The organism is Pedobacter sp., from assembly GCF_041662865.1.
In the GTDB taxonomy this organism is placed as follows: Bacteria; Bacteroidota; Bacteroidia; order Sphingobacteriales; family Sphingobacteriaceae; genus Pedobacter.
Genome location: NZ_JBAZRL010000005.1, coordinates 11,316 through 52,325 on the forward strand (window position 1 = coordinate 11,316; position 41,010 = coordinate 52,325).

Annotated in this window: 43 protein-coding genes; 19 read left to right on the plus strand and 24 right to left on the minus strand. The window is 34.3% G+C overall.

What is annotated here, in order from left to right; translation table 11 throughout:
* Positions 1-81 precede the first annotated feature (81 nt).
* Positions 82-1,443, minus strand: coding sequence for a peptidylprolyl isomerase (locus WC622_RS02855; protein WP_372817093.1), 1,362 nt, complete (start codon positions 1,441-1,443; stop codon positions 82-84).
* Positions 1,444-1,503: 60 nt separating this feature from the next.
* On the minus strand, positions 1,504-1,989 hold the full coding sequence (locus WC622_RS02860; RefSeq protein ID WP_372817095.1) for a hypothetical protein: 486 nt from the start codon (positions 1,987-1,989) through the stop codon (positions 1,504-1,506).
* A gap of 213 nt (positions 1,990-2,202) precedes the next feature.
* Here WC622_RS02860 and WC622_RS02865 point away from each other — a divergent pair, with 213 nt between their 5' ends.
* Together WC622_RS02865 and rdgB are read left to right on the plus strand one after the other, a co-directional pair.
* Positions 2,203-2,814, plus strand: coding sequence for a hypothetical protein (locus WC622_RS02865; RefSeq protein WP_372817097.1), 612 nt, complete (start codon positions 2,203-2,205; stop codon positions 2,812-2,814).
* Positions 2,807-3,385 (plus strand): RdgB/HAM1 family non-canonical purine NTP pyrophosphatase, encoded by a 579-nt coding sequence (rdgB, locus tag WC622_RS02870; protein WP_372817099.1) that lies wholly within the window; start codon positions 2,807-2,809, stop codon positions 3,383-3,385. The genes WC622_RS02865 and rdgB overlap by 8 nt, the downstream gene beginning before the upstream one ends.
* Positions 3,386-3,395: 10 nt before the next feature.
* Here rdgB and WC622_RS02875 read toward each other — a convergent pair whose 3' ends face one another.
* On the minus strand, positions 3,396-5,615 hold the full coding sequence (locus tag WC622_RS02875; RefSeq protein ID WP_372817101.1) for an OstA-like protein: 2,220 nt from the start codon (positions 5,613-5,615) through the stop codon (positions 3,396-3,398).
* Between the two features lie 71 nt (positions 5,616-5,686).
* Here WC622_RS02875 and tilS point away from each other — a divergent pair, with 71 nt between their 5' ends.
* The 3 genes from tilS to bshA all read left to right on the plus strand — a co-directional run bounded on the left by tilS (position 5,687) and on the right by bshA (position 8,766).
* Positions 5,687-7,021: a tRNA lysidine(34) synthetase TilS gene (gene tilS / locus WC622_RS02880; RefSeq protein WP_372817103.1), complete on the plus strand. Its 1,335-nt coding sequence runs from the start codon at positions 5,687-5,689 to the stop codon at positions 7,019-7,021.
* Complete coding sequence (locus WC622_RS02885) at positions 7,021-7,503, plus strand: hypothetical protein (protein WP_372817105.1); 483 nt, start codon at positions 7,021-7,023, stop codon at positions 7,501-7,503. Before tilS ends, WC622_RS02885 begins: the two co-directional genes overlap by 1 nt.
* Before the next feature lie 123 nt (positions 7,504-7,626).
* Complete coding sequence (gene bshA, locus WC622_RS02890) at positions 7,627-8,766, plus strand: N-acetyl-alpha-D-glucosaminyl L-malate synthase BshA (RefSeq protein ID WP_372817107.1); 1,140 nt, start codon at positions 7,627-7,629, stop codon at positions 8,764-8,766.
* A 2-nt stretch (positions 8,767-8,768) separates the two neighbouring features.
* Here the strand turns inward: bshA and WC622_RS02895 are convergent, their stop codons facing one another.
* Positions 8,769-9,872: a lactonase family protein gene (locus WC622_RS02895; RefSeq protein WP_372817109.1), complete on the minus strand. Its 1,104-nt coding sequence runs from the start codon at positions 9,870-9,872 to the stop codon at positions 8,769-8,771.
* Positions 9,873-10,003: 131 nt separating this feature from the next.
* Positions 10,004-11,467: a pseudouridine synthase gene (locus WC622_RS02900; protein ID WP_372817111.1), complete on the minus strand. Its 1,464-nt coding sequence runs from the start codon at positions 11,465-11,467 to the stop codon at positions 10,004-10,006.
* Between the two features lie 219 nt (positions 11,468-11,686).
* Between WC622_RS02900 and WC622_RS02905 the strand changes: the two genes are divergently transcribed.
* On the plus strand, positions 11,687-12,460 hold the full coding sequence (locus tag WC622_RS02905; protein WP_372817113.1) for a lytic transglycosylase domain-containing protein: 774 nt from the start codon (positions 11,687-11,689) through the stop codon (positions 12,458-12,460).
* Between the two features lie 162 nt (positions 12,461-12,622).
* Positions 12,623-13,675: a 2Fe-2S iron-sulfur cluster-binding protein gene (locus WC622_RS02910; protein WP_372817114.1), complete on the plus strand. Its 1,053-nt coding sequence runs from the start codon at positions 12,623-12,625 to the stop codon at positions 13,673-13,675.
* A gap of 65 nt (positions 13,676-13,740) precedes the next feature.
* Here the strand turns inward: WC622_RS02910 and WC622_RS02915 are convergent, their stop codons facing one another.
* Complete coding sequence (locus WC622_RS02915) at positions 13,741-14,619, minus strand: pirin family protein (protein WP_372817116.1); 879 nt, start codon at positions 14,617-14,619, stop codon at positions 13,741-13,743.
* 80 nt (positions 14,620-14,699) lie between these two features.
* Here WC622_RS02915 and WC622_RS02920 point away from each other — a divergent pair, with 80 nt between their 5' ends.
* The 4 genes from WC622_RS02920 to arsB are packed head-to-tail and all read left to right on the plus strand — an operon-like array spanning position 14,700 to position 17,022.
* Entirely contained in the window at positions 14,700-15,032 is a 333-nt protein-coding gene (locus WC622_RS02920) for an ArsR/SmtB family transcription factor (protein ID WP_372817118.1), read from the plus strand.
* A gap of 16 nt (positions 15,033-15,048) precedes the next feature.
* A complete protein-coding gene (locus WC622_RS02925; protein ID WP_372817119.1) occupies positions 15,049-15,516 on the plus strand; it encodes a DUF6428 family protein in 468 nt (155 codons plus the stop codon).
* 13 nt (positions 15,517-15,529) lie between these two features.
* Positions 15,530-15,949, plus strand: a complete 420-nt coding sequence (locus WC622_RS02930; RefSeq protein ID WP_372817121.1) for an arsenate reductase ArsC — start codon at positions 15,530-15,532, stop codon at positions 15,947-15,949.
* Positions 15,950-15,951: 2 nt separating this feature from the next.
* Positions 15,952-17,022, plus strand: coding sequence for an ACR3 family arsenite efflux transporter (gene arsB, locus WC622_RS02935; protein ID WP_372817123.1), 1,071 nt, complete (start codon positions 15,952-15,954; stop codon positions 17,020-17,022).
* A gap of 65 nt (positions 17,023-17,087) precedes the next feature.
* On the opposite strand, the gene fabV is transcribed toward arsB, so the two are convergent.
* The gene (fabV, locus tag WC622_RS02940; RefSeq protein WP_372817125.1) at positions 17,088-18,296 is read right to left on the minus strand and encodes an enoyl-ACP reductase FabV; all 1,209 of its coding nucleotides are present in this window, start codon (positions 18,294-18,296) and stop codon (positions 17,088-17,090) included.
* A 611-nt stretch (positions 18,297-18,907) separates the two neighbouring features.
* Between fabV and uvrA the strand changes: the two genes are divergently transcribed.
* Positions 18,908-21,754 (plus strand): excinuclease ABC subunit UvrA, encoded by a 2,847-nt coding sequence (gene uvrA, locus WC622_RS02945; protein WP_372817126.1) that lies wholly within the window; start codon positions 18,908-18,910, stop codon positions 21,752-21,754.
* Positions 21,755-22,017: 263 nt separating this feature from the next.
* On the opposite strand, the gene WC622_RS02950 is transcribed toward uvrA, so the two are convergent.
* From WC622_RS02950 to WC622_RS02980, 7 genes are read right to left on the minus strand one after another with little or no spacing between them, the layout of a single operon-like run.
* Positions 22,018-22,554 (minus strand): 4'-phosphopantetheinyl transferase superfamily protein, encoded by a 537-nt coding sequence (locus WC622_RS02950; protein WP_372817127.1) that lies wholly within the window; start codon positions 22,552-22,554, stop codon positions 22,018-22,020.
* A complete protein-coding gene (locus tag WC622_RS02955) occupies positions 22,544-22,795 on the minus strand; it encodes an acyl carrier protein (RefSeq protein WP_372817129.1) in 252 nt (83 codons plus the stop codon). Before WC622_RS02955 ends, WC622_RS02950 begins: the two co-directional genes overlap by 11 nt.
* Position 22,796: 1 nt before the next feature.
* Positions 22,797-24,074 (minus strand): beta-ketoacyl synthase, encoded by a 1,278-nt coding sequence (locus tag WC622_RS02960; RefSeq protein WP_372817130.1) that lies wholly within the window; start codon positions 24,072-24,074, stop codon positions 22,797-22,799.
* Positions 24,067-24,513, minus strand: a complete 447-nt coding sequence (locus WC622_RS02965; RefSeq protein ID WP_372817132.1) for a 3-hydroxyacyl-ACP dehydratase FabZ family protein — start codon at positions 24,511-24,513, stop codon at positions 24,067-24,069. Before WC622_RS02965 ends, WC622_RS02960 begins: the two co-directional genes overlap by 8 nt.
* A gap of 1 nt (position 24,514) precedes the next feature.
* The gene (locus WC622_RS02970; protein WP_372817134.1) at positions 24,515-25,603 is read right to left on the minus strand and encodes a type III polyketide synthase; all 1,089 of its coding nucleotides are present in this window, start codon (positions 25,601-25,603) and stop codon (positions 24,515-24,517) included.
* A complete protein-coding gene (locus tag WC622_RS02975; protein WP_372817136.1) occupies positions 25,564-26,274 on the minus strand; it encodes a methyltransferase domain-containing protein in 711 nt (236 codons plus the stop codon). Before WC622_RS02975 ends, WC622_RS02970 begins: the two co-directional genes overlap by 40 nt.
* Positions 26,274-27,416 carry an NAD(P)/FAD-dependent oxidoreductase gene (locus WC622_RS02980; protein ID WP_372817138.1) on the minus strand — a complete coding sequence of 381 codons (1,143 nt, stop codon included), beginning with the start codon at positions 27,414-27,416 and terminating at the stop codon, positions 26,274-26,276. Before WC622_RS02980 ends, WC622_RS02975 begins: the two co-directional genes overlap by 1 nt.
* Before the next feature lie 116 nt (positions 27,417-27,532).
* Between WC622_RS02980 and WC622_RS02985 the strand changes: the two genes are divergently transcribed.
* Positions 27,533-29,026, plus strand: coding sequence for an NAD(P)H-hydrate dehydratase (locus tag WC622_RS02985; RefSeq protein ID WP_372817140.1), 1,494 nt, complete (start codon positions 27,533-27,535; stop codon positions 29,024-29,026).
* Here WC622_RS02985 and WC622_RS02990 read toward each other — a convergent pair.
* The 4 genes from WC622_RS02990 to WC622_RS03005 all read right to left on the minus strand — a co-directional run bounded on the left by WC622_RS02990 (position 29,019) and on the right by WC622_RS03005 (position 31,873).
* Positions 29,019-29,852 (minus strand): anti-sigma factor domain-containing protein, encoded by an 834-nt coding sequence (locus tag WC622_RS02990; protein ID WP_372817142.1) that lies wholly within the window; start codon positions 29,850-29,852, stop codon positions 29,019-29,021. The genes WC622_RS02985 and WC622_RS02990 overlap by 8 nt on opposite strands.
* A gap of 1 nt (position 29,853) precedes the next feature.
* A complete protein-coding gene (locus tag WC622_RS02995) occupies positions 29,854-30,405 on the minus strand; it encodes an RNA polymerase sigma factor (protein ID WP_372817144.1) in 552 nt (183 codons plus the stop codon).
* 64 nt (positions 30,406-30,469) lie between these two features.
* Positions 30,470-31,351, minus strand: coding sequence for a lipoyl synthase (lipA, locus tag WC622_RS03000; RefSeq protein WP_372817146.1), 882 nt, complete (start codon positions 31,349-31,351; stop codon positions 30,470-30,472).
* Between the two features lie 81 nt (positions 31,352-31,432).
* On the minus strand, positions 31,433-31,873 hold the full coding sequence (locus WC622_RS03005) for a GNAT family N-acetyltransferase (RefSeq protein WP_372817148.1): 441 nt from the start codon (positions 31,871-31,873) through the stop codon (positions 31,433-31,435).
* 123 nt (positions 31,874-31,996) lie between these two features.
* Between WC622_RS03005 and WC622_RS03010 the strand changes: the two genes are divergently transcribed.
* Entirely contained in the window at positions 31,997-32,410 is a 414-nt protein-coding gene (locus WC622_RS03010; protein ID WP_372817150.1) for an OsmC family protein, read from the plus strand.
* 60 nt (positions 32,411-32,470) lie between these two features.
* Complete coding sequence (locus WC622_RS03015; protein WP_372817152.1) at positions 32,471-33,991, plus strand: malate:quinone oxidoreductase; 1,521 nt, start codon at positions 32,471-32,473, stop codon at positions 33,989-33,991.
* Between the two features lie 60 nt (positions 33,992-34,051).
* Here WC622_RS03015 and ytxJ read toward each other — a convergent pair whose 3' ends face one another.
* The 3 genes from ytxJ to WC622_RS03030 all read right to left on the minus strand — a co-directional run bounded on the left by ytxJ (position 34,052) and on the right by WC622_RS03030 (position 35,856).
* Complete coding sequence (gene ytxJ, locus WC622_RS03020) at positions 34,052-34,384, minus strand: bacillithiol system redox-active protein YtxJ (protein ID WP_372817154.1); 333 nt, start codon at positions 34,382-34,384, stop codon at positions 34,052-34,054.
* Positions 34,385-34,576: 192 nt separating this feature from the next.
* On the minus strand, positions 34,577-35,068 hold the full coding sequence (gene ribH / locus WC622_RS03025; protein WP_372817156.1) for a 6,7-dimethyl-8-ribityllumazine synthase: 492 nt from the start codon (positions 35,066-35,068) through the stop codon (positions 34,577-34,579).
* Positions 35,069-35,187: 119 nt separating this feature from the next.
* Positions 35,188-35,856 (minus strand): tol-pal system YbgF family protein, encoded by a 669-nt coding sequence (locus WC622_RS03030; protein ID WP_372817158.1) that lies wholly within the window; start codon positions 35,854-35,856, stop codon positions 35,188-35,190.
* Positions 35,857-35,979: 123 nt separating this feature from the next.
* Between WC622_RS03030 and recF the strand changes: the two genes are divergently transcribed.
* Together recF and WC622_RS03040 are read left to right on the plus strand one after the other, a co-directional pair.
* Positions 35,980-37,083, plus strand: coding sequence for a DNA replication/repair protein RecF (recF, locus tag WC622_RS03035; RefSeq protein WP_372817160.1), 1,104 nt, complete (start codon positions 35,980-35,982; stop codon positions 37,081-37,083).
* A complete protein-coding gene (locus tag WC622_RS03040; RefSeq protein ID WP_372817162.1) occupies positions 37,076-37,366 on the plus strand; it encodes a DUF721 domain-containing protein in 291 nt (96 codons plus the stop codon). The genes recF and WC622_RS03040 overlap by 8 nt, the downstream gene beginning before the upstream one ends.
* A 33-nt stretch (positions 37,367-37,399) precedes the next feature.
* Here the strand turns inward: WC622_RS03040 and WC622_RS03045 are convergent, their stop codons facing one another.
* The 3 genes from WC622_RS03045 to WC622_RS03055 form a co-directional block, all read right to left on the minus strand.
* Entirely contained in the window at positions 37,400-37,573 is a 174-nt protein-coding gene (locus WC622_RS03045; RefSeq protein ID WP_372817164.1) for a hypothetical protein, read from the minus strand.
* 57 nt (positions 37,574-37,630) lie between these two features.
* Positions 37,631-38,440, minus strand: a complete 810-nt coding sequence (locus WC622_RS03050; protein ID WP_372817166.1) for an FKBP-type peptidyl-prolyl cis-trans isomerase — start codon at positions 38,438-38,440, stop codon at positions 37,631-37,633.
* Between the two features lie 125 nt (positions 38,441-38,565).
* The gene (locus WC622_RS03055) at positions 38,566-38,985 is read right to left on the minus strand and encodes a nucleoside-diphosphate kinase (protein WP_372817168.1); all 420 of its coding nucleotides are present in this window, start codon (positions 38,983-38,985) and stop codon (positions 38,566-38,568) included.
* Positions 38,986-39,099: 114 nt separating this feature from the next.
* Between WC622_RS03055 and WC622_RS03060 the strand changes: the two genes are divergently transcribed.
* Both WC622_RS03060 and WC622_RS03065 read left to right on the plus strand, forming a co-directional pair.
* A complete protein-coding gene (locus WC622_RS03060) occupies positions 39,100-40,110 on the plus strand; it encodes a bifunctional oligoribonuclease/PAP phosphatase NrnA (protein WP_372817170.1) in 1,011 nt (336 codons plus the stop codon).
* A 53-nt stretch (positions 40,111-40,163) separates the two neighbouring features.
* Positions 40,164-41,010, plus strand: an 847-nt coding sequence (locus WC622_RS03065) for an FKBP-type peptidyl-prolyl cis-trans isomerase (RefSeq protein WP_372817172.1), incomplete at its 3' end; no start/stop codon positions are given.

Genomic DNA, 41,010 nt, shown 5'->3' on the forward strand with positions numbered 1-41,010 from the left:
TTTACCAATTTCGGCTTTAATGTTTTTAAAAGACTGGTGCAGGGCGTCTACGGCTTCGACCTCATTAGTAAACTGCATTCTTTATTTTTTATCCTTATTAACCCAAAGTTTCATCTCATCGCAAGTAGCAAACTCATCATCAACCCTAATATAAGTAGTTTCTTTACGTTTTTGAAACCACTCACTCATTACACGAGCTTGTTTTTCACTTTGAGCTCTCTCCTTAAATTTAGGATAATCTTGATCTAAATTGCCTTTGTGAGGAGGTATTTTAGATTTTAATAGGAATATTTTATAGCCTTCTTTTCCGTCTTGTGGATTGTTAAATGCAACAGGTTTAGATATATTGCCAACTTTCATCGTGTCAATTACCACAAACACAGCAGGATCTAATTTCTCTACCGGAATAAAAGTTGTTCTAGCAGTTTGGTTATCTGCGTACAACATCATACCACCATTGTATTGAGTTTCTTTATTGTCTGAATAGGTAGAGGCAGCTGTAAAGAAAGGTAATTTTTTATCGTTAATGTCTTTGTAAATACTATCAGCTTTTAATTTAACTCGCTCTAAACTTGCAGGAGTAGTTTGCGGGCGAATTAAAATATGTCTTGCATGTACTTGTTCACCACGACGTTCAATTACTTGTAAAATATGATAACCATTTTCAGTTTCGAAAACTGGAGACATTTCACCAGCTTTTAATTTAAATGCCCAAGCCGTAAATTCTTTAACCATTTGGCTTCTATCAAAAAAGCCTAAATCTCCACCTTCAGAAGCGGAACCTGGATCTTCAGAATACGTTTTGGCTAAGAAACTGAAGTCTTCACCACTTTTAATACGTAACCTAATTGCATCAAGTTTATCGTAATATTTTTGTTTTTCAGCTTTAGTTAATTTTGGATATAAGGCAATTTCACCAACTTCTACTTCAGTACCAATATCTGGTAAGCTGTCTTTTTTATACGTTTCAAAATATTTTTTAACTTCTAATGGGGTAACATTTGTGTTTTCAGTAATTTTTGCTTGCATTTTTTGAGCAATTAAACCTTCTTTTACATCAGGTCTCATTTCATCTTTGTATTGCAATACAGATTTTTGAAGAAATTGCTCTAAACGCTCTTGTCCACCCATACGTTGTATTTGGTAGCGCATACGTTTATCAAGTTCATCATCAACTTGGCTATCATCAACCATTATTGAATCTATTTCTGCTTGTTGTTTTAATAGTTTTTGAACCAACATTTGTTGCAAAAAGTAACATTTTGCTTTTTCATCGGCTGGATTACCTTGATTCAAATAAATGGCATATTGTTGATTTAAATCAGATAATAGGATAATATTACTTCCTACTACAGCAACAACTTTATCGAGGTTTGTTTTTTGAGCTTGTACATTTAAAAACAGACACATTAAACCGCCTGCTATTAATAAAAATTTCTTCATTCTATTTTTGTTCAATTGTATTTCTATTGCAAAGTTAATATTATTCGCTTTATAAGCTGATTAAGGCTTGGCAAGCTTTTTAAGTTCGTCTTCGTTAACCTTTACTGCGTATTTTGCTCTTAGGTTTTTAATCCATTCGTTTTCTAAGCTTTGCTGATAATCTGCAGTAACTTGTCCACGTACTTCATCGTAATTTTTACCCTGATAAGCATTCACATTTTTGTTGTAAAATTCTTCAACAGCAGCTTCGCTATCTTGTATTTTACTCCAAATCTTTTTTTCGGATACGTTAAACATTAAAACGCCTTCTCTATATTCGTTCATAATAAAATTATACTCGATATTTTTTGGAGAAGTCTTTTTTTGAGCTTTTAAAGCATTTTCGTATCCGTTAATTTCTTTTTTATAAGCAGTATCGGCATCTAAATTCATTGCTTTTGCCTCAGCTACCTTTAACTTAAAATTAATATAGAGATCTAAGTAAGATGTTAAATCCTGATAAGAAGCAGTTGCAATACCCGCATGGTTTTTTTTATAAACCCACATAAACTCCTTACTGCTTATAGATTTCCCATTAACAGAAGCGACATTTTGTGCAAATGTAACGCAGGTAAAAAAACATAAAATAAAAATGCAACAGACTTTTCTCACAAAAGACAACAGCTATATAATTTTAATGGATAAAAGTAACAATTTAAGGCGCTATAATAAGATATTTAACTAATTTTAACAGAAAATAATTTTCGTTAAAAACATAAGATGGACAACCAACTAACAAGTAACGCTGAAGCCTTGCGTTTATTTTTTACCGATGATATTTATTTGGTAAAAGATAATGCGCAAAATGCTTTTGCAGAGCAAGTTAAGGTAAGTCCTGATATTGCTCAGCAAGAAACTTTTATTGAACAAATAAAAGAGATAAATGCAGCTGGAGATTTGCCATTAATTGTTGAAGAACCAAAATCTGTTCTCAAAAAAGAATATCATTTTGAATTTTTGGGTAAAAACCAAAAAGGTATTTTGATTTTGGTAAATGATGCTGTAAATAAAGTGAGTTCTGAACAAGGAACAGAGCTATTACGTAAATTAGTAAAGGCAATTGAATTAACAAATAACGATTTTGCATTAGTCAATTATGCCAATTATAGTGACGCAACTTTTGAAGATTTAAGCGGATTTTTTAATTGCCAATTGGTATTATCTTTTGGTGTTGAAACTCAGCAATTAGGTTTAGCTACGCAAGCTTTACATCAATTATTCAAATTAGGCGAGATGAGATTAATTTTTACGTCGAATTTGCATGATTTAGATAGTGATCAGGCTAGTAAAAAAATATTGTGGACAAACCTACAACAGTTAAAAAATGGCTAATCAATTAGTTTTTGCGACTAATAACGCCCATAAGACACTTGAGGTGAGCGAATTATTGTCGCCTAAATATGAAGTTTTAAATTTAGCAGGTATAGGTTGCCATGTAGATATTCCAGAAACGGGCAGTTCGTTTGCAGAAAATGCAACTTTGAAAAGCACTTACGTAGTAGAGAATTATCGTATCGATTGTTTTGCAGATGATAGCGGATTAGAAGTTGAAGCTTTAAATAACGAGCCCGGAATTTATTCTGCAAGATATAGTGGCATCAGAGGAGATGCAGAAAACATGAAATTCTTACTCCAAAAAATGGAAGGTTTAACCAATCGTAATGCTCGATTTAAAACCGTTATTTCTTTAATCCAAAACGGGAAAAATCATCTTTTTGAAGGCGTGATCTATGGTAAATTGCGAACTACACCAGTAGGAGAAAAGGGCTTTGGTTATGATCCGATATTTGAGCCGAATGGTTATTCCATTACGTTTGCCGAAATGGAAATGGAACAAAAAAATAAAATCAGTCACCGAGCATTAGCTATGCAAAAACTAATCACTTTTTTGCAACAAAGCTAAACCACTTAATTTACAGATTGAATTTTCTTTTAGTTGTATCAACTTTTACGGGAGGAACAACGGCAGGTTTGATAGGCGTTGTTTTACCTTTATTTGGGTTTTCTGTTGTCGGTTTTTTGGACGGTAAAATTGGTTTTATCCCAGATGGATCATTTCCTTTAACTTTTACTGCTGGCTTTGTAGTTGTGTTTTTGGAAGTGGGTTTAGGTACTGGCTTACCTTTAATAATATCAGCTTTGCTTACAGGTCTTAATTCTGGTTTCCAAATGAAACCTGTTAAAGTTGTTTCCTTCGGCAATTTATTCATAGGATTTGTTGCCCCCTCAGCTTCTTTAATGTACAAAATGTCTGTTAACTCCTTGTCTTTAAATAGGAATTTAATTCGACTACTCACAGATTGGTTCATTTTATCATAATTTCCTTTATCATCCTTAGAATAATAGATGCTTTCGGCGTTACCATCTACATACATGTTTCTTAATTCCCCCTCCTTAAAAAAACCAGTAATTTTTTTCCCTTTTACCTGATTAAATTTAGTAGAATCGGTTTCTACATTCACCAAAAATCCATTTTGTAAAACCTGAAAACTGTGAATTTTATCATTCTTGAAAAAAACATGAATAGTATCACCTGTTTGCTGTGTTCCTTCAGACCATAAAATGGGATTTTTATACCAGCGTAAAGTAGAATCGGCAGCGGTATAAAACAACGAATCTGCTTTTGCTTGCATATTTGATTTATAAACCCTTACGTTGTGAAATGCCTTAATAACCCGAGTTCTAACCGTATCTGAAGGGTTAAAAACTGCGACACTATCTTTTTTAAGTTGATTAGTGCTTGCGATTTTTGGCTTAATTCCATTTACAGCAGTCGGGATCGCTTTTTTATCATCTGATTTTGCTGCAATTTTTTTATCATTTTGAACGGAATCTTTTTTGCTTGGTATTATTGTTTTATTTTGTGTAGGAAGTGGTAGCATTTTTTTTAAACTATCCGTTTTAAAACTGTCAGTATTAACTTTCGTACTATCCAATAATTTAGGTGGCGGAGGATTATTTTTTAAATCTTTAGCCTTTTGCTCTGCCAGCTTTCTTTCTTTTTTGCTCAGTTTTTTCGTGTCTAGATTTACAACGGCAGGTTTTTTTACAACTTGTGCAGCGGCGGCAGCTTTTCTAGCTTTAGCTTTTTCCTTCTCCTTTTCTTCCTTAGCTTTTTCATCTTCTGCACCTACCTCATTATCTTTCTGAATAATTGGCTTGTTTAGCAATTTTAGCTTGTGTTGTAAAACTTTTTGTGTTTCTAAAGTATCGGCACCAAGCCATAATGTATCTGGTATTTTCTTATTGTTTACCGTAATAGAATCTTTAGTTGCCATCCCGAAATATGCATTTCTAGTCACCACTACACGCTCATCCGCCTTGTAATACTCGCCTAACTGACCACGTAAAAGAGTTCTATCAGAAGTATCAATAAATACAATATTCTTTACGGCTCTACCATATCCGGTTTTACCATAATAATATAAACTATCACCCCTTAAAGATTTTGTGTTTTGTGTATATAGATTTTTTTTACCGAAATATGCATTTTCACTTTTGGTATTGTAAGCGCCATTTTCGGTATATAAATTATCATCTTTTCCTTTAATATTCGTTGGGCCGTAAAAATAAGTCCAATTGGTAAAGGTGTTGTAACGTAACGTATCAGATTTAATAGTGCTTTGTGGGGTAACAACTACAACATTATACCTAAAATAAGCATCTTTCGTATTAGCAAAATAATACCCTCTTTTACTAGTGAGGACTACATCTTTATTTACAATTTTACCTCCAGTACTATATTCTCCAATTTTGGTAGCCATATTGTAATCCAAAATATTGGTAGTCAACGTAGATGTTGGATCAATCATTTTTACATTATTGGACAAATGCGCTTTTTTTGCATTTCCATCATAATTTAAAAAATCAGAGTAAATATTTACGGTATCGCCTTGGTTAATATGGACGTTTTTAAAGGCTTCAAAATAATTTCGATCTTTATAAAATACAGCACTATCAGATCTTAAAGTGGCATTGTCTTGTCTAAAAACTGGATTTATAACATAGTTTACATTTGTCTTAGTGTCCACTGTCAACCGATCAGAAGAGACTAACTCAATTTTAGTCCGCTGTTGCGCAAACAAAATGCTTGGGAAGAGTAATAAAAGAAAGAAAAAGCGTAATTTCTGCACTTTACAAAGTTAAGTTTTATTTTTTTTTAATGTTGTAAGCTTATCACGGTTAAATTAAATATTTTTGAAACATGTTACCGCTGCAGCAGTTTACAAATTACATCAAAAAAAATGCCCTTTTCTCTAACCAAGATAAAATCTTGTTGGCTGTAAGTGGAGGTAAGGATTCGGCATTGATGGCTCAGCTATTTAAACTCGCAGGTTTTCAATTTAGTATAGCACACTGTAATTTTAATTTGCGAGGCGATGAATCTCAACGCGATGAAGCCTTCGTAAAACTCTTAGCCACAAATTTAGAAGTGCCTTTTCATGTGATTCATTTTGATGCAAAAGTTTATGCAAATGAACATCAACTATCCATTCAAATGGCAGCTAGAGATTTACGTTATCAATGGTTTGAAACTATACGACAAGAGAATGATTACAGTTTTATTGCTTTAGCACATCACCAAAATGATTCCATTGAAACCTTATTACTAAATTTAACACGTGGTACTGGCATAAGTGGTATGCATGGCATTTTACCCAAAAGAGATAAATTATTAAGGCCTTTATTGTTTTTATCGCGGCAGGAAATTGATAAGTTGGTAAAGGAAAATGACATCGACTTTGTGGAAGATAGCTCTAATGAAAGCACAAAATATGCACGCAACAAAATACGCTTAACTGTTATTCCGCAACTGCGGGAAATTAACCCAAATTTAGAACACACTTTTTCTCAAAATATAAATCGTTTTGCAGAAACCGAAGAAGTGTTGCAAGGTGTAATTACGCAAACTCGGAAAGAAATTGTCAGGGAAGTTGATGGAGTGGCTTATTTTCCAATTGAGAAAATTAATGCGCTAAGACCTCAAAAACTACTCTTTTTCGAATTGTTAAAGCCTTATCATTTTACTGATAAGGTAGTTGATGAAATTTTAGAATCGTTAAATAAACAAAGTGGAACTTCATTTTACAGCCACACGCATCGTGCAACTATTAATCGTAATGATGTGATGATATCGACTTTGCCCAAAGAACAAGCACATAAAAATCAGTTTATACACCCAAAAGACCAACGAATTTTAGTTGAAAACCAACAAATTTTAATTTCATACACTACTTCGAACGGAGTGGAAGACAATAGAAATAAAGCATTTATAGATGCCAATAAATTGATATTCCCTCTCGTTATTCGTTTTAAGCAAGATGGTGATCGTTTTATGCCATTGGGAATGAAACAGTTTAAAAAATTGAGCGATTTTTTAATCGATAGTAAAGTTCCATTGCCACAAAAGGGAAAAATTCCGTTGATAATTAATGGAAATGGAGAAATAATTTGGGTTGCAGGTTTACGGCAAGACAATAGATATAAAGTAAATGCAACAACAAAAAAAGTTGCTATATTCGAATTGTTAAATACATAATGGATCATAAAAATATCTATATCGAAAAACAGTACATCGGCCGCGATTATATCCGAATCTGTATTAGGCTCGTAATGGCAGCTTTTTGTTTTGCAGCCTATGTTTATGAACGTGATCGGGATAACACCGTAGATCTTTTTTTAGTGGTTGGTTTCGGTATTATTGGTGTTTCTATTATTCTTTTATTCCTAATTCAGTATAAAATACGTATCGAAAATAAAAGTGTAGTGATAGATGGTTTGTGGACTGCAAAAAAAGTAAAAATAGATTTAAACAGCATTGTGAAAGTTCGTAAAGCGACTTACAGCAATTACATGTTCAACAATCCTGTTTATAATTTACATAAAAAAGGAAGCATTCGTTTTTACTCTTCTGGTAAAGATGCCATCGTTTTAACAGATAGAGATGGTTTGGAATATTTTATTGGCACTCAACGCCCCAACGAAATGTATTTGGTGATTCAAGAAGAAATGAGAAGTTAGTTTTCTTTCGCTAAATCATTTTGTTCAACATCAATTTTATTACCAATAGATAACACAAATTAAATAAGATATAGGTTAATTTGCTTTTGTAAAACTTACGGTTTACATTTTATAAAAATATTGATGAAAATAGGAATTGTTTGTTACCCTACATTTGGTGGAAGCGGTGTTGTTGCCACTGAATTAGGTAAAGCTCTCGCAAATGAAGGCCATCAGGTTCATTTTATCACGTATAGCCAGCCTGCTAGATTAGATTTTTTCTCGGCCAATTTATTTTATCACGAAGTTTCGGTAAGAGATTATCCATTATTTGATTATGCTCCTTACGAATCTGCTTTAGCCAGTAAATTGGTAGATGTAGTCCGTTTTGAGCAGTTGGATATCTTACATGTACATTATGCCATTCCCCATGCTTCAGCAGCGTTTATGGCTAAACAGATTTTAGCAACTTATGGAATTAATATTCCTTTTGTAACAACATTGCATGGTACAGATATCACCTTGGTAGGTAAAGACGCAACGTATAAGCCAGTGGTAACTTTTTCAATTAATCAAAGCGATGGCGTAACTACAGTTTCTCAAGATTTAAAAGAAGATACTTACAAGCATTTCGAGATTCAAAAGGACATTAAAGTAATTCCGAATTTTATAGATTTTAACCGATTTAGTTTACAACCAAAAGGGCATTTCAAAAAGGCGATAGCGCCAAATAACGAGCGTATTTTAATTCATACTTCTAATTTTAGAAAAGTAAAACGTACTGAAGATGTGATTAAAATGTTTCAAAAAGTGCAGGAAAGAATTCCTTCAAAATTGTTAATGGTAGGAGATGGGCCTGAGCGTACAGCGAATGAACAATTGTGTCGTGAACTTAATATTTGCGAAAACGTACGGTTTTTAGGTAAACAAGATGCAGTTGAAGAAATTTTATCAGTTTCTGATTTGTTTATCATGCCATCAGAATCTGAAAGTTTTGGTTTGGCAGCTTTAGAAGCTATGGCTTGCAAAGTTCCGGTAATTACATCTAACGCTGGAGGTTTACCAGAATTAAATATCGACGATTATTGTGGTTATATGTGCGAAGTAGGTGATATCGAGGACATGGCTAATAAAGCAATCACTATTTTAAGCAATGAAGATACGTTGAACTATTTTAAAGAAAACGCGTTAAAAAGAGCTCAAGATTTTGATTTAAAGAAGATATTGCCAATGTACATTGATTACTATAAGGAAGTTATAGAAAAATCTTTAGTGGTAAATTAACCCTATTTACTGAATATCAAACAAACTGGTACACCCACACTAATTCTTTTACCGCTATCCTTTAAAGTGCCTGTAATTTTGTTTCTGTCAAAAATTACAACATTATTGGTGTATTGGTGCGCCACTAACACATGGTTTCCGCTTGGGTCTATCGCAAAATTTCTAGGGCCTTTGCCCAATGTACTTACTCGTTCTACAAATTTTAATATCCCAGAGGGAAGAATAGAAAATACAGAAATTGTATTTGCATCACCACGATTGGTTTCATATAAAAATTTCCCATCGGGAGACACATGAATATCTGCACCATCTATTTTGCCAGTAAAATCTTTTGGAGCAGTAGCGATTTCTTGAATTTTTTTCATATTGCCATTTGCATAGCTAAATGAAGTTATGCTTCCGTTAAATTCATGAGCTAAATAAGCAAATTTCCCATTCGGACTAAATGTTAAATGTCTTGGGCCAGTTCCTGCATTTGTTTTAATAACTGTTTTTATGGTTAATATCTTATCTGGACTTGCAGAGTTGTAGTTATAAATGTAAATAAGATCTTCACCTAAATCATTACAGATTAAATATTTATGGTCTGGTGTAAATTGAACTTGATGCACGTGTGCGCTTGCTTGCCTTTTTTCATCAATACTTTTGCCAGTATGCTGAATGATTTGTTTAGCATCAGTTAAAGATCCATCCGCATTGCGACCAAAAATTGAAATTGAACCTCCACTATAGTTCGCCAAAATCACATTTCTATCATCAACAGAAATAAAACATGGATCAGCACCTTCCGAAGATTTTTTGTTTAGGAAAGATAAATCTCCACTTTGTGAATTAAAGCTAAAAGCACTTACTGCACTATTTTTTCCGTCTTCGTTTACACTATAAACAAATTTTTTATTGCTGCTAACAGCTAAGTAACTCGGATTAACAACGTTTTTAGTGATACTTTTTAAATTGGTTTCTGCAGTTAAACTATTATAATTATAAACATAAATTCCTTCGCTGTTGCCTTTATTGGTATATGTTCCAATTAAAAGATTATAGCTTTGTGCTTGAGCTTGAAAAGTAAAAAAAACGGCTAATAAAATGAAGAAATATTTTTTCATGAGAATGGTTTCTATTTTAATGCAAATTACACAAAGAAAAAATACCTAGAGGAAAATTTTGGATTTAGCTAAAAACACAAAAGTCGCTAGTACTAACTAACGACTTTTGAGAATTTCCGTTTTGCGGTATATTATTTTATCAAATGTTTAATCTGAATTAATTCATGTTCTTCTAAGAAGCGCCATCTACCTCGTGGCAAATCTTTCTTAGTCAAATTGCCATAAACTACACGATCAAGTTTAACCACATCGTAGCCCAAATGTTCAAATATTCTTCGTACAATACGGTTCTTACCACTGTGAATTTGAATGCCAACCTCACGTTTTGATGCTCCAGCTACATAGGAAACATTGTCTGGCTTAATTAAACCATCTTCTAATTCTAAACCAAATTGAATTTTATTGAAATCGCCTTGGCTTAAACTTTTGTTTAACTCAACATGATAAATTTTAGTAATGCCATTTTTAGGATGCGATAATTTATCAGCTAATTCTCCGTCATTGGTCATTAAAATCAATCCTGTTGTATTTCTATCCAAACGGCCAACCGGATAAATACGTTCGCGACTTGCCTTTTCCACCAATTGCATTACTGTTCTGCGTTCTTGAGGATCGTCTGTAGTAGTGATGTAATCTTTAGGTTTGTTTAATAAAACGTAAACTTTCTTTTCGCGTTTTAGCAATTCGCCATTGTACCGTACTTCATCTTTGTAAGGATCAATTTTATGACCCAATTCAGAAACTGGAGATCCGTTTACTGAAATTACACCTGCTTCGATTAGTTCATCCGCCTTGCGACGTGAGCAAATACCCGAGTTAGCTATATAACGATTTAAACGAATTAAGCCGTCATCTTTTGGTTCGGGAGTTTTCCGTGCTCTAGTTGCAGGAGCAACTCTTTCGCCACGATCCTCTTTACCTTTGTAACCGCCTTCGTCGCGTTTTCTGTAAGGGCGGCTATCTGTACTTCTAGATGCTCCACTTTTTTTATCAGCAAACTTAGATTTATCACCGTCAGTTATAAAATTATCTTTTTTAACGTAGCTACGTTTGCCATCGGTAGATTCATCTCTTGAACTGCCTTCTTTATATGCTTTTGGTTTGTAACCAGAATTTCCACTTTCTTTCTTTTCCCAAGGTTTAAAGCCGCCCTTTTCTTTGCTATCAGTTCTTGGTATGAAATCTTTCGAAGTCCCTTCTCTATCAGTTCTAGGTTTAAAATCTTTACCAGATGATGGTCTTGGTGAATACGGTTTAGAATCGCCGTCTCTTGGTGTTCTTGGTTTGTAGTCTTTTGATGCTCCGTCTCTATCTGATCTAGGTTTAAAATCTTTACCAGATGATGGTCTTGATGCGTAAGGCTTTGAATCGCCATCGCGAGATGCTCTTGGTTTGTATTCTTTTCTATCGCCAGTAGCAAAACTAGGTTTGCGTTTTTCTTTATCTTCTTTTTTGTCAAAGCCAGAACTCTCTTTTCCGTCTTTGTCGCTAAATCTACTTTTGGGTTTATCAGTGCCTGCAGTTCTTCTGCTTGTACTTCTATCGCCCGCCTTGGACTTGTCATCGCGACTGTTCCTGTTATTGTTTTTTATCATGATACGCTGTTAGCCACATAAAATATGCGGGTGCAAATTTAATAAAAATGTCTCAATCTATTTCGTAAAATTTGACCTAAAATAACAAAAAAGAAATCTGCGTTTAACTGCGTTTAAACCTAGATTTTAGCAGAAAAATACGTAACTATTTGATAATTAGATAAATGTATTGTATCTTTGCAAAACCAATTATATTTGTTCACCAAAAAAAGGAGGAAGATGATAAAGAAACACCTCATTCCATGTACGGTAATTTTAACATTACTGGTTATGGCAAAAGTGTTTGCTTATAAGCTGCCAGAAGTAAAAACAAGTCTAAAGAAAGACAACAATACCACCATAAAAAAAGAAGCTGAAGAGCCGGCATTTACATTAGCTCAACTAGAATTTGCAGACGAAAATTTGCCTTTGGGCGATGCAAGGATTAACGGTAAAATGAAGAAAATTTTAGCTTCTTATGCTTACCAAAATCTGCAAACCAATCGTTTACACCGCAAAGCGGCAGAATGGTTCCCAGTTATTGAACCGATTTTAGCAGCTTATGGTATCCCAAACGATTTTAAATACATGCCTTTAGTAGAATCAGGTTTACAGAGCGGTACATCTCCAAAAGGTGCATCAGGTTACTGGCAATTTATGCCAGGCACGGCTCGTACTTACGGATTAAAGGTAAATGGTAATGTAGATGAGCGTCAGAACTTGAGAAAATCTACAATTGCAGCTTGTAAATATATTAAAGAGTTATATGGCATTTTTGATAGCTGGACTTTAGTTGCAGCGGCCTATAATGTTGGTGATGTTCACATGAAAAGACAAATCAACAAGCAAAATCAAGACAATTATTTTAAAATGAAATTGAATCGTGAAACAGGTGGATATGTTTATAAACTCATTTCAATGAAAGAAATTCTTGAAAATCCAGTTCGTAATGGTTACACTAGTCAAAAAGCATTAATTGCATATACTGAATCTCAGCCTACTACAATAGAATAAGATTTAGTAACTAGAAAATTTATAAAAGCCATACGCATATAGCGGATGGCTTTTTTGATTCTCTTATGTTTTATTCAGAGCTGGGCGAAGAATTTATTTTAATAATTTTTGGAAAGAGATTCTTCCTTCCTCAGAATGATAAATGTTTGCTATTTTAGTAGCATGTCACTTCAAAAACTCCGTGTTATTTCTGTAATTAAACAAGTTGCCGAAGTTTTGACCATAAATTTCGGAACTTTAAATAGTGAAAAGCTAAATTATAAAGCAGGCCAGTTTTTGACATTAGTTTTTCAAGTTAATGGGAAAGAATTACGACGTTCTTATTCTTTTTGTAGTTCACCAAATGTTGATGAGCCGATTTCTATAGCCGTTAAATTAGTAGAGAATGGAGAAATTTCACGGTTTATTCATCATCAAATAGCTATTGGAGATACGGTAGAAATAGCAAAGCCAAATGGGCAGTTCATTTATCAGCCCGATAGTGAAGTTAAAAGAACTGTCTTTCTATTTGCAGCTGGAGTTGGTATCACGCCTCTTTTATCTATATTAAAGACGGCATTAGTTGCCGAAACAAATTCTAAAGTCGTGTTAATTTATAGCAGTCGCTCTGCAGAAGATACCTTGTTTATAGAAGAAATAGCAAAATGGCAGGTTGAACATTCTGGTAGATTAAAAGTTATTCATTTGTTTAGTAATTCGAAGAATTTATTAAGAGCACGATTAAATGGTTTTCTGATCAACCAGTTGGTGAAAGAAAATATCGAATTTGATGCTGAAAATGCATTGTTTTATACTTGCGGTCCAGTAGATTATATGGATGTTTGTCGCATTACCTTGTTGGGAGCAGGCTTTAAGCCAAATCAAGTTAAACGTGAAACATTTGTATTGCCAGAAGATGAGGCCGATGAAGATGATGGTACAGAAAAAATAGTCGACAAGAATACATATTCAGTTAATTTACATTTTAAAGGAGAAGTACACCATTTGCTAATTCCTTGGCCTAAAAGGATTTTAGAAGTTGCGCTCGAAAATAAGATCGATTTGCCATATAGTTGTAGTGGCGGCGTTTGTAGCACATGTACAGCAACTTGTATTTCTGGTAGTGTGAGAATGGATTATAACGAGGTTTTAACGGATGATGAAGTTGCAAAAGGTAGAGTTTTAGTGTGTACAGGGCATCCGACAGTTAATGAAACGACGATAACCTGGGATTAGTTAATCACATAGAAACAAAGTAACATAGAGAAGCGAGCAGATGTGTATTTTGATATGTAATAAAGTTATAATCTTCTTTCTGGCAATGGTACAAAATCAGTTTCTCCTGGCACTGGTGGATATTCTTGATTTAACCATTTCGTTTTAGCTTCTTCAATTAGTTCTTTACTTGATGCTACAAAATTCCAATAGATAAATCGTTCTTCAGGGAAAGGGTCACCACCAAAAATGTAGATGGTTGTATTTTCTTGCATAACAAATTCGCAAAGTGAACTTTCTTTTGCAACTAATAATTGTTTTGGCTCAAAAGTATTACCGTCACTTTCAATAACACCTTCTAAAATATAGATTCCGCTTTCGCCAAAAAGTTCTGTGCCAATTTTTACTATTGTACGAGTTGTACTTTTCAATTCTAATAAATACAGCGGACTATAAACAGGAATAGGAGATTTATGTCCTAATACTTCACCAGCAATTAGTTTATATTGAACTCCGTTGTTTTCCCAAGTTGGAATTTCATCCGCATCTGCGTGAAAAAACTCGGGCTCCATTTGTTCTAAATCTTTTGGTAAGGCTACCCAAATCTGTAAACCGTGTAGAGCTTTAGTAGAATGACGAAGATATTCAGGTGTTCTTTCTGAATGCACAATTCCTTTTCCAGCTGTCATCCAATTTACTTGACCTGGTTTTATTTCTACTTTAGTTCCTAAACCATCTTTGTGCATGATGTTGCCTTCAAAAAGGTAAGTGAGGGTAGATAACCCAATGTGAGGGTGCGGAGGAATATCTAAATTTTTATAATCGCTCATTATTGTTGGACCCATGTGATCGATAAAAGAAAAAGGTCCGACCATTCTTTTTTCTCTAAAAGGCAATAATCTGCCGACCATAAAATTGCCAATATCACTTGGCCTTTCTTCAATAATGAGCTTGATATTCGACATCAGGTTTTTTATTTAAAGATAATAATAATTTGGATTGTAAAAATCTATATCGTAATATTGCAATATTAAAATATAAAACAATGGGCGCATCGAAAACGGAAAACTTTACACAAAAGCAAAATGAAATTGCAGCACTAATGAAGGCGCTAGGGCATCCTGCCAGAGTTGCTATTATTGATTATTTGTTGACGGTTGATACTTGTATTTGCGGAGATATTGTAAATGAATTGCCACTGGCACAACCAACGGTTTCTCAGCATTTAAAGGAGTTAAAAAACGCTGGATTAATTAAAGGAAATGTAGAAGGGAATGCAATCTGTTATTGCATTGATGAAGAAACATTCGCTAAGTTCCAAAATTTCCTGTCGGAGGTTTTTGGAAAAATTAAAATACAAAAGAATAACTGTTGTTAATTTAAATCGCTATAAAATGAAATTATCAGAAATTAAAACTATGCTAGCTACAGCTGAGGCTGTAAATTTTATATTGGAAGATGGGACTTCGGTGCCTGAGCATTTTCATGTGACTGAAATAGGTGTGGTAAGCAAACACTTTATTGATTGTGGAGGAACTGTTCGTACAGAAAAGAAAGCCAATTTTCAGTTGTGGGATGCGAATGATTTCGAGCATCGCTTAAAGCCAGGTAAATTATTAAACATTATTGGTTTATCTGAAAAGGTTTTAGGGATGGAGGATTTGGAGATAGAGGTAGAATACCAAAGCGATACGATTGGTAAATATGGGTTAGATTTTAATGGGGAAGATTTTGTATTAAAGAGTACTCGTACTGCTTGTTTAGCTAAAGATGCCTGTGGTGTTCCGGTAGAAAAACAAAAGGTAAACCTAGTTCAATTACCGACCGCGAATGCTTGTGCGCCGGGCGGTGGATGTTGCTAATAAAATATAAAATATGAAGAAAGTATTAGTGTTATGTACCGGCAATAGTTGCCGCAGTCAAATTGCAGAGGGATATTTAAGGTATTTTGCAGGTGCGGATGCAGAAATTTACAGTGCAGGTATCGAAACCCATGGTGTAAATCCGAAAGCGATTGCAACGATGGCAGCAGATGGAATTGATATTTCAAATCATACATCAAACAACATTGATGAATATACAAACATTGAATTTGATTATGTCATCACCGTGTGTGACAATGCAAAGGAAAGCTGTCCCTATTTTCCAACAAAAGCAGTTAAACTTCATTATAATTTTCCTGACCCAGCAAAAGCTAGAGGAACTGAAGAAGAAATTAATGCACAGTTTGCAACTGTAAGAAATATGATTAAAGCTTACTGCGAAAATTTTGTAAATGATTATTTAAAGAAATAAAAATGTCTGTCAATCATTGTGCACCAGTTATAGAAAGAAAAAAATTAAGCTTCCTTGATCGATTTTTAACTCTATGGATTTTTTTTGCCATGGCAATTGGTGTAAGTATAGGTTTTCTTTTTCCCTCATCATCTGTATTTATCAATTCATTTTCTAGTGGTACCACAAATATTCCATTAGCAATTGGATTGATATTGATGATGTATCCGCCTTTGGCTAAAGTTAAATATGAAAACTTAGGACAGGTATTTAAAGACACAAAAGTCTTAACTACATCGCTTGTTTTAAATTGGATAATTGGTCCAACGTTAATGTTTTTCTTAGCAATAATATTTTTGCAAGATTACCCAGCATATATGATTGGTTTAATTTTAATTGGTTTGGCTAGGTGTATTGCTATGGTGGTTGTATGGAATGAATTAGCTGAAGGAAATAGGGAATATGCAGCTGGCCTTATTGCCTTAAATAGTATTTTTCAAGTATTGCTATATAGTGTTTTTGCTTATGTTTTTATTACTGTTTTACCTCCAATTTTTGGTTTAAAGGGTTTAGTGGTAAATATTTCTATTGGGCAAATTGCAAAAAGTGTGGGTATTTACTTAGGGATTCCATTTGCAATGGGAATAATTAGTCGTACTGTGCTAATTAAATTAAAAGGCGAAGATTGGTTTAACACCAAGTTTGTTCCTTTTATCTCGCCAATTACATTGATAGCGCTATTATTTACGATCATCATTATGTTTAGTTTAAAAGGAGAACTTATTGTTCAAATTCCTATGGATGTGGTTAGAATTGCCATCCCTTTAGTTATTTACTTTGCGGTTATGTTTGTTCTTAGCTTTTTTGCAGGTAGATATTTTGGCGCAGATTATTCAAAAAGTACGGCAATTGCTTTTACTGCGACAGGTAATAATTTCGAATTAGCCATTGCAGTATCTATTGGAGTTTTTGGCATCAATTCTGGTGAGGCATTTGCCGGAGTTATTGGGCCATTGGTAGAAGTGCCAGCTTTAATTGCTTTGGTTAATGTAGCTTTTTGGTTTAGAAAAAAGTATTTCTTAAATGTTGGTTAAAGCAGGAGCAATAAAAAACCTCATCCAAAATTAATTGAATGAGGTTTTTATATTAACTTATACTTTTATTCTTCTTCTTTAGCTTCTACTAATCCAGGTACATCTACCATTTCATTTACATCAGCTTGGTAATTTACGCCTGCTACATCAAAACCAAATAAGTTTAAGAAATCTGTTTTGTAACCTGCTAAATCGCCTACGGCTGGTAAGTTTTCTGTTGTTGCTGTTTTCCATAGGGTTGCTACTTGAGCTTGTACATCCTCACGCATTTCCCAATCATCAATTCTGATACGGCCTTCTTCATCTACAGGAACATCACTTCCAGTGTATAATCTGTCTTTAAATAATCTGCCGATTTGCTCAATGCATCCTTCATGAATACCTTCTTCTTTCATTATTTTATATAGTAACGAAATATATAAAGGGATTACTGGAATTGCTGAACTTGCTTGGGTAACTAAGGCTTTATTTACCGAAACATAAGCTTTTCCATTAAGGTCTGCTAATTTATCGGTTATGGTAAATGCAGTTGCTTCTAAGTGATTTTTTGCCATACCAATTGTTCCTTTGCGGTAAACGGCTTCGGTTACGGCTGGACCGATATAAGAATAGGCAACTGTTGTAAAGCCTTCTGCTAATAGGTTTTCTGCTTTTAAAGCATCAATCCACATTGCCCAATCTTCTCCACCCATTACGGCAATTGTGTTTTCAATTTCTTCTTCGTTAGCTGGTTCGATTGATACTTCAGAAACTATGCCTGTGTGGAAATCTACTGTTTTATTGGTGAATGAGCCGCCGATTGGTTTTAAAACTGAACGGTGTGTGATGCCTGTGTTTGGGTTTGTTCTAACTGGCGATGCTAAGCTGTAGATGATTAAATCGATTTGACCTAAATCTGCTTTGATTAAATCAATGGTTTGTTGTTTTACTTCGTTTGAGAAGGCATCTCCGTTGATGCTTTTTGCATATAAACCTGCTTTGTTAGCTTCAGTTTCAAATGCTGCGCTGTTGTACCAGCCTGGTGATGCAGTTTTGCCTTCTTTAGGTGGTTTTTCGAAATATACACCGATAGTTGCTGCACCTGAGCCAAATGCACTTGTAATTCTAGATGCTAAACCGAAGCCGGTTGATGCACCAATTACGAGTACTTTTTTAGGTCCATCTATTTGGCCTTGAGATTTGATATAGTTAATTTGATTAATTATGTTTTGCTCACAACCTTTCGGGTGTGCGGTTAAACATATAAATCCTCTCATTCTAGGTTCAATAATCATAATTTTTTAAAGCTATTACTTAACTAATTGACGCTTGTTTAAGTTGGCAGCGTTCTATTCTTCAAAACTATCCTTAATTTCTTTCCATTCCAAATATATAGTTGATTTGTTCATTGGTTCAGTTGTTTATTGAGATAGAAAAGGTTTAGCGTATGATGTTATAAGTGTTATTGGATCTTATTTGATCAGTTGAATGAGCCAATAAGCACTAATAGCTAAGCGGTTGATAAAAGTGGAGTGCAGTTGTTTAATAAACCTGATAGTAACGGAAATACTTTTTGTTGCAGATTCTTTGACTGGTTTAACATGACAAATGCAAAAAAGATTGGAGTGGATAGCTCCAAAGGAGTCCCTTTGGGACAGGGCTTGCTTAAATAGATGTTACTATTTGGGCTTTTCTACTATTTTAACACATAGGTACATAAAGAACATAGTTAAGATTGCTATTCTTTATGTAGTAAGTTTACATGTTTAGAGATTCTTAGCTGCGCTCTGAATGACAAATTAGTATGACATTAAATTGTGTTTTAACAAGTGAGGATCAATAGCTTTTGTGCTTAATATTCGTTATTTTTGCAGGCTGTTTTTTACTACCGAGAATTACAAAATTTATGAGCAAAAAGAACATTGACCTAGGCGAGCAAAAAGATGTTGAAGTGTATGGTGCTAGGGTGCATAATCTTAAAAATATTGATGTTAGTTTCCCTCGAAATAAACTGGTTGTAATTACCGGTTTGAGTGGTAGCGGTAAATCGTCGTTGGCTTTTGATACAATTTATGCTGAAGGACAACGTCGCTATATGGAAACATTTAGTGCGTATTCTCGTCAGTTTATGGGCGGCATGGAGCGCCCCGATGTGGATAAGGTTTCGGGCTTAAGTCCGGTTATTGCGATTGAACAAAAAACGACAAGTAAAAATCCGCGTTCGACGGTAGGTACGATTACCGAAATTTACGATTTTATGCGCTTGCTTTATGCTCGTGTTGCTGATGCTTTTTCTTACAATACTGGTGAAAAAATGGAGCGAATGAGTGAAGATCAAATTCTTAAAAACATTTACAAAAGGTTTGATATGATGCCAGTAAATATTCTGGCTCCTGTGGTGAAGGGTAGAAAAGGGCATTATCGTGAATTGTTTGAGCAGATTAGGAAGCAAGGGTATGTAAAGGTTCGTATTGATGGTGAAATAAAAGATTTAACTGCTAAAATGCAGGTTGATCGTTACAAAATTCATGATATAGAGATTGTTGTTGATCGGTTGATTATTGATGAAAAGGATCATAAACGGTTATTGGATAGTATACAAACTGCAATGCGTTTGGGTAAGGGAATTATTAAAATAAGTGATAAGGATAATAATGTAGCGCATTTTAGTAAGTTTTTAATGTGTCCAACAACAGGTATTTCTTACGATGAACCTCAGCCGAATAGTTTTTCGTTTAATTCTCCTTATGGTGCTTGTGAGCGTTGTGATGGGTTGGGTTATATTTTTGTGGTTGATAAGGAATCGGTAATGCCGAACATGAAGTTGAGTATTTTAAATGGTGGTTTAGCTCCGTTAGGTGAGTATCGCGATGTTTGGATGTTTCAGGTATTGAAAGCTTTGGCTAAAAAGTATAATTTTTCGCTTTCTACTCCTCTTGAAAAATTAGGTGATGAAAATATTGACCTTATATTAAATGGTACGCATGATTTGTTGAGCGTTGCGGTTGAGTATAATAAGTGGAATGTGCAGAATTACCAAATTACTTTTGATGGCATTATTAAGTTGTTGGAGGAACAGCAGGAAAAAAGAAGTGATACCGCAAATGCGGATGATATGGATGCTTTTCGCAAATTAAAAACTTGTCCGGAATGTCATGGTGCTCGTTTGAAAAAAGAAAGTTTGCATTTTAAAGTAGATGGCAAAAACATTTTTGAGCTTGCCGAAATGGATATTTTCAGTCTAAAAACTTGGTTTACGGATGTTGAAACTCGCTTAAATGATCGTCAGAATACTATTGCAAAAGAGATCTTAAAGGAAATTAGGGCTCGTATTGGTTTCTTGACTGATGTTGGTTTAAATTATTTATCGTTGGATAGAACGGCTCGTACACTTTCTGGTGGTGAGGCGCAACGTATTCGTTTGGCTACTCAAATTGGTTCTCAATTGATGAATGTAATGTACATTTTAGATGAACCGAGTATTGGTTTGCATCAACGTGATAATGAGCGTTTGATTGGTGCGTTGAAAAATCTTCGTGATTTAGGAAATACGGTTTTAGTGGTAGAGCATGATAAGGAAATGATTTTGGAGGCTGATCATGTGATTGATATTGGTCCGGCAGCTGGTGTGCATGGTGGTGAAGTTGTTGCTCAGGGAACACCAGCTCAGATTTTAAAATCGGGAACTTTAACTGCGGCTTATTTGAATGGGAAGAAGGGAATTGAGGTTCCGAAAAAGCGCAGAAAAGGGAATGGACATAAGTTATCTATTATTAAAGCAACTGGACATAATTTAAAGGAGGTTTCGGTTGATTTCCCTTTGGGTAAATTTATTGCCGTTACTGGTGTTTCTGGTAGTGGAAAATCGAGTTTAATTACGGAGACGTTGTATCCAATTTTAAATCACCACTTTTTTAGGGCGAAAAAGCATCCGCTTCCTTATGAGAAAATTAATGGTTTAAAGGAAATTGATAAGGTGATTGAAATTGACCAAGCACCAATTGGACGTACTCCGAGATCAAATCCATCTACCTATACTGGCGTTTTCTCTGATATTAGAAACTTGTTTGTGTTGTTGCCAGAGGCGAAAATTCGTGGCTATAAACCTGGTCGTTTTTCTTTTAACGTAAAGGGAGGTCGTTGTGAAACTTGCCAGGGTGCGGGAATGAAGGTGATTGAAATGAATTTCTTACCAGATGTTGCTGTTCCATGTGAAGAATGTGGTGGAAGAAGGTATAACCGTGAGACATTAGAGGTTCGTTATCGTGGGAAATCGATTAGCGATGTGTTGGATATGAGCATTGAAGAGGCTTGTGCTTTTTTTGATCAGATGCCTGCTATTTACCGTAAAATAAAAACGTTGAATGATGTTGGTTTGGGGTATATCAGACTGGGTCAGTCGTCGACTACGCTATCTGGTGGTGAGGCGCAACGTGTTAAGTTGGCTACTGAATTATCTAAAAAAGATACTGGAAAAACCTTTTATATTTTAGATGAACCTACTACTGGTTTGCACTTTGAGGATATTAATGTTTTATTAGGTGTGTTGAATGAGTTGGTTGAGAAAGGCAATACTGTTTTAGTAATTGAGCATAATTTGGATGTTGTAAAGGTGGCCGATTGGGTAATTGATTTAGGTGAAGAAGGTGGTGCTGGCGGTGGTCGGATTATTTTTGAGGGTACGCCTGAAGGGTTAATTCAGAATCCTATTAGTTTGACTGGGAAGTTTTTGAAGAAGGAGATGGAAGGGTAAACGATTCGTCATTGACAGCTTGACTGGCAATCGTAATGCGATAGGTTATAGTACTAGAATAATTATTAGAAAATCAAATACAGAAGCCGGATTATTGTGAGTCGTGCTTTTTGCTACAATCTTTTTGTGCTTCGACAAGCCAAGCATGACAAAAAGGATATTTGCTTCAATCCTGTTTAGACACCTAGAGAAATGGGCAAAGGTTGGTTTATAAGCATAAAGGAGATTGCTTCGCTTTGCTCGCAAAGACGGGTGGGTAATTTTTACAAGACGAACGATACAATAGCTAGGTATTTTCCATGATGACTAATGGATGCGAAATGACTTTCTTGATTAGATTTATCTACTAAATTCGGAATTCCGTTTACATCTTTTTCTAATCTATATCGCTTTGATTTTGAGTTAAAATCCGACAGGTAATTATTAGTGTTTTCGAGATAGGTAGCTTGGATGTTATTAAGGTTTTCGCTTGTTGAGTATGCAATTGTGTGAATGAAATTTTGATTGATTTCACTTTTAGTGTGCATTATTTTGCCATCAAAGTCAACAAAGCCATTATTGTCTTTTATTTTACAAGTGAACTTCTTTGGACTATAAAATCTTTCTGAGGTTTCTCTATTGATGATTTTGTAAGCAGCTTCTTTCATACTCCAAAATAACCAAACCGTTGTTTCTGGATTAGCTGAGGTAAGAATTAGTTGTTGCTCTTGAAATGTGAAAAGTTTGTCTAAATATCCTTTTCTGCGCCAATTACTTTCTAAACTTGCTTTTTGCAAATCTACAATGTCATTACCCAGCATTTTCAGCTAGTTTTTCTTCTATTATAGCAATGGTAGCTTTTACAGTTAGCATTTTATTCATAGAGGCATCATCAATGGTTATTCCAAATTTCTCTTCGATATCCAAAACGATATCAACCAAATTTGCAGAATTGATTTTGAGGTCTGTTAGAAAATCAGTGTTCTCAGTAATGTTTTCTAATGCGGTTTTATCTTCCACATAAGGTGTGATAATTTCTTTGAGATCGTTTATTATTGGCATTTTATTGTTTTTTAAATTTTTTAAAGATAACACAGGCGTTAACATCTCCAAAACCAAAATTGGCTTTTGCTAAAATAGTAAGTTCTTTGTTTAATACTTTAGTAGGAATGCAATCTGGTTCAATTATATTTTTTATTTCAGGATGTAAATCTTCACAATTTATGTTTGGAAATATAAAATCATCTGCTAATTGCAAAACTGAAGCGACACATTCCATACTTCCAGCAGCGCTTAATGGATGTCCAATCATCCCTTTTAAGGAATTGATGTAAGGGAAATCTTTGCCAGATCGGTTAAGTGCCTTTGACCAGTTTTCGACTTCTAGTGAATCTTTCGAAGTTGCAGTTAAATGACCGTTAATGATATCGATATCGTTTGACGTTACACCAGCATTTTTTATTGCATCTGTAATGCATCTTTGAACAGCCACAGGATTTGGAGCGGTCATTGTTCCTAGTCCCCGTTGACCTCCAGAATTTACATTTCCACCTAGAACTTCGGCATAAATTTTAGCTCCTCTTTTTAAAGCGCTTTCTAAAGATTCAAGCACTAAAGCACCAGCGCCACTAGAGGGTACAAAGCCGCTTGCAGAAGCACTCATCGGTCTGCTTCCTTTTTCTGGTTCGTGGTTATGCTTGTTGGTACACACTCTCATGGCATCAAAACCTCCCCAAATGTACGGGCCACTATCAGTTGAACTACCAGCTAGCATTCTTGTCGCTTGTCCAGATTTTATTCGTTCGTACGCCATCAATACACTTTCGGTTCCTGTTGTGCAGGCAGATGAATTAGTTGTTATTTGATTCCCTAATCCCAATTTGCCGCCAATATAAGCACTCACCCCACTTGCCATAGTTTGTGCTACAGCAGTACTACCCAATCTTCGAACTTGTAAATCATCAACTTTATAGATTGAGGATCTAACTTTATCTATTCCTGATGTGCCTGTACCGAAGATTGTACCGCTATCCCAATCTGGATCTTCATTATTTTCTATGGATAAACCTGCATCTTTCCAAGCTTCTAATGCGGCTATAACCCCATACACGATCGCCGTACTTTCTAAAGATTTGAGTTCAAGTTCAGTAAAAGCAGACTGAATAACTTCATCGTTTAACTCTGGTTTTCCAGAAATCTGACAAGAAAATTTTAATGTCTCTAATTGCTTGTCATGGCGAATTCCAGAAACTCCATTTTTTATCGCTTCTTTAAATTGTGTAAGGTTTATGCCATTTGGCGAAACAATTCCTAAGCCTGTTATAACAACTCGGTTATTCATGCGATTTTTCGGTTATCATTCCAGCAATATTTCCTTTGCAAACAATTTCTCCTGCCTCATTTTCCATTTTAACGTTACAACTTAATTTATTGAAACGAAAGTAAACTTTTTCACTGGTTACGGTTACTTTTTCGTTTGGGAAAACTGGTTTTAAAAAGTCTATCGTGTTTGAAGTCATTGCTACAGCAGATTTTGTGTGTTTGTTTTGATTTCCCAAAAGGTAAATACCCAAACATACTAAGCCAATTTGAGCCATAGTTTCGGTCAGAATTACACCTGGTGTAACGGGGAAATTTTTAAAATGGCCTTTGTAAAAATCTAGTTCTTTAGCATAAGTATAGGTTCCTTTTGCCCCATTCTCATCTATGTGTAGTAATTCATCAACAAAGAGAAATGGTTTACTGTACGGAAGTCTTTCTAAAATTTGCTGTGCATTCATATTACCACTGCAATATAATTCTTTGCGCTGAAAAACCCGGACCAAAACTTAACATTAGACCTTTTTCTCCTGCTTTTGGTTTGGCGACTATAAAACGTTCTAGCACATACAATACTGTGGCGCTCGACATATTGCCGTACAATCGTAGTACTTCTTTGGTTTCATTTATGTTTTTTCCAAGTTCTCCGAAAAGAGATTCGACGATTTGCACAATTTTTTTTCCTCCAGGATGGAAGATTAAGTGATCAATATCTTTAATCTCCAATCCGCTTTTTGCTAAAAACGGATGAATGACGTTTGGGAAATGTTCTGTAATTGTTTCTGGAACCGCTACATCGAGTACCATTTGTAAACCTGTATTGGAGAGTTTAAAGCCCATCATATCTTCGGCATCGTAAAAATGGTACATTTCTTCTGCTACCATTTCTGGTCCATCATCTAACGGATTAGAACTTAACAAAGCACAAGCTGCACCATCTCCAAAAATAGCGGCACTTACAATGTTTGCCATCGAAAAATCGTTAAGCTGAAAAGTAGCAGTTGGAGATTCTACCGCAATTACTGCTGCTCGCTTACCAGGATTTGCTTTTAAAAAATTTTTAGCGTAAATCATTCCAGATACACCAGCGGCACAACCCATTTCTGTTACTGGGAGCCTAACAATATCTTGTCGCAGTTTTAGTGCATTTATGAGGTATGCATCAAGAGAGGGAATCATAATGCCTGTGCAACTTACCGTGATGATGTAATCTAAATCTTGAGGTTGCCAGTTTGTTTTTTCCAATGCGGTTTGCAAGCATTTTGCACCTAATTTAATTCCTTCTCTGCAATAAATGTCGTTTCTTTCTTCAAAACTCAAATCACTAAAAACTTCTTCGGGCGACATGATAGAATAACGTCTATCTACTGCAGCATTTTCGAATATCTTTTTAACTTTTCTAACAAATCGTTCCTCTTTTCCCTCTAGCCAATTCTCTAAGAAAGGCATAATTTCGTTCGTGGCTCTCGAATAATTTGGTAGGGCTTTACTTACGGCTTTTATTTTTACGCTCATGCTGTTTTTATTATCCATTGGTAGCGGAACGCCCATTTCCAGTTAATAGAACAAAATTTTAAATTTAGTTGTTTTGAATATCGTTGTAAATCAGTCTTTTTAAATCCTCTTAAGATGGAAACCAAACCATCTTCTCTCGACATATCGTTTAATTGGAAAACGAAACACAATGCATTGAATAAATAATAGGCGATTGCACTTCTGTGTAAATCGTTAATTACGATGCCCAATTCTGCTAAAACTTTAAAATTTTGTAGCAAAGTAATAATTTCTTCGTCTGTAAAATGATGTAAGGTTAAAGTGCACAACATGATATCACATTTGGTAGTTTTATCTAAATCTTTGAAAATATCTTTGCATTCATAGCTGATATTTTGATATTTGACTGATAAACTTCGAGCATGTTCTATCGTGAAATTATTTGCATCAATCCCAATCAATTCAAAGTTTAAGTTGTTGTTTTTAGCATAATCTGCAAGCGTTCTCAACATATCGCCGTTTCCACAACCGATATCTATAATACGAATAAATTGATGTTTTGGTTTGCTGCGGATTAATGCTTTAACACCATCCAACGTAACTTTGTTCCCGCCTAATAATTTGTTAATGCTGGCAATTTTATCAAGTGCATCTCTTAATATTTCACCTTCTAATTGAAAATCGTCCATTATTTCAGGAGCGGTACTTCTACGACTGGTATCTATCATTATTTATTAAGAATTAGAGGTTTCCCATGTGTTTTTTTTATAATTTGTTGAAAGATGAAAGGCATTTTTAATATACCAGTTAATAATACATCAGTTAATTTGTCTTTTCTTAAAATAGAAGATAAAATGCTTCCCATTTTTAAGCGAGAGCGAAATTGTTTATTCCATAGCGAAGTATATTGTTTTTCGAGTTCTACTCTTGAATTTATATCTCCATCAAAAAATTGAAGTAGTAATTCTGAACAGATTTTAGCGCTATGAATTGCCATTGCCATTCCGTTCCCGCAAAGCGGATGAATAAGCCCAGCAGTATCACCAATAAGTAAAATGTGATCGACAACTGCAGTTTTAGCTCCAAATGCTAATTGACTAATGGTTAAAGGGGCATCGAATATCATTTCACTATTTTCGAAAATCTCTTCTAAATGTTTATTTTGATATAAAACTTTCTGCTGATAAGTTTCTATGTTTTTATGTGCTTTGAAGGTCGCATAATCTGCCAAATAGCAAATATTTATACGCTGATTTTCTACTTTAGACACACCGCAATAACCTCCATTAAAATTATGTACTGCAACTAAATCATCAGGGAAATTGCCTTTATAGTGTGCTTTAACAGCTAAATAAGGAGATTTCTCTTTAATAAATGGTCGATCTAATTTTATATCAATACTAGAACGTTTGCCGTACGCTCCAATAACTTGCTTTGCCGTAAATTCTTTTCCAGCTAAAGTATGTACAGAGAAAATATCGTTGTCAAAAGTAACATCACTCACTGTATCTTCTATGATTTCAACTCCTTTATCTCCTTTATCAAGTAGTTGCTGATAGAGAAAATTATCGAATTCATATCTACTAATGCCAAAACCGCCCAAAGGCAAATTAGTAAATATGCTTTTCCCCGAAACTGTAGAGAGCTGTAAACGATTAATAATGCTAGGGTATAATTGGTTGATATCAACATTTAACCACTCCAAATAAGGAAGAACTTCGTTTGAAATATACTCGCCACAAACTTTATGATGTGGATATGCATTTTTTTCAATCAAAATAATTTTTAAACCTGCTTTATGAAGGTGAAGAGCTGATGTTAGACCTGCAAGTCCGCCACCAATAATTAAAATATCTGTTTGAAAGGGCATAAATTAAAACAACATCATTTATAAAAATATAACATATCAAGCAGCTATTTGTTATTAGTGAAACCAAAAACCATAACTGCTAATTATCTTTTATCAATTTACGCTAACTTTAACCTATGCAAACTTTATTAACGGCTGCCCAAATGCGAAATGCTGATGCGCATACCATAAAGCATCAATCCATTTCTTCTATTAATTTAATGGAAAAAGCTGCAAAGGCTTTTGTAAAGGTTCTTAAAAAGGAAGTTTCAAATAAGGAAACTAAAATTTCCATTTTATGTGGGCAAGGGAATAATGGGGGAGATGGTTTAGCAATTGCAAGGCTTTTAGCTAACGATAGCTATAAAAATATTGCTGTTTATTTAATCAGCTTTTCTGTTGAGCAGAGTGAGGATAACAAGAAAAATATAAAACGATTGTTGAAGTTAAATATTCCAGTTACAATTATTAAGGAAGCAGAAAAATTAAAGAGTTTACAAGCTGATGTACTAATTGATGCAATTCTTGGATCGGGATTAAATAAACCCTTACAAGGAGAATATGCAGCTGTAGCAACTTTTGTTAATGAATTAAAAATTAGAGTTATTTCAGTTGATGTACCTACTGGATTTAGCTCAGAAGGTGGAATAGCTGAAAAATATAATGGTATTAAAGCAGATTTAACCATTTGCTTTCAACGACCAAAAATTAACTTTTTCTTTCCCGAATCTGTAAAAGCATTGGCTAAATTTAAAGTTGTCGATATAGGTTTGGATGAAGATTTTATCGAAAATCAGAAAAGTGAATGGAAATTAACAACAGAATCTGATATTAAGAAACTGCTTAAACCCAGAAAGAACTTTAGTCATAAAGGCACATACGGACATGCACTACTTGTTGCTGGAAACAACACTACCATGGGCGCTGCATTATTAGCTGCTAGTGCTTGTCTACATTCAGGTGCCGGATTAACTACTGTTTGTTTACCACAAGGTGGATTAACAGCTTTGAATTCATCTTTACCAGAAGTAATGGCTTTACCAAGAAATCAGTATTTAGCGATGGAAGCTTTTGATCGATTTTCAGCCATTGCAGTTGGACCAGGGTTAGGTGTAGAAGAAGAAAAAGAAGAATTATTAGAAAAATTAGTCAATTTAAGAAAGCCTTTAGTATTAGATGCAGATGCACTCACTATTTTAAGTCAGAGAGGAGATTTGCTCCATGAATTATCCGCCAAAAGTATTTTAACGCCACATATGAAAGAGTTCGATCGGCTGTTTGGTGAACACAAAAACTGGTGGAGACGAGTTGAAACAGCGAGAAGAGAAGCAATAGCAAGAGATTTAATTTTTGTGCTAAAAAATCAATATACTTTTATTTGTTTACCAAACGGGAATGTACATATTAATCCAACTGGCAATCCAGCAATGGCTTCTGGCGGTATGGGCGATGTTTTGACAGGAATAATCGTGGCTTTATTAGCTCAGTCTTATTCTTCGGCGGATGCCGCTATTTTAGGAACCTATTTACATGGAAAAGCTGGCGACGAATTAGCGAAAAAGAGATTTACGGTGAATGCTTCACAATTACCTTTGCAAATTCCGAAAACAATGAAGAGAATAATTAAATAGTTACACCACCCATTACCACCATTTTTTCCATGGTTGGATTTTGGCTTCCGCCCATTGGCTCAATTGTAACTGCAAAGGCTTGTGCTTTTTCAATGGTTTCCATTTGTTTCACAGCTTCTTTAGCATTTTCGCCAAATACACCTAAACTTACAGGTTTGCCATCAACTAATGCCCATAATTGATATTCGTGAGATTGATCTGTTTTAGGCAAATCCATCGCAGCATAGTTAATTAAGATATTTTTGTTGATTTTATTCCAGTACACTAGCATTTTAGCTTTTGGTGAGTTTTTAACACCCGCCAATTTAACAGTAGCCCATTCATTGGTTTCAGTCATAGCTATTCTGTTTTCCATGCCCGCTTTATCAAATTCCAATTTAGAAACTGTACTTGCAAATTGATCTCTCTGTGTACTTAAACTTGCAATTTGATCGTGTGCAGAATTTAATTTACTGTAAACTGAAATTAATGCGGCAATGCTTATTACCAATAATGCTACACAAGCCACTAAAGCAAAACGTAATACTTTGATTTTGCCTTTGCTTGCATCATTATATAGAGGAACAATTTTAGGTTCAGATTTAATTTTATCTGCTTTAGCAGGATTTAATTGTGATAAAATTTTATCTTCCAATTCTGCAGATGGTGTAATTGCATTTTCTAAAGCGTAAGATTCCATAGCAAGCTCGATAGACAAAATTTCTGCCTTAATCTCAGCATGTTTAGCCGCCATAGCTTCAACTTCACTACATTCTTGAGCAGATAACTGCCCTAAAACGTAAAGTTCAAGTATGCCAGATTCGATATATGCTTTTACTTCTTCCACCTCAATTAAATTTTTTCCTCAATTCTAATATAGCCATTCGTACACGAGTTTTTACAGTGCCCAAAGGTAAATTTAGTTGTTCTGCTGTTTCAACATGGGTATAGCCTTTAAAATAGACCATATCTAACACGTTTTTAAAATCAGGTTTAAGCGTTGTCACCATTTCTTTCAAACCTAAAGTATCTGCATTAAAACTAACCTTTTTTTGTTGGTCAATGAAATCTACGTTATTTTCTATGTCTTGGTTTTTATTGGAATTTTTGAAATCTTTTGATCGCAATTTATCAATAGATAAGTTACGGGCAACATTCATCATCCACGTAAATAATCGCCCTTTTGATGAATCATAACTATTTGCAGAATTCCATATTTTCACGAAAGTTTCTTGTAAAACGTCTTCGGCAACTTCGGTTTGTTGTATAATACGAGAAATTACACCGAATAAAGCCCCAGAATACATATCGTACAATGCTTTAATTGCGATAGTATCCTGCTTTTTTAAAGCATTAACCAGCTCTTCTTCAGAAAGGGATATTTTTTTTGCTGTTGCCAAGATCGCTAATATACAGAATCTATAACATTGAAATCAAGAATTTGTTTGCATACAACTTCTAGCTCTAGAAATCGAATAAATGTTTCTCTGCATGATAAGATGAGCGAACCAAAGGGCCACTTTCTACATATCTTAAACCTTTCGCCAAACCTATTTCTTTGTATTTAGCAAACTGATCTGGGTGTATCCAATCTACCACAGGGTGATGACTTTTTGTAGGTTGTAAATATTGACCTAATGTTAAAATATGTACGCCGTTTGCTACCAAATCATCCATAGCTTCTAAAACATCTTCTTCAGTTTCGCCTAAACCTAGCATAATACCAGTTTTAGTTCTCAATCCAAATTCAGATATTCTTTTCAACGCTTCTAAACTTCTATCGTATTTTGCCTGGATGCGAACTTGCTTAGTTAAACGTCTTACAGTTTCCACATTGTGTGACATTACTTCTGGTCTTTCTTCTAAAACGCGATATAAATTATCCCATTGACCTCTAAAATCTGGAATTAAAGTTTCTAGCGTAGTTTCTGGACTTTCACGTCTGATTGCTTGTAAAGTTTCAGCCCAAATAATAGAACCACCGTCTTTTAAATCATCCCGATCTACCGAAGTAATTACGCAATGTTTCACTTTCATCAGTTTTACTGAATTAGCCACACGAGTAGGTTCATCTGTATCAACGGCTAAAGGTCTGCCAGTAGCCACAGCACAAAACGAACAAGAACGTGTACAAATGTTACCTAAAATCATAAAGGTAGCTGTACCAGCGCCCCAGCATTCGCCCATATTTGGACAATTACCGCTTTCGCAAATAGTATGTAGTTTATGCGTATCCACAAGACTTCGCACTTGCGCATATTCCTTACCAACAGGCAATTTAACTCGCAACCAATCTGGTTTACGTGGTTTTTCTGTTGCAACAGGAACTACAGGAAGTTCAATCATACTACAAAGTTAAACAATCTTGCCGAAAAGTTGTAGCAATGAAATGTTTAAGGGTTGTAATTTTGCAGTAGTTACAAAGATTTAAGTCTCAATTTCAAAAATTTTTTGTTGTTTGTTCTGAGAAAAACCAATGCTCTCATAAAATCTATGGCTTTCAGTTCGAATGATATTACACCGAACTCGAATTTTAGTTATTCCTAAAGATTTACCCCATTCTTTTACAGCTTCAATTAAGCTTTTACCTATTTTTTGCTTTTGCCAATGGCTATCGACAACTAAACCTGCAATTTCTACAAATAGTGGCGATTCTATTCTAATTGCTAGAAATCCATGGATCCATCCTACAATATGTCCATCTAATTTAGCCACGAATAAACAATCGTTTTTGCTTTTCATAATTTCTTGAGCTCTTTCAAAAAGATTTTCCACTTCATTTTCATAACCAAGCTGAGAAGATAATACAGTTATTTCTTCAGCATCTTTTATGGTAACAGTGAAAAGCTGGCTTATCGTTTTTTCCAATTTGAAATTTTTAAGCTAAGATAAAAAATAGAGCAAATAAATATTCATTTCAATCTCAAATTGCTAGTTCTATACTTTCTATCTACTCCAAAATTTTTAAATTTGCAGCTCAAAATCACGAAAATGGCTACTTCAAAGATTACATATACTGGCGATTTAAGAACTTCATCTGTCCATTTAAAATCTGGCAATGAAATCATAACCGATGCTCCTGTAGATAATCAGGGCAAAGGCGAAGCTTTTTCACCAACGGATTTACTAGCAACATCTTTGGGTAATTGCATGCTAACTATTGTTGGCATTAGTGCTAAAGCGCATGATTTTAATATTGATGGAACAACTGCTGAAGTCACTAAAATTATGGCAGAAAATCCACGCCGTGTAGTAGAAATTGTAGTGGATTTACAATTCCCTTCTAATAATTATACAGAGAAAGAAAAAGCAATTATTGAACGTGCGGCTAAAACTTGCCCAGTTTCGTATAGCCTTCATCCAGATATTAAACAAAATATAACCTTTAATTATTGCATAAAATGACTTTTATTGGCATTAATTATGCTTTGTAAATTCAAAACCTTTATGGGTTTAGTTTGAGAAATGAGTAGAAAAAAAAAGACGGTTGTTGAAACCGACGCAGATGTAATTTTAATTGGTGCAGGTATAATGAGCGCCACACTCGGGTTGCTTTTAAAAGAATTGGAACCTAATTTAAGCATAGAAATTTACGAACGTTTAGATATCGCGGCGGCGGAAAGTTCTGATGCTTGGAATAACGCAGGGACAGGCCATTCGGCATTTTGCGAACTAAACTACACACCACAAAAAGAAGATGGCTCTGTTGATATAAGAAAAGCAGTTCAAATTGCTGAATCTTATGAGGTTTCTAAACAATTCTGGGCTTATTTAGTCGAGAAAAATATTCTTTCAGACCCGCATTTATTCATTAGAAATATTCCGCATTTAAGTTTTGTTTGGGGCAAAGACAATGTCGATTTTTTGAAAACTCGTTTTACCAATTTACAAAAATGTAATCTGTTTGAAGACATGCACTACAGTGAGGATCCAAAAGTAATACAAGAATGGGTTCCACTAATTATGGATGGTAGAAAGAAAAAGGAAAAAGTTGCAGCTACCAAAATGGATTTAGGAACAGATGTAAATTTTGGTTCATTAACTCGCGAAATGTTTAGTTATTTGAGTAAACAAGCAAATGTGAAGTTGCATTTTCATCACGAAATACGTGAATTGGATAAGACTGATGAGGGTAATTGGAAAGTTAAAGTTAAGAATCTAGAATCGGGTAAAAAGAGAAGTCGATCAGCTAAGTTTGTATTTATTGGTGCTGGCGGAGGTTCTTTACCGTTATTAGAAAAATCTGATATCCCAGAAGGAAAAGGATTTGGTGGTTTTCCAGTAAGCGGCCAGTGGTTAAAATGTACAAATGAAGAAGTGATTGCTAAACACCATGCAAAAGTATATGGAAAAGCTGCGGTTGGTGCACCGCCAATGTCTGTTCCGCATTTGGATACTCGCATCATTAATGGTAAGCAAGCTTTATTATTTGGTCCTTATGCCGGTTTTTCTACTAAATTTTTAAAACACGGATCGTTTCTTGATTTACCGTTATCTATCAAGTTTGATAATATTAGACCAATGGTTTCAGCTGGACTGAAAAATATCGATCTAACAAAATATTTAATTGAGCAAATACGACAATCTCCAGAAGATAGGTTCGAAGCTTTAAAAGAATATTTGCCAAGTGCCGATTTTAAGGATTGGGAATTGGAATATGCTGGGCAAAGAGTGCAGGTAATTAAAAAGAAAGCAAGTGGTGGTGGAATTTTAGAGTTCGGTACTGAAGTAGTAAGTGCTGCTGATGGTTCAATTGCTGCTTTATTGGGTGCATCGCCTGGGGCTTCAACGGCTGTTTCTATTATGCTTGATTTACTAGATCGTTGTTTCAAAACAAAATTGCAAACAGCAGAATGGCAAACGAAAATTAGAACGATGATTCCAACTTACGGGGAAAAATTAGCTGAAAACACACCACTCTGCAAAAAAACCAGATTACGTACTTCAGCTGTGTTGAAGTTAAATGATTCTATTGATGAGGATTAAGTTTATAGTCCATAGTTAATAGCTTGTAAGTCCTTTCTATCAACTCAAACTATTTGCAATTTAAACTGTAATCGACTCTGAAATTTCTTCTGCAGAAATATCGCTATGTGATAAATCTAAGATACATTCTCCATCTTTTATTAAAAGTACTTGCGGTGATTCGTGATGAACTTGAAATGTTTCGGCAATTAATGCTGAAATATCCCTGTGTGCAATTAAATCTAAAAAATAGAGAGGTGTATTTTCGGGAATAGCATTCCAGTCTAATTCGAAATTTCTTTTAGCCATTAAACTAATAGAGCAACGGGTACTGTGTTTAAAAATCACACTGTATTCACTTGCTTCTTTAATTAATTTGACTTGTTCTTGGTTATTAAGATTTATCCACTGCATTTTTATCTTCTTCTTTTTCCTTCCGGATAAGAACTATAAGCAGGACACAAACGAGAAGAGCAAGATTCTAATACTGCTATTGCACAAAATAAAAATAATAATAGAATAGCAATCTTTTTCATCGATTTATGTTTAAATTTTCCTTGATTAAAGTTCTAATTTACAAATTTTTATGAATATCAAGCAAGCTTGTTAAATTGTTGCAGAAAAGTGCGCCATTTTTAATGCTGTAATAGCAGCCTCATCCCCTTTATTGCCATGTTTGCCACCAGCTCTATCTATTGCTTGTTGTTCATCGTTGGTGGTTAAAACTCCAAAAATCACTGGCTTACTATGTTTAATGCCAACATTTGTAATGCCATTCGCAACAGCATCGCAAATAAAATCGAAATGTTTAGTATCGCCTTGTATCACACAGCCTAAACAAATTACAGCATCTAATCCAACATTTTTAGTTAATAAAATTTCTGCTGCACCTGTTAATTCAAAACTTCCAGGTACTGGCATAGAAATAATATTTTCTTCTTTCACGCCATGTTTTATCAATGTATCAAAAGCACCTTGATACAATGCTCCTGTAATTTTAGCATTCCATTCTGCTACTACAATCGCAATTTTATAGTCAGAGCCATTTGGAATGGTCGTATGAGAAAAATCTGAAAGGTTTTTAAGATGTGTTGCCATGTTACAAAGGTAAATTTATTGTTTAAATGTTAAAAGGTAGTAAAGTTGTAATGTTGTCATAAAACAAAAAAGACCCTGAATTAACAGAGTCTTCTATCTTAATCCGCAATGCGGAAAAATTATTTTACTTGAGCTTGCACACGAGCAATGTACTCATCAATCATAGTAGCTTCTTGGCTATCTGGATATTGAGTTTTGATTTTAGTGTACGCTTCTTCAGCATTTTTTAAATCTTTCAGGGTTTCGTAAACTAAACCTAGTTTTTTAAGGAACATTGGAGATGTAAATTTATTACTCGCTTTATCAGCTGCTTTTTGATAGTAAGTTGCAGCTTGTTTGTAATCTTTTAGTTCGCTATACGCATCGCCCAATAGGCCTAAAGCTAATGGATCTGCAACCGGACTGCCAGTAGCTGTGTATTTTCCTAAAGCTTCAGTAGCTTTTTTGTATTCACCTTTACGCAAATAAATACCTCCCAAATAAAGGTTAGCTAAGTTTGCAGATTTAGTATTGTCATACTCTTCAGCAATTTTTTCAAGACCAGGATACCCACCTTCACCATTAATAGCTTTGTTAGCTAATGAATCTACGCTAACATATTGTTCGGCTTTATACATTTCACCAGCAGCTTTTTCTGCTCTACTTGGTAAGTATGAGTAAAAATAATAAGCGGCAATTGCTCCTAAAGCTAAAATTGCAACACCTATAAATAAAAAACTTTTACCATTCTCTTCTAAAAAACCACCTTTTCTAACTGGTTGAGTTACTGTTTTATCTGTTGTAGACATTTATTTAAAAAAATTAAGGATTGCAAAAATACGTTTTTCAATCAAAGTATCAAGTTCTTTTTAACTATTTAATTAAACTTTAGTCGATTAGCATTGGTAAAAAAAGTAAATTGCAGCATATTTATGTGGTTAAAAAATATTACTCTTCTCAATTTTAAAAATTATTCATCTGCCGAGCTTCGCTTTTCAAAAACTGTAAATGCGTTTGTAGGCAATAATGGCGCTGGTAAAACCAATTTATTAGATGCGATTCATTATTTGTGTCTTTGTAAGAGTTATTTTAATCCGATAGATAGTCAGCAAATTAAAACTAACGAAGATATTTTTTTAATACAAGGTGATTTTGAGCGTAAAGAGAAAAATGAAAAAATTACCTGCGGTTTAAAACGAAATCAGAAAAAGCAGTTTAAAAGAAACAAAAAGGAATACGATAAGTTGGCAAATCATATTGGGCTTTTCCCGTTGGTAATGATTTCTCCTTACGATGTGAATTTAATTATGGATGGGAGTGAGGAACGACGTAGATTTATCGACAATGTAATTTCTCAAACCGACGCTAATTATTTAGATGAACTGATTACGTACAATAAACACCTTTTAAATCGTAATGCATTATTGAAACAAGTTGCGGTTACCAGAAAGCTGGATGTAACTTTATTGCAGATTTTAGATGAACAATTAATCCTATCGGGAAATAAGATTTTCGAAAAGCGTAAACAATTTTTAGCTGATTTTATTCCATTATTTAACAAGCATTACACTTATATTTCTGATCATGCCGAAGAAGTATCTCTAAATTATCAATCGCAGTTAAATGAGCAAAGTTTTGAAGAATTACTGGCTCAATCTATAGAAAAAGATAGAATATTAGAGCGAACAACAACTGGTATTCACAAAGACGAATTGTTATTTACCATTGGTGATATGCCTTTGAAGAAATTTGGTTCGCAAGGACAGCAAAAATCGTTTTTAATTGCTTTAAAATTAGCACAGTACAGTTATTTGCAAAAATTTAAAGGTTTTAAACCTTTGCTCTTATTGGATGATATTTTTGATAAATTAGATGATCTTAGAGTGCGTAAACTAATGGAAATGGTTTCTCATCACGATTTTGGTCAGTTATTTATTACTGATACAGGAAAAGAAAGAGTAGTTTCTATTTTTAATGAGATTAAAGTTGATGTAACTTTGTTTGAAGTAGCGAACGGAGTAATAAAACATGCGTAAACCAAACGACATATCATTAAAAGATGCCATCACTAAAATGCTTTCAGTTTATCGATTGCGTGGAAAGTACGATGAGACCGGTGTTGTGGTACATTGGCCAGAATTGATGGGTACCGCAGTCGCAAATCGTACTACACAAATTTATGTGAGCAATAAAAAGCTTTTTGTCAGAATAGAATCTTCAGTAATTAAAAACGAATTACTGATGGTTAGAACTGGCATTATTCAAAAACTAAATGAAAGAGCAGGTTCAGAAGTCATTACTGAAATTGTCTTTTTATAGAAAAAATCAGTGCAACATAGTTACACTGATTTTTTAATTTCTGTTGCCAAATACTTTAGAAATTATCCAAATAATTAAAGCTAAAACAATTACTACAACAATTATTGCAGACCAAAATCCTGCTTTAAAAATTCCTTCAACTAATTCGCAACTAGTCAAAGTTGTTGCTAATAAGGCAATAAGAGCTAATGGGGCGTATTTTTTCATTGTCATCTGATTTATTTTTTAATTAAACACACCAAATCACAATTAGTTTGATTTTAATTATTCGCCAACTTTAATCAATTCTATTTCAAATATTAAAGTACTAAACGGTGGAATACTACCATCTGGAGTTTCTCTGCCACCATAAGCCAAATTATAAGGAATAAAGAAACGATATTTCGAACCAGTCTCCATTAATTGAACACCTTCTGTCCAGCCACTAATTACTCTATTCAAACCAAATGTTGCAGGTTCACCTCTTTTGTAAGAACTGTCAAATTCAAATCCATTAAGTAATGTTCCTTTATAATTTACAGTTACCACATCTGTTGCCGTAGGCTTAACTCCAGTTCCTTGTACAATAACTTCGTACTGCAAACCGCTAGCTGTAGTTTTAATACCTGGCTTAGTTTTGTTCTGAGCTAAAAAAGCAGCACCAGCATTTACATTAGCCGAATATTTTTGTTTATCAGCTTCTTCCTTTTGTTTATTAAAACTGGTAAAAAGATTATTGATAACAGTTTGACATTGTTCTTGAGTTAATGTTGGATTAGCTTTTGCAAAAACATCTTTTATCCCTTTATTAAACAACTCATAATTAATGGTATTTAAACCGCCATTTTTAAAGCTACTTGCTACATTTATACCTAATGCGTAACTAGCAGAATCCAAAGTGTTTTTAAACAGAGGAGCTTTGTTGGGTACTATTTTGCCAGCTGTTACTGGTTTTTTAACTGGTGTGGTTTTTTTTGCAGCTGTTTGAGCATTGGCGCTAAGTCCAACTAATGTAACTAGCGATGCAAGCATTATTTTTTTCATCCGTATATAATTTTGTTTTTCAATGGTGATGATGCTATCAGATTTGTTCATCCCACTGTGTGGTTTGAAAAACCATGATGGTTTCATAGATTATTTTTTAAGGTCGAAATATAGATAAAAAAATAAGCACCCTAACTAAATAAAGTGCTTATAAATAATTTTTTATGGAGACTTAATTAAAAACGCTCTGCAGCGGTAAAAAAGAAATCACCTTCTATTTGTGCATTCTCATCAGAATCCGATCCGTGAACAGCATTTGCATCAATAGATTTTGCATATTTCTGACGGATTGTTCCTTCTGCAGCTTCAGCTGGATTAGTAGCACCAATTAAAGTTCTAAAATCTTCAATTGCATTGTCTTTTTCTAAAATAGCCGCAACAATAGGTCCAGAAGACATAAAGCTCACTAAATCATTGTAAAATGGACGTGCTTTGTGTACAGCATAAAATTCACCAGCAGTTTCTGGAGTTAATTTTGTGTATTTTAAAGCAATGATCTTAAAACCTGCGTTCGTAATATCATTTATGATTGCGCCAATATGCCCGTTTGCAACTGCATCAGGCTTAATCATGGTAAATGTTCTATTTGTACTCATTGTATATTTAATTCAATTTTTTTGCAAAAATACAATTCTTTACTTTAATATTAAAGCTATTGAATAAAAGCTATCAATTAAATCTAAAATTATTAGCTTTGCAGGCGAAAATTTATGATATCAATTTCAAAATTAAAAACAGTATTAGCGACACCACAAAAGATTGTCATTACAACGCATCATAAACCTGATGGCGATGCAATGGGCTCTTCTTTAGGATTATATGCCTATTTAATTCAAAAAGGACATCACGTTAGTGTAATTACACCTACAGATTATCCTGATTTTTTACATTGGTTGCCTAATAATTCTGATGTAATAATATACACCGATGCACCAGAGAAAGCTGTGGAATTAGTAAATGAAGCCGCTTTAATATTCTGTTTAGATTTTAATTCTTTAAGTAGAATTAACGAACTAGGAGATTATATACGTAATGCATCTGCTCTAAAATTGATGATTGACCATCATTTAGAGCCAGAAGATTTTGATGATTATCGTCATTGGAACATTAATGCATGTGCAGCTGCTCAGTTAGTTTACGATTTTATATTAAATGAACTAAATGACGGTGAATTCATTAATAAAGATGTGGCAACTTGCTTGTATACTGGTATTATGACAGATTCTGGTTCTTTCCGTTTCCCTTCGGCAACTTCATCGGTGTATAGAATTGGAGCAGAATTAATTGATTTAGGTGCAGAACATTGGCGCATTCATCAATTAGTATATGACAATGCCTCAGAAAACCGTTTACGTTTCTTGGGTCATTGTTTATCGAATAAATTAGAAGTTATAAGAGAATTTAATACTGCTATAATTACAGTTACTGCAGAGGAGTTGAAGAATTATAACATTGCTACTGGCGACACAGAAGGAATTGTAAATTACGCACTTTCAATTAACGGCATAAAACTAGCTGCATTTATTATTGAAAGAACTGATAAAGTTAAATTATCTTTACGTTCTACTGGAGATTTTCCTGCAAACGAAATCTGTAAAAAATATTTTAATGGTGGTGGACATAGAAATGCCGCGGGCGGTGCTTCTGATAAGAATTTAGTAGATACAATAGCTGAATTTAAAGCAATTTTACCAGAATATAAAACGCAATTATTACAATAAAATATAAACAAAAGAGTAAGCACTCTAAATCAATCTAAAAAATAGAAAATATAATGAAAAAAAGTTTAGTAATTCTTTTTGCAGCTACATTAGGCTTAGCTGCTTGTAACACAGAAAAAAAAGGTCCAGGAGGTTTGTTGTATACTATTCATCATTCAGAAGGAAAAGAAAAAATTAAAGAAGGTGACATTATCAAAATGAATTTCACTATTAAAAATGATAAGGATTCAGTTTTTTATAGCTCATTTGAAAATGGAGTTCCTCAAGTATTCCAAGCACAAAAGAAAATGTACGCTGGAGATCAGCAAGATGCATTAACATTGATTGGAGAAGGCGATAGTGCAACTTTTAAAATCAATTTAGATACATTGGCTTTCTATACAAAACAACCAAAAGGTGAGCAATTTAAAAACGATAAATACCAAACATTCGTAGTTAAAATTGAAAAAGTATTTAAAAAGAATGCTAACGAGGCAGACTCTACTTTCCAAAAAAGAGCTGGCGAATTTTTCCAAGCAGATTATAAAGCTACTATGGATAAAATTAAAAACGCTGAACCTGCAAAAATCAAAACTTATATCGCAGATAATAGCCTAAAAACTAAAACTACACCAAGTGGCTTAAACTATATAATCTCTGCACCAGGTAATGCTGATAGAGCAACAATGGGCGATACAGTTGAAGTAAACTATACGGGTAAATTAACCAAAAAAGATAAAGACGGTAAATACAAAGTGTTTGATACTAGCGATCAGAAATTAGGTAAAGAATGGAAATTAGATCGTCCAGGAAAAGTTTTTGGTCCAACTAAAATGGTGATGGGCGGTACAGTACCAGGTTTTACTGAAGCTTTAACCTTAGTTGGTAAAGGCGGTAAAATAATGGTTGTTATTCCATCTA

What these genes read in the sequence shown, in the direction of transcription:
- WC622_RS02855 (WP_372817093.1), bottom strand. Translation starts at nt 1,443, where the DNA reads ATGAAGAAATTTTTATTAATAGCAGGCGGTTTAATGTGTCTGTTTTTA.
- WC622_RS02860 (WP_372817095.1), bottom strand. Translation starts at nt 1,989, where the DNA reads ATGTGGGTTTATAAAAAAAACCATGCGGGTATTGCAACTGCTTCTTAT.
- WC622_RS02865 (WP_372817097.1), top strand. Translation starts at nt 2,203, where the DNA reads ATGGACAACCAACTAACAAGTAACGCTGAAGCCTTGCGTTTATTTTTT.
- rdgB (WP_372817099.1), top strand. Translation starts at nt 2,807, where the DNA reads ATGGCTAATCAATTAGTTTTTGCGACTAATAACGCCCATAAGACACTT.
- tilS (WP_372817103.1), top strand. Translation starts at nt 5,687, where the DNA reads ATGTTACCGCTGCAGCAGTTTACAAATTACATCAAAAAAAATGCCCTT.
- WC622_RS02885 (WP_372817105.1), top strand. Translation starts at nt 7,021, where the DNA reads ATGGATCATAAAAATATCTATATCGAAAAACAGTACATCGGCCGCGAT.
- bshA (WP_372817107.1), top strand. Translation starts at nt 7,627, where the DNA reads ATGAAAATAGGAATTGTTTGTTACCCTACATTTGGTGGAAGCGGTGTT.
- WC622_RS02895 (WP_372817109.1), bottom strand. Translation starts at nt 9,872, where the DNA reads ATGAAAAAATATTTCTTCATTTTATTAGCCGTTTTTTTTACTTTTCAA.
- WC622_RS02900 (WP_372817111.1), bottom strand. Translation starts at nt 11,467, where the DNA reads ATGATAAAAAACAATAACAGGAACAGTCGCGATGACAAGTCCAAGGCG.
- WC622_RS02905 (WP_372817113.1), top strand. Translation starts at nt 11,687, where the DNA reads ATGATAAAGAAACACCTCATTCCATGTACGGTAATTTTAACATTACTG.
- WC622_RS02910 (WP_372817114.1), top strand. Translation starts at nt 12,623, where the DNA reads ATGTCACTTCAAAAACTCCGTGTTATTTCTGTAATTAAACAAGTTGCC.
- WC622_RS02915 (WP_372817116.1), bottom strand. Translation starts at nt 14,619, where the DNA reads ATGTCGAATATCAAGCTCATTATTGAAGAAAGGCCAAGTGATATTGGC.
- WC622_RS02920 (WP_372817118.1), top strand. Translation starts at nt 14,700, where the DNA reads ATGGGCGCATCGAAAACGGAAAACTTTACACAAAAGCAAAATGAAATT.
- WC622_RS02925 (WP_372817119.1), top strand. Translation starts at nt 15,049, where the DNA reads ATGAAATTATCAGAAATTAAAACTATGCTAGCTACAGCTGAGGCTGTA.
- WC622_RS02930 (WP_372817121.1), top strand. Translation starts at nt 15,530, where the DNA reads ATGAAGAAAGTATTAGTGTTATGTACCGGCAATAGTTGCCGCAGTCAA.
- arsB (WP_372817123.1), top strand. Translation starts at nt 15,952, where the DNA reads ATGTCTGTCAATCATTGTGCACCAGTTATAGAAAGAAAAAAATTAAGC.
- fabV (WP_372817125.1), bottom strand. Translation starts at nt 18,296, where the DNA reads ATGATTATTGAACCTAGAATGAGAGGATTTATATGTTTAACCGCACAC.
- uvrA (WP_372817126.1), top strand. Translation starts at nt 18,908, where the DNA reads ATGAGCAAAAAGAACATTGACCTAGGCGAGCAAAAAGATGTTGAAGTG.
- WC622_RS02950 (WP_372817127.1), bottom strand. Translation starts at nt 22,554, where the DNA reads ATGCTGGGTAATGACATTGTAGATTTGCAAAAAGCAAGTTTAGAAAGT.
- WC622_RS02955 (WP_372817129.1), bottom strand. Translation starts at nt 22,795, where the DNA reads ATGCCAATAATAAACGATCTCAAAGAAATTATCACACCTTATGTGGAA.
- WC622_RS02960 (WP_372817130.1), bottom strand. Translation starts at nt 24,074, where the DNA reads ATGAATAACCGAGTTGTTATAACAGGCTTAGGAATTGTTTCGCCAAAT.
- WC622_RS02965 (WP_372817132.1), bottom strand. Translation starts at nt 24,513, where the DNA reads ATGAATGCACAGCAAATTTTAGAAAGACTTCCGTACAGTAAACCATTT.
- WC622_RS02970 (WP_372817134.1), bottom strand. Translation starts at nt 25,603, where the DNA reads ATGGGCGTTCCGCTACCAATGGATAATAAAAACAGCATGAGCGTAAAA.
- WC622_RS02975 (WP_372817136.1), bottom strand. Translation starts at nt 26,274, where the DNA reads ATGATAGATACCAGTCGTAGAAGTACCGCTCCTGAAATAATGGACGAT.
- WC622_RS02980 (WP_372817138.1), bottom strand. Translation starts at nt 27,416, where the DNA reads ATGCCCTTTCAAACAGATATTTTAATTATTGGTGGCGGACTTGCAGGT.
- WC622_RS02985 (WP_372817140.1), top strand. Translation starts at nt 27,533, where the DNA reads ATGCAAACTTTATTAACGGCTGCCCAAATGCGAAATGCTGATGCGCAT.
- lipA (WP_372817146.1), bottom strand. Translation starts at nt 31,351, where the DNA reads ATGATTGAACTTCCTGTAGTTCCTGTTGCAACAGAAAAACCACGTAAA.
- WC622_RS03010 (WP_372817150.1), top strand. Translation starts at nt 31,997, where the DNA reads ATGGCTACTTCAAAGATTACATATACTGGCGATTTAAGAACTTCATCT.
- WC622_RS03015 (WP_372817152.1), top strand. Translation starts at nt 32,471, where the DNA reads ATGAGTAGAAAAAAAAAGACGGTTGTTGAAACCGACGCAGATGTAATT.
- ytxJ (WP_372817154.1), bottom strand. Translation starts at nt 34,384, where the DNA reads ATGCAGTGGATAAATCTTAATAACCAAGAACAAGTCAAATTAATTAAA.
- ribH (WP_372817156.1), bottom strand. Translation starts at nt 35,068, where the DNA reads ATGGCAACACATCTTAAAAACCTTTCAGATTTTTCTCATACGACCATT.
- WC622_RS03030 (WP_372817158.1), bottom strand. Translation starts at nt 35,856, where the DNA reads ATGTCTACAACAGATAAAACAGTAACTCAACCAGTTAGAAAAGGTGGT.
- recF (WP_372817160.1), top strand. Translation starts at nt 35,980, where the DNA reads ATGTGGTTAAAAAATATTACTCTTCTCAATTTTAAAAATTATTCATCT.
- WC622_RS03040 (WP_372817162.1), top strand. Translation starts at nt 37,076, where the DNA reads ATGCGTAAACCAAACGACATATCATTAAAAGATGCCATCACTAAAATG.
- WC622_RS03045 (WP_372817164.1), bottom strand. Translation starts at nt 37,573, where the DNA reads ATGAAAAAATACGCCCCATTAGCTCTTATTGCCTTATTAGCAACAACT.
- WC622_RS03050 (WP_372817166.1), bottom strand. Translation starts at nt 38,440, where the DNA reads ATGAACAAATCTGATAGCATCATCACCATTGAAAAACAAAATTATATA.
- WC622_RS03055 (WP_372817168.1), bottom strand. Translation starts at nt 38,985, where the DNA reads ATGAGTACAAATAGAACATTTACCATGATTAAGCCTGATGCAGTTGCA.
- WC622_RS03060 (WP_372817170.1), top strand. Translation starts at nt 39,100, where the DNA reads ATGATATCAATTTCAAAATTAAAAACAGTATTAGCGACACCACAAAAG.